This is a genomic window from Collinsella aerofaciens (assembly GCF_039752775.1).
Taxonomy (GTDB): Bacteria; Actinomycetota; Coriobacteriia; order Coriobacteriales; family Coriobacteriaceae; genus Collinsella; species Collinsella aerofaciens_R.
Genome location: NZ_JBDMGT010000001.1, coordinates 114,179 through 170,152 on the forward strand (window position 1 = coordinate 114,179; position 55,974 = coordinate 170,152).

Annotated in this window: 54 protein-coding genes and 1 tRNA gene (1 of these 55 running past the window's edge); 37 read left to right on the top strand and 18 right to left on the bottom strand. The window is 65.0% G+C overall.

Translation table 11 applies throughout. The features are described from left to right. The 23 genes from ABHR63_RS00505 to ABHR63_RS00615 form a co-directional block, all read left to right on the top strand. On the top strand, positions 1–149 hold the final stretch of the coding sequence (locus ABHR63_RS00505; RefSeq protein WP_050766095.1) for an ABC-2 family transporter permease. 667 nt of this gene lie to the left of the window's left edge; only the last 149 of its 816 coding nucleotides appear in the window; its start codon lies beyond the left edge, outside the window; it ends in the stop codon at positions 147–149. Beyond that, on the top strand, positions 142–330 hold the full coding sequence (locus ABHR63_RS00510) for a hypothetical protein (protein WP_040358725.1): 189 nt from the start codon (positions 142–144) through the stop codon (positions 328–330). The genes ABHR63_RS00505 and ABHR63_RS00510 overlap by 8 nt, the downstream gene beginning before the upstream one ends. Positions 331–375: 45 nt before the next feature. Beyond that, a complete protein-coding gene (locus ABHR63_RS00515; RefSeq protein ID WP_006234624.1) occupies positions 376–1,038 on the top strand; it encodes a response regulator transcription factor in 663 nt (220 codons plus the stop codon). Positions 1,039–1,064: 26 nt separating this feature from the next. Further along, a complete protein-coding gene (locus tag ABHR63_RS00520; protein WP_195568505.1) occupies positions 1,065–2,462 on the top strand; it encodes a HAMP domain-containing sensor histidine kinase in 1,398 nt (465 codons plus the stop codon). After that, positions 2,450–3,076 (top strand): hypothetical protein, encoded by a 627-nt coding sequence (locus ABHR63_RS00525; RefSeq protein ID WP_346964601.1) that lies wholly within the window; start codon positions 2,450–2,452, stop codon positions 3,074–3,076. Before ABHR63_RS00520 ends, ABHR63_RS00525 begins: the two co-directional genes overlap by 13 nt. 113 nt (positions 3,077–3,189) lie before the next feature. After that, positions 3,190–4,152, top strand: coding sequence for an Abi family protein (locus ABHR63_RS00530; protein WP_075844146.1), 963 nt, complete (start codon positions 3,190–3,192; stop codon positions 4,150–4,152). A 504-nt stretch (positions 4,153–4,656) separates the two neighbouring features. Beyond that, positions 4,657–5,076, top strand: a complete 420-nt coding sequence (locus tag ABHR63_RS00535) for a YjdF family protein (RefSeq protein WP_117648540.1) — start codon at positions 4,657–4,659, stop codon at positions 5,074–5,076. Positions 5,077–5,814: 738 nt separating this feature from the next. Further along, on the top strand, positions 5,815–6,033 hold the full coding sequence (locus tag ABHR63_RS00540; RefSeq protein ID WP_073293326.1) for a helix-turn-helix domain-containing protein: 219 nt from the start codon (positions 5,815–5,817) through the stop codon (positions 6,031–6,033). A gap of 78 nt (positions 6,034–6,111) precedes the next feature. After that, positions 6,112–6,360 carry a helix-turn-helix transcriptional regulator gene (locus tag ABHR63_RS00545; RefSeq protein WP_273354874.1) on the top strand — a complete coding sequence of 83 codons (249 nt, stop codon included), beginning with the start codon at positions 6,112–6,114 and terminating at the stop codon, positions 6,358–6,360. 4 nt (positions 6,361–6,364) lie between these two features. Next, positions 6,365–6,880, top strand: a complete 516-nt coding sequence (locus ABHR63_RS00550) for a hypothetical protein (protein ID WP_073293322.1) — start codon at positions 6,365–6,367, stop codon at positions 6,878–6,880. A 14-nt stretch (positions 6,881–6,894) separates the two neighbouring features. After that, complete coding sequence (locus ABHR63_RS00555) at positions 6,895–7,683, top strand: ATP-binding protein (protein ID WP_073293320.1); 789 nt, start codon at positions 6,895–6,897, stop codon at positions 7,681–7,683. A gap of 201 nt (positions 7,684–7,884) precedes the next feature. Beyond that, positions 7,885–8,418: a hypothetical protein gene (locus tag ABHR63_RS00560; RefSeq protein WP_033500213.1), complete on the top strand. Its 534-nt coding sequence runs from the start codon at positions 7,885–7,887 to the stop codon at positions 8,416–8,418. 56 nt (positions 8,419–8,474) lie between these two features. Next, on the top strand, positions 8,475–9,026 hold the full coding sequence (locus tag ABHR63_RS00565; protein ID WP_346964602.1) for a hypothetical protein: 552 nt from the start codon (positions 8,475–8,477) through the stop codon (positions 9,024–9,026). A gap of 110 nt (positions 9,027–9,136) precedes the next feature. Then, entirely contained in the window at positions 9,137–10,840 is a 1,704-nt protein-coding gene (locus tag ABHR63_RS00570) for a VirD4-like conjugal transfer protein, CD1115 family (protein ID WP_430392738.1), read from the top strand. An 84-nt stretch (positions 10,841–10,924) separates the two neighbouring features. Continuing rightward, a complete protein-coding gene (locus tag ABHR63_RS00575) occupies positions 10,925–11,140 on the top strand; it encodes a hypothetical protein (protein ID WP_006234636.1) in 216 nt (71 codons plus the stop codon). 12 nt (positions 11,141–11,152) lie between these two features. Beyond that, the gene (locus ABHR63_RS00580; protein WP_073293314.1) at positions 11,153–11,578 is read left to right on the top strand and encodes a PrgI family protein; all 426 of its coding nucleotides are present in this window, start codon (positions 11,153–11,155) and stop codon (positions 11,576–11,578) included. Then, entirely contained in the window at positions 11,547–14,024 is a 2,478-nt protein-coding gene (locus tag ABHR63_RS00585) for a VirB4-like conjugal transfer ATPase, CD1110 family (RefSeq protein ID WP_346964604.1), read from the top strand. Before ABHR63_RS00580 ends, ABHR63_RS00585 begins: the two co-directional genes overlap by 32 nt. Positions 14,025–14,026: 2 nt before the next feature. Next, entirely contained in the window at positions 14,027–15,628 is a 1,602-nt protein-coding gene (locus ABHR63_RS00590) for a C40 family peptidase (protein WP_346964605.1), read from the top strand. 30 nt (positions 15,629–15,658) lie between these two features. Further along, a complete protein-coding gene (locus ABHR63_RS00595; RefSeq protein WP_346964606.1) occupies positions 15,659–16,357 on the top strand; it encodes a hypothetical protein in 699 nt (232 codons plus the stop codon). A gap of 2 nt (positions 16,358–16,359) precedes the next feature. Beyond that, positions 16,360–17,361, top strand: a complete 1,002-nt coding sequence (locus ABHR63_RS00600; protein WP_346964607.1) for a VirB6/TrbL-like conjugal transfer protein, CD1112 family — start codon at positions 16,360–16,362, stop codon at positions 17,359–17,361. 109 nt (positions 17,362–17,470) lie between these two features. Then, a complete protein-coding gene (locus tag ABHR63_RS00605) occupies positions 17,471–17,929 on the top strand; it encodes a DNA gyrase (protein WP_346964608.1) in 459 nt (152 codons plus the stop codon). Between the two features lie 63 nt (positions 17,930–17,992). Further along, a complete protein-coding gene (locus tag ABHR63_RS00610; RefSeq protein WP_346964657.1) occupies positions 17,993–20,671 on the top strand; it encodes a VaFE repeat-containing surface-anchored protein in 2,679 nt (892 codons plus the stop codon). A 72-nt stretch (positions 20,672–20,743) separates the two neighbouring features. After that, positions 20,744–21,475: a class B sortase gene (locus tag ABHR63_RS00615; protein WP_346964609.1), complete on the top strand. Its 732-nt coding sequence runs from the start codon at positions 20,744–20,746 to the stop codon at positions 21,473–21,475. Between the two features lie 205 nt (positions 21,476–21,680). Here the strand turns inward: ABHR63_RS00615 and ABHR63_RS00620 are convergent, their stop codons facing one another. The 6 genes from ABHR63_RS00620 to ABHR63_RS00645 all read right to left on the bottom strand — a co-directional run bounded on the left by ABHR63_RS00620 (position 21,681) and on the right by ABHR63_RS00645 (position 26,430). Then, the gene (locus ABHR63_RS00620) at positions 21,681–22,235 is read right to left on the bottom strand and encodes a hypothetical protein (protein WP_073293304.1); all 555 of its coding nucleotides are present in this window, start codon (positions 22,233–22,235) and stop codon (positions 21,681–21,683) included. After that, positions 22,232–23,503 carry a relaxase/mobilization nuclease domain-containing protein gene (locus ABHR63_RS00625; RefSeq protein WP_346964610.1) on the bottom strand — a complete coding sequence of 424 codons (1,272 nt, stop codon included), beginning with the start codon at positions 23,501–23,503 and terminating at the stop codon, positions 22,232–22,234. The genes ABHR63_RS00620 and ABHR63_RS00625 overlap by 4 nt, the downstream gene beginning before the upstream one ends. Then, positions 23,491–23,937: a CopG family transcriptional regulator gene (locus ABHR63_RS00630; RefSeq protein ID WP_346964611.1), complete on the bottom strand. Its 447-nt coding sequence runs from the start codon at positions 23,935–23,937 to the stop codon at positions 23,491–23,493. Before ABHR63_RS00630 ends, ABHR63_RS00625 begins: the two co-directional genes overlap by 13 nt. Before the next feature lie 210 nt (positions 23,938–24,147). Next, the gene (locus tag ABHR63_RS00635; protein ID WP_073293298.1) at positions 24,148–25,104 is read right to left on the bottom strand and encodes a ParB/RepB/Spo0J family partition protein; all 957 of its coding nucleotides are present in this window, start codon (positions 25,102–25,104) and stop codon (positions 24,148–24,150) included. Continuing rightward, on the bottom strand, positions 25,091–25,855 hold the full coding sequence (locus ABHR63_RS00640; protein WP_346964612.1) for a ParA family protein: 765 nt from the start codon (positions 25,853–25,855) through the stop codon (positions 25,091–25,093). The genes ABHR63_RS00635 and ABHR63_RS00640 overlap by 14 nt, the downstream gene beginning before the upstream one ends. A 203-nt stretch (positions 25,856–26,058) precedes the next feature. After that, the gene (locus tag ABHR63_RS00645; protein WP_073293294.1) at positions 26,059–26,430 is read right to left on the bottom strand and encodes a YraN family protein; all 372 of its coding nucleotides are present in this window, start codon (positions 26,428–26,430) and stop codon (positions 26,059–26,061) included. A gap of 540 nt (positions 26,431–26,970) precedes the next feature. Between ABHR63_RS00645 and ABHR63_RS00650 the strand changes: the two genes are divergently transcribed. Beyond that, entirely contained in the window at positions 26,971–27,222 is a 252-nt protein-coding gene (locus ABHR63_RS00650) for a hypothetical protein (protein WP_073293292.1), read from the top strand. Positions 27,223–27,305: 83 nt separating this feature from the next. On the opposite strand, the gene ABHR63_RS00655 is transcribed toward ABHR63_RS00650, so the two are convergent. The 3 genes from ABHR63_RS00655 to ABHR63_RS00665 are packed head-to-tail and all read right to left on the bottom strand — an operon-like array spanning position 27,306 to position 29,012. Further along, a complete protein-coding gene (locus ABHR63_RS00655) occupies positions 27,306–27,731 on the bottom strand; it encodes a plasmid mobilization protein (RefSeq protein ID WP_346964613.1) in 426 nt (141 codons plus the stop codon). Between the two features lie 5 nt (positions 27,732–27,736). Beyond that, entirely contained in the window at positions 27,737–28,807 is a 1,071-nt protein-coding gene (locus ABHR63_RS00660) for a site-specific integrase (RefSeq protein WP_138111676.1), read from the bottom strand. Between the two features lies 1 nt (position 28,808). Further along, on the bottom strand, positions 28,809–29,012 hold the full coding sequence (locus ABHR63_RS00665; protein WP_006681531.1) for a hypothetical protein: 204 nt from the start codon (positions 29,010–29,012) through the stop codon (positions 28,809–28,811). Between the two features lie 140 nt (positions 29,013–29,152). On the opposite strand from ABHR63_RS00665, the gene ABHR63_RS00670 reads away from it, so the two are divergent. Continuing rightward, entirely contained in the window at positions 29,153–29,566 is a 414-nt protein-coding gene (locus ABHR63_RS00670) for a helix-turn-helix domain-containing protein (protein ID WP_346964614.1), read from the top strand. 617 nt (positions 29,567–30,183) lie between these two features. Here the strand turns inward: ABHR63_RS00670 and guaA are convergent. Beyond that, on the bottom strand, positions 30,184–31,782 hold the full coding sequence (guaA, locus tag ABHR63_RS00675; protein ID WP_035136929.1) for a glutamine-hydrolyzing GMP synthase: 1,599 nt from the start codon (positions 31,780–31,782) through the stop codon (positions 30,184–30,186). A gap of 267 nt (positions 31,783–32,049) precedes the next feature. Here guaA and ABHR63_RS00680 point away from each other — a divergent pair, with 267 nt between their 5' ends. Beyond that, on the top strand, positions 32,050–33,063 hold the full coding sequence (locus ABHR63_RS00680) for an asparaginase (RefSeq protein ID WP_195568504.1): 1,014 nt from the start codon (positions 32,050–32,052) through the stop codon (positions 33,061–33,063). Positions 33,064–33,085: 22 nt separating this feature from the next. Here the strand turns inward: ABHR63_RS00680 and ABHR63_RS00685 are convergent, their stop codons facing one another. After that, positions 33,086–33,304 (bottom strand): helix-turn-helix domain-containing protein, encoded by a 219-nt coding sequence (locus ABHR63_RS00685; protein WP_035136926.1) that lies wholly within the window; start codon positions 33,302–33,304, stop codon positions 33,086–33,088. A 76-nt stretch (positions 33,305–33,380) separates the two neighbouring features. Here ABHR63_RS00685 and ABHR63_RS00690 point away from each other — a divergent pair, with 76 nt between their 5' ends. Further along, a complete protein-coding gene (locus ABHR63_RS00690) occupies positions 33,381–33,770 on the top strand; it encodes a hypothetical protein (protein ID WP_138111664.1) in 390 nt (129 codons plus the stop codon). 9 nt (positions 33,771–33,779) lie between these two features. Here the strand turns inward: ABHR63_RS00690 and ABHR63_RS00695 are convergent, their stop codons facing one another. The 6 genes from ABHR63_RS00695 to ABHR63_RS00720 all read right to left on the bottom strand — a co-directional run bounded on the left by ABHR63_RS00695 (position 33,780) and on the right by ABHR63_RS00720 (position 40,359). Beyond that, positions 33,780–34,163 carry a DUF1648 domain-containing protein gene (locus ABHR63_RS00695; protein ID WP_089572786.1) on the bottom strand — a complete coding sequence of 128 codons (384 nt, stop codon included), beginning with the start codon at positions 34,161–34,163 and terminating at the stop codon, positions 33,780–33,782. 11 nt (positions 34,164–34,174) lie between these two features. After that, a complete protein-coding gene (ychF, locus tag ABHR63_RS00700; RefSeq protein WP_035136922.1) occupies positions 34,175–35,251 on the bottom strand; it encodes a redox-regulated ATPase YchF in 1,077 nt (358 codons plus the stop codon). 114 nt (positions 35,252–35,365) lie between these two features. Then, positions 35,366–36,619 carry a 4Fe-4S binding protein gene (locus ABHR63_RS00705; RefSeq protein ID WP_195568502.1) on the bottom strand — a complete coding sequence of 418 codons (1,254 nt, stop codon included), beginning with the start codon at positions 36,617–36,619 and terminating at the stop codon, positions 35,366–35,368. Between the two features lie 151 nt (positions 36,620–36,770). Beyond that, positions 36,771–37,838, bottom strand: a complete 1,068-nt coding sequence (locus tag ABHR63_RS00710; RefSeq protein ID WP_195568500.1) for a glycerol dehydrogenase — start codon at positions 37,836–37,838, stop codon at positions 36,771–36,773. A 113-nt stretch (positions 37,839–37,951) separates the two neighbouring features. Further along, on the bottom strand, positions 37,952–39,052 hold the full coding sequence (locus ABHR63_RS00715; protein ID WP_138111652.1) for a glycerol dehydrogenase: 1,101 nt from the start codon (positions 39,050–39,052) through the stop codon (positions 37,952–37,954). A gap of 83 nt (positions 39,053–39,135) precedes the next feature. Then, positions 39,136–40,359: an iron-containing alcohol dehydrogenase gene (locus ABHR63_RS00720; RefSeq protein ID WP_035136916.1), complete on the bottom strand. Its 1,224-nt coding sequence runs from the start codon at positions 40,357–40,359 to the stop codon at positions 39,136–39,138. A 500-nt stretch (positions 40,360–40,859) separates the two neighbouring features. On the opposite strand from ABHR63_RS00720, the gene ABHR63_RS00725 reads away from it, so the two are divergent. The 4 genes from ABHR63_RS00725 (at position 40,860) to ABHR63_RS00740 (ending at position 45,579) form a co-directional block, all read left to right on the top strand. After that, positions 40,860–41,936, top strand: a complete 1,077-nt coding sequence (locus ABHR63_RS00725) for a tetratricopeptide repeat protein (RefSeq protein ID WP_346964615.1) — start codon at positions 40,860–40,862, stop codon at positions 41,934–41,936. Further along, positions 41,936–42,979 (top strand): hypothetical protein, encoded by a 1,044-nt coding sequence (locus ABHR63_RS00730; RefSeq protein ID WP_329738605.1) that lies wholly within the window; start codon positions 41,936–41,938, stop codon positions 42,977–42,979. Before ABHR63_RS00725 ends, ABHR63_RS00730 begins: the two co-directional genes overlap by 1 nt. 45 nt (positions 42,980–43,024) lie before the next feature. After that, the gene (locus ABHR63_RS00735) at positions 43,025–45,202 is read left to right on the top strand and encodes a MurT ligase domain-containing protein (protein ID WP_346964616.1); all 2,178 of its coding nucleotides are present in this window, start codon (positions 43,025–43,027) and stop codon (positions 45,200–45,202) included. Positions 45,203–45,502: 300 nt separating this feature from the next. Next, positions 45,503–45,579, top strand: a tRNA-Glu gene (locus ABHR63_RS00740). A gap of 447 nt (positions 45,580–46,026) precedes the next feature. Here ABHR63_RS00740 and ABHR63_RS00745 read toward each other — a convergent pair. Then, complete coding sequence (locus ABHR63_RS00745; RefSeq protein ID WP_346964617.1) at positions 46,027–48,114, bottom strand: glutamine synthetase III family protein; 2,088 nt, start codon at positions 48,112–48,114, stop codon at positions 46,027–46,029. A 429-nt stretch (positions 48,115–48,543) separates the two neighbouring features. On the opposite strand from ABHR63_RS00745, the gene ABHR63_RS00750 reads away from it, so the two are divergent. From ABHR63_RS00750 to ABHR63_RS00775, 6 genes are all read left to right on the top strand, one after another. Next, complete coding sequence (locus ABHR63_RS00750) at positions 48,544–49,416, top strand: methylenetetrahydrofolate reductase (RefSeq protein ID WP_346964618.1); 873 nt, start codon at positions 48,544–48,546, stop codon at positions 49,414–49,416. Continuing rightward, positions 49,416–50,204 (top strand): hypothetical protein, encoded by a 789-nt coding sequence (locus ABHR63_RS00755; protein ID WP_346964619.1) that lies wholly within the window; start codon positions 49,416–49,418, stop codon positions 50,202–50,204. The genes ABHR63_RS00750 and ABHR63_RS00755 overlap by 1 nt, the downstream gene beginning before the upstream one ends. Before the next feature lie 9 nt (positions 50,205–50,213). Continuing rightward, on the top strand, positions 50,214–52,772 hold the full coding sequence (locus tag ABHR63_RS00760) for a homocysteine S-methyltransferase family protein (protein ID WP_217495600.1): 2,559 nt from the start codon (positions 50,214–50,216) through the stop codon (positions 52,770–52,772). Between the two features lie 108 nt (positions 52,773–52,880). Beyond that, positions 52,881–54,245: a PFL family protein gene (locus ABHR63_RS00765; RefSeq protein WP_138111640.1), complete on the top strand. Its 1,365-nt coding sequence runs from the start codon at positions 52,881–52,883 to the stop codon at positions 54,243–54,245. 521 nt (positions 54,246–54,766) lie between these two features. Beyond that, complete coding sequence (locus ABHR63_RS00770; RefSeq protein WP_229066852.1) at positions 54,767–55,450, top strand: hypothetical protein; 684 nt, start codon at positions 54,767–54,769, stop codon at positions 55,448–55,450. Positions 55,451–55,608: 158 nt separating this feature from the next. Then, positions 55,609–55,908, top strand: a complete 300-nt coding sequence (locus ABHR63_RS00775) for a YhbY family RNA-binding protein (RefSeq protein WP_006234690.1) — start codon at positions 55,609–55,611, stop codon at positions 55,906–55,908. Positions 55,909–55,974: the final 66 nt, after the last annotated feature.

Genomic DNA, 55,974 nt, shown 5'->3' on the forward strand with positions numbered 1-55,974 from the left:
CGCTCGGGGTAGAGGCCTTCATCGACGCCGCACGCGCGGCGGGCCCTCTCCTCACGACTGCGCTCGCTGGCCTCGTGCTCACCCTGGCAGCCGCCGCCGTCCTTCTCGCCTGGTTCTGCCGCTTCGAGGACGGGAGGGCAGATGCGTAGGAAGCCGCTCGCCGCCGTGCTCGCCCTCCTCTCCGCAGCGCTCGTCCTGGGCGGGAATGCCCTGCTCGACGCCGGCTGGGGGTCGGCGCCGCGCTCGATCGCCGACCGCGTGCTGCCCAACCCTGAGATCGCCATGTGGGCGCCCGCGCCCGCGGCTGCGCGCGGGGCTCTGGACCGCTGAGCGCGGCGCAAGTACAATGCCGACGGGAGTTTCAGGAGGTCGAACATGGCGAGGATACTGGCAGTGGATGATGAGCGGGCGATCCTCGACGCGCTCGCGCGCGTCCTCGGCCGCGACGGCCACGAGGTCGTCAAGGCAGCGGACCCGACGGCGGTCCCGGGGACGGACCTCTCGCGCTTCGACCTCGTGCTCTGCGACGTCATGATGCCGGGGCTCGACGGCTTCGAGCTCGTGCGGCAGATCCGCCCGGACTTCGACGGGCCCATCATCTTCCTGACCGCGCGCGTGGCCGAGGAGGACGCCGTGGCCGGCTACGGCCTGGGCGCCGACGACTACGTCCGCAAGCCCTTCGGGGCCGCGGAGCTGCGCGCCAAGGTCGCGGCCCATCTACGCCGTGAGCGCCGGCCGCGCTCGCACGCCCTCTCCTTCGGGGAGGTGCGGATCGACCTCGGGGCGCGCGGCCTCGCCGTGGGCGACGAGGCCGTGCCGCTCACGCCCACCGAGTACGCCATCTGCGAGTACCTCGCCCGCCACCCCGGGCAGGTCATGAGCCGCGCGCAGATCCGCGAGGCGGTGCTCGGCTGGGAGAGCGACGCCGACGACGCGGCCATATCCATGCAGGTCAGCCGCGCCCGGAGGAAACTCTCCGAGGCCGGCGCCGATCCGATCGCGACCGTCTGGGGGATGGGGTACAAGTGGCAGCTTTGAGGACCGGGGCGCGAGGTCGCGGGGGCATGCCGCTCTCCTTCGTCATCGCGCGCTACTTCGCCTACGCGTTCGCGGCGGTCGCCACGGCGTGGCTCGCCTCGTTCATGGCGCTCTCCGCGGCGATCAACGCGGGCTTCGTCTACGAGGCAAGCTGGGGGCCGGCCAATGCGCGCGAGGTCGCGGAGGGCCTGGCACGCGACGGCGTCTGCGGGCAGCAGGACGTGCCGACGGCGTACCGCTACCTCATCCTGAATAAGGACGGATACGTGCTGATGACAGACCTCGAGGGCACGCGGCTCGAGGGCGCGGCGGAAATGGCCCGTGCGGCACTCGCCGCGGATCCGGGCACAGTGGAGATCGAGGGCGGAGGCTCGGGCCTCACCTACGCCGCGTTCCCGCTCAAGGGCGGCGGGGCCTGCGCACTCGTCAGCGAGTACCTGCCGCAGTGGGTCTCGCGCGGGCTCGCCGGCCTGCTTCCCAACCCACAGAACCTCATGCTCGTCGGCGCCGCTGCGGGAAGCGCGCTCGCGCTCGCGCTCGTGGCGCGCCGTGCGAGCCGCGTGATCTCGCGCAAGATGGCGCCGCTCGCGGAGGCAGCGGGGCGCGTCGGCGCGGGGGATCTCGACTTCGCGGTCGGCAGCACTAACGTGCGCGAGGTGAACGACGTCCTCGCCGCGATGGACGCCATGCGGACCTCCCTCGCCGAGTCGCTCGAGGCCCGCTGGGCCGCGGAGCGGGGGCAGCGCGAGCAGGTGGCGTCGCTCGCCCACGACCTCAAGACGCCGCTCACCGTGCTGCGCGCCAACGCCGACTTCGTGGCGGAGGAGCTGGAAGACGAGAAAGACGCCGACCTCGCGGCCGCCGCGCGCGACATAGCCGGCAGTGTCGAAAGGCTCGACGGCTACGTGCGCCTGCTCATCGAGGCCTCGCGCGGGTCCGGCGGGGCGGAGAGGGCCCCCATGCGGCCGGCCGAGCTCTGCGAGCAGGTCCTCGCCGAGGCCGCCCAGATCACCCGGGCGCGAGGCGTGACGCTCGACGCGACCACGGGCCCTGCTGTCGCGGGCGCGCCCGAGGCCCCGCTCGACCGAACCGCCCTGGCGCGAGCCGCCGCGAACCTCGTGGCCAACGCCGCCGAGCACGCGCGCTCGCGCGTGGCGGTCTCCTGCGACGTCGAGGGCGGCCACCTCGTCATCGAGGTGGCCGACGACGGACCGGGCTTCTCTCCCGCCGCCCTCGAACGCGGCTGTGAGCGCCTCTTCACAGACGACTCCTCCCGCTCCTCGCGCGACGGAGGCCGCCACTACGGGCTCGGCCTCCACGCCGCCGCCGAGGCCGCGAGCGCCCACGGGGGCTCCGTCTCGCTCGCCAACAGCCCCTCGGGCGGCGCGGTGGCCACCATCGCGGTCCCCCTGTGCGGGGCCTGACGACTCAGGCCCTCACACCGGAGCGCCTCGCAACCAAACGCTTCCATCTTGAAACACGGGGAGTAAATCGCGAAATCGCAGGTAAAAGGGGGGGAGTAAAAAGGCAAAGAAAAAGCCTCCGTTCCGACGCGGAAACAGAGGCTAGATTATCGTATTTACTCACCATTATCGCTGGTGGCTTTGCCGTAACTCTCGTACGAAACGAAACTCAGGAGCACAGTGCGGCACTCAAAAGTGCAGGTCAGAACCCTGTCAGCCTACTCCCACTCGATGGCGTCGGTTCTTCCGTCCCGTCACTCCAGTTACACCCAGTTTTCGGCATCGACACGGAACGCGTGCCGCCGAATGACGCGATGTCGCGTTTCGTCGGCTTCGGGGACAAAAGCTGGGACAACCTCAAAAACTTTTTTCAAACTCAGGGCTTTGAGTTTTTGTTTTTGTCCCAAAGTGCGCGGCGGGTCGCCTTTGGATGCTCGATGGCGCCGAAAACGCCCGTTTTGAAACTCAACCGCCCTTTTGCCCGCAAGCCGCCAGCTGCAATCGCAAGTGAATTAACGCGGGTGGCTTGCGCGCCATTTGCAAAACCCCAGGTCGCAGGTCTTCGCCATTCGTGAACAAAGTGAGTAGTCTCAGGTGGCTTGCTTATGAGTTGGCGAACGGGCCTTCAGGATTCAGGGCAAACATGCTGGTAGAATAGGATTCTCAAATCAATGACAGGAGACCGAGCATGGCCGAACCCCACGATAGGAAGCCGATCCTCACGATCGAGCAGCAGATAGAGCACCTCAAGCAGAAGGGCGTAGCCTTCGAACTGTGTTCCGAGGAAGAGGCCGCGGACTACCTGCGCGACAAGTGCAACTTCTTCAAGCTCGCATCCTACCGCAAACTCTTCTCGAAATACGAGGGAGGCCCGCGCGACGGCCGCTACGTAGACCTCGACTTCGGCCAGCTGCGCCTGCTCGCGGCGCTCGACCAGGAGCTGCGCCACGCCCTGCTCGGCATGACGCTCGACATCGAGCATTTCCAGAAGGTGACACTGCTTCGCGAGATGGAGGACCGTGGAGAGGACGGCTACGCCATCGTGGCCGACTACATGGCATCGCTTACCACTGCAAACAGGGAGTACCGCCTGCGCGAGCTCAAGATGAGCGGCCGCAGCCCCTACAGCTCGAGCCTCTACGCGAAGTACTCCGGCGACATGCCTGCCTGGGCCTTCCTTGAGCTCACCTCGTTCGGCACCCTCATCGACTTCGTGCGCTTCTGCGCCAGGCGATGGGGCGACAGGCGCCTCGAGGCCTCCCACTACGACCTCAAGCGCGTGAAGTCCGTCCGCAACTGCGCCGCGCACGGCTCGTGCCTGATCAACTGCTTCGCCGAGAGGGGCGCCGCCCGGGGCTCGGCGTCCAGCGGCGTCTCCCGAAGGGTCGCCGCCGTGGGGATTCCCAAGGCGACCAGGAGGAAGTGGATGGGGAATACGGCCATGCAGGAGGTCGCGACCGTGCTCGTGGCGCACTCCGGCTTGGTACCCGAGGGCTCCTCGCGCTCGCGCGCCGCATCCGAGCTCGCCGAGATGTTCGCCAGGGCCGACGGCGAAACCGAGGCGCTGCCCGACAAGGGGCCCGACGCCGCAGCTCGCTCCGCGCTCGAGTTCCTTCGCAGGTTGACAGAATCGCTCGGGTTGGTAGAATAGCCTGCAGATAGCAAAACCTTCACGGTTTTAGGGGCGGACTTGCGCAAGCGACTCTGCCCTATTTTTATATTCACTCGCTATAGGAGACGGATGATACCTGGGTCAATGACAGAACTGAGAAGCCCGGAATAATGGAGCCAGTTAGAAACCCTCGGGTTTGCGGGGCGGGATCGTGAGAGCGATTCTGCCCTATTTTTTTCCTCCGTCTGCCCCAACCAAGTAGTTCGAAGATAGCCTGTAGGTGTCCTCGTGGGCGCCTTTTATTTTCAGGGAATCGGCCGCTTCATGAACGAGCGACCGGCTTGACCTAGATCGAACCGCCTTCATCTCCGTCTAGGCGCCGGCAATCAACATCGTGAATCCGCGCGTGCTACAATGCGGGCACCAGAGATGAAAACACAGTCCCCGTCGGGTAGTCGTGGGCGTGCGGGAGTCCGCATCAGTAACCTGCCTCCTTGGTTGTCCCTTCTCTGCATGGTCATCTACATAAAGGAGGAACCAGCCATGCAGATCAGCGTGTCGTCCACCCTGACCGTATATCACGACGGCCAATTCTGGGTCGGGCTGGCGGAGCATGTCGAGGACGGCAGGTACGGCGTCGCCCGCATCGTCTTCGGCGCAGAACCGTCCGATGAGGAGATCCTGCGATTCGTTACAAGCAAATGGGCGAAGCTCGCGTTCTTCGGTGACGATCCGTCCGAGGCGAGCGAGCCCGCGAAGAACCCCAAGAGACGCGCCCGCGAGGCGGCGAAAGCCCTCAAGCAGCCGGCGATGAGCACCAAGGCGCAGCAGGCGCTCGCGAATCAGCGGGAGACGATGAAGCGGGAATCGGCTCAAGCAAGAAGCCAGCGTCGCGCGGATGAGGCGGAGGCGCGCTTCGAGCAGCGAAAACTGAAGCGCAAACAGAAGCATCGCGGTCATTGATACCACCATCAACCCATATATAGCAGCAGGCGTAGCTTCGATTGAAACTACGCCTGCCACCTGGTGCTATAACGTTATACAGAACGTATGTTCTATACCCACTCGATGACTAACCCAGTCCGAGCACTACCGATGCGTGTCGCGTCATACCGCCTAAGAGCTGATTCGTTCAGAAAAGGTTCAGGGGGATCGTCGAGTTTATTGCACCCTCGCGTTTTACAAAAGAGAGTACAAGGCCCTTTAGCTCGAATTATTGCATTTAGAACCCCGCCGCTCATCCATCCTAGCTTGCCCAAACAGCCCTCCCGCGATGTCCATGTTCCAACGGATGGGTACCATTTACCCGGGTGCACCTGGGGCAACGGGCCGGCAGGCCCGCGCAAGGTCGCTCGCATAACACACAACATCAAACACGACAGAAGAGGCGAACGACAGATGCCGGACCCCGGACGACAGCACCGCGGAAGAGAAGCATTCCAACCACAACCGAACGAACATCGCTCCTAGGCAGGCGCCCGCATGGGCGCCTTTTACTTTTCAGGGACTTAGCTGAGAGCTAAGCCACGCGGCTCATGGCCGTTTCGTGGAGGCCCGACCAGCTCGACCCACCTCGACCCGTCTCCGTTCCCGTCATGCGCGCGATGCGCCAGCAGGCGGTTCAATCGTCGCGCAGACGAAAAGGGACACTGTGCCGCGCGGTGTGCCCGCACGGTGCCGCACGGGAAGATTGGAGGAACCATGGCACGCACAGCCGAATGCGCCGCGCCCGAGAACAACCAGGGCCGCGACGAATGGATGACGGTGATCGAGATGCAGCAGTACATGAGGGCGAGCCGAAACAAGGCGTACGACCTCATCTGGTCGGGAGAGATCGACTCGTACAGGCTCGGCAGGAAGCTCCTGGTTTCGAGGGCGTCAGTGGACGCCTACATCGAGTCAAGGAGCGGCAGGAAATGACGGCGGCGACCGCCCCGGGAGCCGCCCGCGGCCGGGCACGCGAGGGAGCCTCGAGACGAAAGGAGCTCGAGGACGACCATGACCAAGAGCACTAGCAGGAGCCAGGTGAGGCTCATCACATCGACAAACGCGATATTCGGCGCCGACGAGGCGTGCGCGATGCTGCGCATCAGCCGCGACGCCATGTACCGGCTCGCCAAGGACCCCGACGACCCGTTCCCGATCCGCTACATCGGCGGCAAGACGCGCGACGGCATCGTGCTGCACGACGAGCTCGTCGCATGGGTCGAGCGCAACAGCGTCGTCGGCTCGCCAAGAAGGGGCTAGCGCCATGGCGGCCGCAGGCCCGAGGGGGCGCGACGGCCCCTCCCCGCGCGAGTTCGCGACGGTACGGCACTTCATGATGGCGGACCTCGGCCTCTCCGGCCTTCCCCTGCTCGTCTACGCGCGCATCTTCGGCTTCTGCGACGCCGGGTGCGGCTACTTCGAGAGCAAGGGCGGCCTGGCCCGATTCCTCAACGTGCAGGAGCGCAGCGTCCACCGCGCCATCCGCAACCTGCTCGACCAGGGCCTCATCGAGGAGTGCGGCGTGCACGCCCCGGCGCGCGGGCATGCCACCAAGCGATACCGCATCGTGCGCGAGAGGCTGCCGCCCGGAGCGTTGGCAACCCCTGACGATTCGTCAGGGTTCCCGGCGCGAAAGGGTGACGAAATGACAGGGTTCGCCGCGAACAAGGATGACGAACCGTCAGGGCTCGCAGCCCGAACCCCTGACGAAATGACAGGGAAACCCCTGACGATATGCCACCCAATAAGCAAAAGGGACAACAAGGACTTCAGAAGATAAGGAAGGGGCGCCCGATGGACCGAGCGGGACTCATCACCCTGGAGCAGGCCCGGGCCGCCGGGCTCTCCTTCGACGAGCCGGAGCCGAGGGCGTGCCCGCACTGCGGCGCCGCCCTCGAACCGCTCGGCGCAGCGCTGGCGGGCAGGGTCGCCTGGGTCTCCAGCGCCCCCTGCCCGTGCGAGGGCGCAACCAGCGAGCGGGAGGCCGAGGCGCGAAGGCGCGCGGCCCTCGCCGCCAAGGAGGAGGCCGCCCGCCGGGAGAAGGCGCTCGCGCGCGCGGGCATCCCCAGGCGCTACTGGGCCGCCGAGGCCGACCGCCCCGAGTTCGCCGAGTACATCGCCTCGTTCGCCGGCAACGGAGGCGCCGGGCTCTACATACACGGGGGCGTCGGCGCCGGAAAGACGCACGCCGCCTCCGCCATGGCCAGGCTGTTCGCCGAGGCCGGCTACGACGTCGCCTTCACGACGGCCAAGGGCATGCTCGAGCGCGTGAAGGCCACGTTCGACGAGGGCGGCACCGAGGCGGCCGTCGCGCGGTACGCCAAGTGCGACGTCCTCGTGCTCGACGACCTCGGCAAGGAGGACGCGACGGAATGGTCCGTCGGCACCGTGTTCAGCGTGCTCGACGCGCGCTACGAGGACATGCGCCCGACCATCGTCACGTCGAACTATGCGCCGGGCGCGCTGGCGGACAGGCTCGCGAGGCGCGGCGAGCGCGTAACGGCAGAGGCGATCGCGAGCAGGATCTCCCAGACCTGCAGGCCCGTCTACCTGGGCGGAAGGGACAGGCGCCGGCTCGGCTAGCTTGTGCGCTTCCCGTGGAGGCGCGGACGGCTCGACCCAGCTCGACCCATCGCGGGCGGCCCCGGTCGCCGCCGCAATCGAAATCGCTATACACGTCTTGGGCGGCGCCGACGCGCCGGCACGCACGCCTGCTCCGACTCGCACCGTGCCCCCATCGCGAGGACGCCGCCCGCCAAACAACAAACGAAAGGCGGAGGGCCCATGGACGGCTTCGAGAGGATAACCGGCCGCGAGCACGACGGGCTCGTGGAGAAGTGCCAGGAGAACGGCTGGCTCAAGGTCGGCGGCTTCGACTGGCAGGACGACCCGTTCCTCGAGGAGTACCCCTACGAGTTCTCCCGCACGGACAGCGTCGACAGGCTCCGCGAGGCGCTCGGCTCGGGCAACTGGGCCATACGCCAGGGGTTCTGCTACCGCGACCTCGCGTTCATCCAGCAGGTGAACGGCGGCGACGAGTGGTGGACGCTCAAGCGCGACGGCGACGCGTGGACCGGCTTCGAGAGCTGGAGCTTCGGCGCCATCGCCCAGGAGCCCGAGCGGTTCGAGCGCGCCATGCGCGACATGTGCGAGGCGACGCCGGAGCAGTGCCGCAGCGGCGAGTGGGCCCATCTGCACGAGAAGGCTCCCGAGCCGCTGGCGCAGCGCGCCGCGTCCGCCCGCGAGGCGAGCCGCGCGCACGCCGGGCAGGAAGCCCGCGCCCCAATGGCGCGCGAGAGGGCCGTCGGGGCCGAATAGGGACGACCGGGGCGCGAAGGCGCCCTTTTTCATCTCGACTGGAAGGGAGGCGCGGGATGGCGAGCGACTACGGGGACGAGGCGGGCGGCAAGCTGCTCGACTGGATGCTGAGAATCGGCCAGGAGGCCGGCGCCGAGGCAATGGCGCGCAGCGCGAGGGAGCTCTCCGAGCGCCTCGCGGGAATCCGCGGGACCATCGCCGGCGGGCGCGCCGAGGCCATCGCGGCCGACGGCGCGCCGACCTACGCGAAGCTCAGCCTCGAGGAGCTCTCTGGGCTTCCCGAGTACGCGACGATCAAGGAGGTCGTCTCCGACAAGCTGCGCGCCGCGTCGGTCGAGCACCACATCATCCCCAGCGAGGGCCGCGACTGGCTGCTCTTCAAGGTGGAGGACGCCCCCGAGGTCGACGAGGCCTTCCGCCAGCTGGAGCAAGAGACGGGCAAGGCCGCCGATCGCGCAAGGGAGCGGCTCTCCGAGATAGCCGAAAGGCGCCAGGCGCCCGAGCGGCTGGCGGAGCGCGCCGAGCGGGCGCGCGAGGCGTCGAGGGCCCACAGCCAGGGCATCGGCCGGGACCGCGGCCCGCGCCAGATCGAGGGGCCCGAGAGATGAGGTGGCAGGCGGCGGCCGCGCTGGCCGCGGCGGCGTTCGCCGCGGGAGACTTCGCGGCCGCGGCAATCGCGGCGTCGGGCGCGAACCCGATCCTCGACCCGGAGGCCGCCATGGCGGCGATCCCCGCGGCGCTCCGCGCGGGGCGCGTCTTCTCCGCGGAGGCGGTTCCCCTGTGCGCCGGGACCGCCTGCGCGTGCGGCGCGCTCCTCGCCTGGGCCCGCTCACTGGGGACCAAGGGGGCCCGGCGCGACGGCGAGGAGCACGGTAGCTCCAGGTGGGCCACGCGCAAGGACATCGCGCCCTTCGGCGACCCCAAGGACCCCGACAACAACATCATCCTCACCGACAACGCACGCATCCGCCTCGTGAGCCGCAGGTTCGACCTCTCCACCGACACCAACGACAACGTGCTCGTGGTGGGAGGACCCGGCACCGGCAAGACGCGCTACTACGTCAAGCCGAACCTCCTGCAGGCCAACGCCAGCTTCTTCGTGACCGACCCGAAGGGCACGCTCATCCGCGAGATGGGCGGCGCGCTGGCGGAGCTCGGCTACGAGATCCGCGCGTTCGACACCATCGACTTCACGCGCTCCATGCGCTTCAACCCCATAGCCTACATACGCGACGAGGCGGGCGTCATCCGCTTCGCCCGCGGCATCGTCGCCAACACCGAGGGCGAGGCCGACCACAAAGGCGACCCCTACTGGGAGAAGGCCGAGCGCCTGGTCTACACCGCGCTCACGGCCTACCTCGTCATGCACTGCGAGCCCGCCGACCGAAACCTCGACGGGCTGCTCACGCTGCTCTCGCTCGCCGACGCCCGCGACGACCCGGGCTACATGAGCCCGCTCGACATGGTGTTCCGCGAGCTGGAGACCGGCGAGCGCTACGTCAGGCGCGGCGGCGCCTCGGCGGAGGGCGGATCGCTGCGCGGCTTTTCCGAGGAGGACGGCGCGTGGGAGTGGGTCAAGGTCCGCGAGCCCGCGCCGCCCGACGACTTCGCGCTCGCGAGCTACCGCGAGTTCCGCGTGGCCGCCGGCGACACCATGAAGTCGATGCTCTCGAGCTGCAACGTCCGCCTGAAGCCGCTTTCCATCCGCGCCGTGCGCGACCTCACCTCCAAAGACGAGCTCGACCTCGCCCACATGGGCGACGAGGGCGCCAAGGTCGCGCTCTTCGCGTCTATGAGCGACACCGACTCGACCTTCGACTTCCTGTTCGCCCTGCTCATGGATACGGCCGTGAGCGCGCTTTGCGCCGAGGCGCTCGAGGCGCACGGCGGCTCGCTGCCCACAACGGTGCACTTCGTCTTCGACGAGTTCGCCAACATCGGGCGCATACCCGACTTCGAGCGGACCATCGCCGTCACCCGCAGCCGGAACATCGCCGTCTCGATGATCGCCCAGTCTCTCTCGCAGCTGAAGGAGACCTACGGCGACAACAACGCCGAGACCATCGTGAACGCCTGCGACACGCTGCTCTACCTGGGCGGAAAGGCGAACGAGACCAACGAGGAGATCAGCAAGATGGCCGGCAAACAGACGGTGGCGAGCGAGACGCAGAGCGACTCGCGGGGCGCCGGCTGGACCCGGACCGTGAACCGCGGCATCTCCGAGCGCGACCTCATACAGCCCGCCGAGGTGGCGCGCATGCCGCGCGAGGACGCGCTCGTGCTCGTGAACGGGTGCATGCCGCTCATGGACCGGAAGTACCGGCTCGAGCGCCACCCGCGCTCGCGCCTGCTCGAGGAGGCCGCGCGCCGCGGCCCGTTCGACTTCGCGGAGTACCGCAGGCAGAAGGAAGGCAACTCGTGACGGGGCCGCGGCGGGCGCGGGCCTCCCCCGCCGCGGGGGAGGAACAGCAAGGAACATCGTCAACCGAAAGCAAAGGAGAGCAGCATGCTCGCAAACGTCATCAAGCTCGTGTCGGGCTGCGTGACCTTCCTCGGCGGCTTCCTGGTCGTGTGGGGAGCGGTCTCGCTCGGCCTGGCCATCAGGGAGCAGCAGGGCGGCCCGCAGATCGCGACCGCCATATCCACCATCGCCGGCGGCGCGATCATCATCGCCGCGTCGGTCTACTTCGGTCAGCTGGACACGTCCTGGCTGCCGGCATAGGGGGCGTCGCGGATGGCGCTCAGGATACCGGTGCAGAAGGACATCGGCGAGTACGAGGAGAAGATCGTCGGGAAGATGAGCCTGCGCACGCTCGCATGCGTGTCGCTCGGCTTCGGCAGCGCGGTCGGGGCGGCGGCCTTCGTCCACCTGGGCCTGCACGCCGACGTCGCGGACGCGGCCTTCCCGATCATGCTCTGCAGCATGCCGTTCTGGCTCGCCGGGTTCTGGCGGCCCTTCGGCATGCGCGCCGAGGAGCTGCTGCCGCTTTTGGCGGCACACGAGCTCTCCCCACAGCTGCTCGCGTACGAGCCCTGCCTCGCCGGGAGCCTCCCCGAGGGCTCGCCGCGCCCGGGCCGCCCGGGACGTCGCGCGAGGCGCAGGGCAAGGAAGAAAGGAGCCGAGCTCTATGAGCCGAGCAAGAAGCAACAAGGAGAATAGGCCGAAGCGCCCGAGCACCCTCGGGCTGCTCCTCGGCGGCACGGGCGGGCGCAAGGACGCCTCGAAGGGCGCGGAGGCCGAGCGGCAGAGGCGCCGCCGGGAGCGCGACCGCTCGCGCGAGATGGCCGCCTACGTCGGCTACGACGCCATGTACAGGGACGGAATCGCCCAGGTGATGCCCGGGGTGTTCAGCCAGACGGTCGAGTTCTCCGACATCAGCTACCAGTCCGCGCGCAAGGAGGCGCGCGAGACGGCCTTCACCGTGATGAGCTCGCTGTTCAACTACTTCCCGGCGGACTCCCACGTGCAGCTCCAGGTAGTGAACGCGCCCATCCCCGCCGACGAGGTCGGCCGCAAGGTCTTCTTCGAGCCCGGGGAGCGCGCCACCGCCGGGCTCGCCGAAGAGTACAACCGGATCCTCAACGACAAGATGCGCGAGGGCGTCTCGAACCTCGTGCGCCACCGCTACCTGACCTACGCCGTGGGCGCCGACGACGTCGACGCCGCGGTGCCCAAGCTCGCGCGCATCCGGGGCGACGTGGAACAGACGCTCGCGCGCATACGCTGCTCGTCGCGCGCCCTCGACGGCGTCGAGAGGCTCGAGCTTCTGCAGGGGCAGCTGCGCCCGGGGTCGCGCTTCGAGTTCTCCTGGGACAAATTGTCCCCGACGTCGGGAGCGCGCACGAAGGACTTCGTCATGCCCTCCACGCTCGACTTCAAGCCCGAGGGCAGGTCCGACTGCTTCCGCAGCGACGAGCGCTACGGCGCGGTGCTCGCGGTGCGCAGCTTCGGGTCGGTCATCGAGGAGACCTACCTCGCCTCCATCATCGACCTGCCGCTGCCGCTCAACGTGACGCTGCACGTGCAGCCCATCGCGCAGAGCGAGGCGCTCGCGCTCGTGAAGCGCCAGATCGACTGGATGGACAAGGAGATCATCGACGAGCAGATGAGCGCCGTGAAGAAGGGCTACGACTACCAGATCCTGCCGCCCGAGCTGCGCTTCTCGAAGGAGGAGGCCGAGGAGCTGCTCGACTTCCTGCGCAACAAGTCCGAGCGCCTGTTCGTCTACACGGGCCTCGTCTACACCTGGGCCGACAGCCTCGAGGAGCTCGACCGCCGCGTCCAGCAGGTGACGAGCGTCGCGCAGGGCTGCACGATCGGCCTCGAGCCGCTCCACTTCCGGCAGCGCCAGGCTCTCAACTCGGTGCTCCCGCTCGGTGACAACCACGTCACCGTGAGCCGCTACCTCACCACGGGGCAGGTGGCCATGCAGATGCCCTTCGCCAGCCAGAGCCTCGACGAGGCGGGCGGCGGCTACTACGGGCAGTCCAAGGAGAGCGGGAACCTGGTGCTGTGCGACCGCAAGCGCCTGGCGAGCCCCATGGGCTTCGTGTGCGGCAAGCCCGGCTCGGGCAAAAGCTTCTCGGTCAAGCGCGAGATAACCAACACCGTTCTCGCGCACCCCGAGGACGAGGTCGTGATCTTCGACCCGGCCGGCGAGTACGGCAACCTCGTCGGCGCGCTCGGCGGCGCGAACGTCGAGCTCGCCCCGGGATGCTCGGCGGTGCTCAACCCCCTCGACACCGCCGACGTCGCGGACCGCGCCGACGCCGCCAAGCTCGCGTACAAGACCGACGCGGTGCTCGCGCTCTCGAGCGCGCTCATGGCCGAGGGCCGCGAGGGCCTGCCTGAGCGCGACCGCTCGATCATCGCCCGCTGCGTCGGCGAGGCGTACCGGGAGTGCGCGAGGGACGGCCGCCTGCCCACGCTCGGCGACTTCCACGCGGCGCTGCTCGCTCAGCCCGAGTCCGAGGCCGCCGACATCGCGCTGCGCTACGAGCGCTACGTGAAGGGCGCGTTCTCCTTCTTCAACGGCCAGAGCAACGTGGCGCTCGACAACCGCATCACCAACATCGACATGCACGGCCTCGGCCAGAACATGCGCGTGTTCGGCATGATCACGGCGCTCGAGATGGTGCGCAACCGCGTGATGGTCACGCCGCCGCGCCCCAACTACACCTGGCTCTACATCGACGAGGTGCAGAGCCTCTTCGCGCACCCGACGGTGGTCGAGTACTTCGCCCGCCTGTGGCGCGAGGGGCGCAAGTTCGGCCTCATCTGCACCGGCATCAGCCAGAACACGAGCCACATGCTGGCCAACGCCGAGGCCCGCGACATGGTGCTCAACTCCGAGTTCTTCCTGCTGCACAAGCAGTCCACCGCCGACCTCGACGCATGGGCGGAGATGCTCCAGCTCTCCGCCACGGAGCGCGGCTACATCGGCGACGCCGTCAAGCCTGGCGAGGGGCTGCTCATCAGCGCCGGGATCCGCGTGCCCATCACCGACGACTTCCCGAAAGGCCCGCTCTACGACCTGTGGAACACCAAGCCCGCAGAGGTCGCCGAGCGCGAGATGCGCCGGGCGGCGCGAGAGGCGGAGGAATAGGAATGGCCGTCCCGAGCGAGGGCGGCGGGATGCTCGAGGTGGTCGGGGCGCGGCGCCGCGACGTGCTCACCGCGGGCGACGTCGCGGAGACCGAGCGCGACGCCCTGGGAAACGTCTCGGAGGGCGCCGGCCCGCTCGACGAGGCGGGAGGCCCCGCCGCAACGGCGAAGGGGCGCCCATCCAGGCCCGACGCCCCGGAAGGCGGGCTCGGGGACAAATTGTCCCAACCCGCCGGCGACCGGCGCGCGGCGGCCGCGATGCGCTCGCGCGTCGAGGCGACGAAGCTGGCGATCGCCCGGGAGGCCGTCTCCCAACTCGACGACTCGGAGGAGCTCGAGGGCGCCTCGGGCATGTACGACGCGGGGCGTGCGGCCGAGAAGGCCGCGGGAAGGCTGCGGCAGAGGAAGGCGAAGAAAGCCGCCCAGAGCAGCCGCAAGGCGGCGACCGCCCTCGGCGCCCCAAAGGGAGGCGCGCGCGGCCCCGAGGCAGCCGGCGCGACCGCCCCGGCCAAGCACCAGGCGACCCAGGCGGCCGCGCAGGCGTCGGGCGAGGCGGCCCGCGCCGCGGGGTCGAAGGGCGCCGCCTCCGCGATCGCGGGCGCGGTCTCGGGCGCCGCGCCCGCCCTGCTCGGGGCGGTGGCCGGCATCGTGGCCTTCGTCGCCTGCGCGCTCGCCGTCGCGCAGCTGCTGAGCGCGCTGTTCGGCTTCTGGGACGACGCGGCCTCCAAGCGGGGCCTCGAGGGGCTGCCGCCCTACATCACCTACGAGATGGTCGAGGCGGCGCTCGAGTGCCAGGAGGAGTACGGGCACCCGGCGGGCTGCACCATCGCGCAGATCATCCAGGAGTCCGGCCAGGGCGACCGCATGAGCCAGCTCGCAGAACGCGACCACAACCTCTTCGGCATGAAGTGGTGGTCGGGCTACGCTGGCTGCCCCGAGGTGGCCGGCAAGGCGAACTGGGCCACCAGCGAGGAGTACGTGCCCGGCGAGCACACCCAGATCACGGCGAGCTTCATCCGCTTCACCGGCGACGCCGAGTGCATCCGCTTCCGCAGCAGGGTCTTCCTGCAGGCGGAGCGCTACTCGGGCAACGCCCTCATCCGCGAGGCGATCGAGAGGCGCGACTCGGACAGGATGGCCGAGGGGCTCAAGGACGCCGGCTGGGCGACCGACTCGTCCTACGTCGAGTCCCTGAAGTCGATCATGGCGCAATGGGGCCTCTACAGGTTCGACTCCATGACGGTCGAGGACCTGAAGGACGCATCCGCGAGCGGGAACGCGATCGTCGAGGCGGCGTACAGCCAGCTCGGCGTGCCCTACGTGTGGGGAGGCTCGACCCCCGGCAAGGCGCTCGACTGCAGCGGACTCACGCAATACTGCTACGCGCAGGCGGGCATCCGCATAAGCCACTACACGGGTTCCCAGTACGAGGAGCTCAGGCGCATACCGCTCTCGGAGGCGAAGCCCGGCGACATCCTCTACCGCTCGGGCCACGTGGCCATCTACATCGGCGACGACAGGTACATACACGAGCCGCGAACGGGCGACGTGTGCCGCATGGCGAGCGGCATCGGCAGCTTCAGCTGCGCGCTCACCGCGAGATAGGAGAAACCAATGCAGGGAAAGTCAAGGGTCATGGCCGCCGTCGCGGCAAGCGCGCTCACCGTGGCGCTCGGCGCGGGCGCGGCGCGCTGCGCCATCGCCCCGCAGGAAGGCGCGCAGGATAGTCCACAGGAGCAAGAGCAGCCCGCGGCTGCAGGCGCCGACGCGGCAACCGGGAAGGCCGCCTCGGGCGCCGAGGCGCTCTGGAACACCGCATGGACGGGCGCCGACGACCCGACAGCCACGCTGCGGATCGTCGAGGGCGCCATGGTGGAGAGCGCGGGCGGCACCGAGCGCGCCTGGTTCTTCTCGGCCGAGGAGCCCTCCGAGGCCGGCGGCGTGCTCAGCATGCCCATCGAGGTCAAGGGAACCGGCGATAAGGCGGGAGGGCTCTCGCTCATCCAGGTCTCGGGCGACGGGGACGCCCGCACCCTGGCATGCGACCTCCTGACGCAGGCCTACGTGCCCCAGAAGGCGCAAGTCGGAGCGTTCTCCGTGACCGGCACCGACGACCGCCTCTCCGAGGCGCTTGGCGCAGACGTCGCCGCCATCGAGGAGGCCGTCGCCGGGAAGGCGGCGGAGGTGTCCCCGCAGGCGACGGGAGCCACCTGGGACAAGGAGGTGTGGCTCGACTACGCCGGAAACGTCGCGTCGACGACCTTCACGCTCGACGACCCCGCCTCGACGGTGGTCACCGTGGTTTCGCGCGGCGGCTCGCTGGAGGCGATGTAGCCGTGCGGGCGCTTGGATCGCGACGCCGAAGGGCGTTCGCCATCTCCGCCGCGACGGCATTCGCCCTCTGCGCGCTCCTGCTCGTCCCCGCGCAGCCGGCATACGCCGACATAGCCGGGGACGTCAACGATTGGCTGTGCGGCCTTCTGCGCGACTGCTGCAACTGGATGTTCAAGGCGCAAACGGGCGTGCTCGGGTCGATCGGCGCGAACGGGATCCTCTCGGCCGACTTCGCGCACATGCTCACGAGCTCGAGCGACCTGACCATGCACGACGTCGCCCGGGGCGTATGGCAGGCTGCCATCCTGCCGATCGGGTGCGGGGTGCTCGGCCTGGTCTTCACTCTGAAGCTCATCGAGATCTCCCAGCGCATGGACGGCAGCCAGAGCCTTCCCGGCGTCAAGGAGGTCGTTTTCCTCCTCGTGTTCTTCGCCGTGTTCCTGTTCCTCATACAGAACAGCTTCGACCTGATGGCGTCGATCTACGAGGTCTGCGGGCTCGCCATCGACCGAGTCGAGGCGCTCTTCGGCGCCGGAGGCGCGCTCGACCTGCCCGAGGTGTCCGTCGTCACCACCGATGACGACATCCCGTCGCTCATCGCCATGCTCGTCGTGAGCCTCATCAGCTGGGTCGTGGTGCTGGCGGCCTACGTCGTCGCCCTCGTGGTCTGCTGGGCCCGCGCGCTCCAGCTCTACATCATGGCCGCGTTCGCCCCGATCCCGCTGGCGTTCCTCGGCATGGACGCCACGCGCCAGATAGGCCTCGGCTACCTGAAGAGCTTCGGGGCGGTCTGCATCGCCGGCGTCATCATCCTCGTGCTGCTCATATCGTTCCCGCTCGTGCTCGGCGGGCTCACCGGGGCGAACCCCGGGACGGGCACCCCGGCCGACGCGGTCGCAAACGGGCTCACCTACGCGCTGCAGTACCTGGCCATGTGCGCGCTGCTCATCCTGGCCCTCGTGAAAAGCGGCTCCTGGGCGCGCGACATCGTGAGCGGCTTCTAGCGGAAAAGCGAGGAAGGGGGCGGTCGCCATGAGATAGGGGCACCGCGCCGGGGCACGCGTCCCGGCGGATGAAGACAAGGACCGATTGAAAACGAAAAGGAGGAAAGACATGGAAGAGAGGAAGAACGTGTACCTCTCGCTGCACAAGAGCTTCGTGCGCGAGGGCATCGAGTACACCGACCGCGCGACCGGCGAGGCCAGGACCTTCAACTCGGCGACCCTTCCCAAGGGCACCGTCGTCGACGGCATGGACGTGGGAGGCTACGAGTTCAGCCCCATGTTCGTTAACGAGAGCCGCTTCAAGGGGGCCGACTTCCGGGACATACCGCTGCTCGCGAACCGCGAGGTGTGGCTGAGAAAGACGGTGATGGGCCCGGACGGCCAGCCCGAGCTCGACGAGGGCGGCCGCGCGGTCAAGGACACCGTGAAGGTCATGCCGGCGCATCTCAAGGAGGCCGTTGACGCAGGGCGCTCGCGCTACCTCGCGGAGCGCGCCGAGCACGCCCGCCAGGCGAGCCGCGCTGCCGAGCACGAGGTGCCCCGCGCACAGCGAAGCGTCGAGAGATAGGGAGGCGGAAAGATGAACGCAGCGAAAGACTGCACCCTGCAGGAAAAGCTCCTCCGATGCGCCATGGCGCTCATCCTGGCGGCGGGGGCGCTGCTCGCCTCCGTGGCGGCCTCGCCCGCCTACGCCGCGCCGAGCACGGTAGACGTGTCCATCGGCGGCAAGATCCCCTACGGCGGCTTCGCCACCACGTGGATGAGCGCCGACGGCAACATCGCCTACTGCGCCGAGCCCTCGTCCCCGACGCCCGCGCCGGGCTCCTACTCGACGAGCCCCGTGCCGAGCGGCGACGTGACAGCGGCGATCTGGTACTCGTTCGGCTCTCCCGGCTTCGACGCGTCGATGTTCCCGGGCAGCTGGTACGACGGCGGCGGCTGGGACGACGCGAAGTACGCGGCGGCGAGCCATGTGCTCATCGCCTACGCCTACTCTGGGTCCGAGTCGGCTGCCACGCACGGCACGAGTGCCGAGTTCGCCTCCTGGGCGAAATCCGAGCTGATCGGCGGGACCTTCGCCAAGATGAAGGCGGGCGCCGGCAAGGTATCCGCCGGGTTCGAGGCGTTCTGCGTCAGGACCGGCGGCGGCTCCCAGACGCTCGTGAGCTTCAGCTGGTCCACGGGCGGAGTCAAGGTCGCCAAAACGGACTCCGAGGCGGGCACGGAGCCCCAGGGCGACGCCTCGCTCGACGGCGCGAGCTTCTCCGTCGTTAACGAGACCGGCCGCTACGTGCTGGTCGGCGGCGAGTACTACGCCGACGGCGAGGTATGCGCCACGATCAAGACCGCGCCCAAGGACGGGTCGCACGTCGCCGCCACCGGCGCCGACACCCTCCCCGCGGGCAATTACCGCATCGTCGAATCCGGCGCGCCCGAGGGCTACAACGCCAGCGACGCCTCCATCGCGTTCACCGTGAAGGCCGACGAGGTGCGCGACCTCACGGGCGACCCCGTGACCGACGAGGTCTTCCGCGGCGGCGTGCAGGTGACCAAGTCCGACAAGGAGCTGCAGGCGTCCGAGGCGCTCGCGGGCAGCGACCACAAGGAGGCGCCTGGCGAGCACCCCGGCCTCGACGGGATCGAGTTCACCGTCACGAACCGCTCGGCGCACAAGGTCCTCGTTGACGGCGAGTGGCGCGAGCCGGGCGAGGCCGTGGCCACGCTGATCACCGCATGGAACGACGAGGCCGGCGCCTACACCGCGCAGACCGCGGCCGACGCACTGCCGTACGGAACCTATGACGTGCGGGAGACGGCGACGAACGGGAGCTACCTGCTGACCGACGGCGAGCCCCGCACCTTCGAGGTCCGCGCCGGCGGCGAGATCGTGAGCGCCTCCGCGGACGGCGCCGCGCTCGAGTTCCGCGACCAGGTGGTGCGCAACGACCTCGAGCTCTCCAAGAAGAGCGAGTCCGACAACGCCGGCCTCATGGTCCCGTTCGCCATCGAGAACGCGGCCACCGGCGAGACGCACGTGCTGGTGACGGACCGCAACGGCGATGCGTCGACCGCGAGCAGCTGGAACAGGCACTCGAGCGACACCAACGCCAACGACGCCCTGCTCGGCCATGAGGGCCCGATCATGGCGGCCGACATGGACCCGAAGGCCGGCATCTGGTTCTCGCTCGGCGAGGACGGCTCCTCGGCGCCGGTCGACGACTCGCTGGCGGCCCTGCCGTACGGCGCCTACACCATGACCGAGCTGCGCTGCGATGCCAACGAGGGCCTCGAGCTCATCACGAGGAGCTTCTGGGTCGATCGCGACTCGACGGTCGCGAAGGCCGTGTGGATGGGCCTCGACGACCAGGAGGGCCCGCGCATCTCCACCACGGCAAAGGACGGGGCGGACGGCGACAAGGACGTCTCGGCCGACGCCGAGGCCAAGGTCGTCGACACCGTCGCCTACGAGGGCCTGAAGGCCGGCGAGGAGTACGAGCTCTCGGCCACCCTCGTCGACAAGGCGACCGGCGAGCCCGTGGCCGACGCCTCGGGCGTGCCCGTGGAGGCCAAGGCCGAGTTCGCCCCCGCGCTCTCGACCGGCAGCCAGGACGTCGAGATCGCCTTCGACGCGAGCCTGCTCGGCGGCCGCGACCTGGTCGCGTTCGAGAGCCTACGCAAGGACGAGGCCGAGGTGGCGTCGCACGCGGACCTCTCCGACGAGGGCCAGACAGTCCACGTCGCCGTCGAGGTGGGCACGCAGGCGGCCGACGCCGCCGACGGCGACCAGGTCATCGAGGCCGGCAAGGCCAAGGTCATCGACACGGTGGCCTACAAGGGCCTCGTCCCCGGCGAGACCTACATCGCCGTGGGCACGCTCATGGACAAGGGCACCGGAGAGCCGTTCCTCGACAAGGACGGCAACGAGGTGACCGCGCGCACGCCCTTCGAGCCCGAGGCACCCTCCGGCACCGTCGAGGTGACCTTCGAGTTCGATACCGAGGGCCTGGCCGAGGGAGACGAGCTCGTCGTCTTCGAGAAGGTCCTGGACTCCGCCGGCAACGTCGTGGCGGCCCACGAGGACATCGACTCCGCCGAGCAGAGCGTCGTCGTGGACAACCCCGGCACGCCCGAGGTCCCCGAGGAGCCCTACGCCAAGACCGGGGCCGACGCCCCCGACGGCACCGGCTACGCCGTGGCCGCGGGCATCGCTCTGGCAGCTGCGGCGGGTGCGGGCGGGGCGCTCGCGTACCGCAAGCGCAAGACGGCCGGCGCAAGCAAGGACGCGGCAGACGAAGAGCCGGAAGAGTAGCGGCGCCGCATCGATACCGAACCGGAGGCCCCGGGCGCTCGCCCGGGGCCTCCCCCGCGAACGGGGGAGGACATGAACAAAGGGAAAGCCGCCACGGCGCTCGCCGTCGCCGCAGCGTTGCTGGCGATGGGGGCGCTCGCCGTCCTGCCGCTGTCCGAGAGGAACCCTTACGAGGTGCACGAGGTGCCTACTGCGGAAGAGGGCGCGACAATGGAGGCTCAAGAGACGGGAGGCGGCATCGACTGGGACGCCCTTCCCGCCTCCGTCGTCGCTTGGGTGCGCGTGCCGGGCACGACCGTCGACTACCCGATCGTCCAGGGCCGGCCCGAATCGCCCGACTTCTACCTCACGCACGACGCCGGCGGCGAAAGATCCGCGTGGGGCGCTCCCTACATAGATGCCGGGTGCGCGCAGGGTGCCGAGAGCCCGCTCGTCATCGTCTACGGGCACCACATGTCCGACGGCACCATGTTCGCGCCGCTCGCGCAGTACTCGTCGCGCGACTTCGCCGAGGGGCACCGCACCATCCGGATCTACACCCGCGAGAAGGCGATCGAGCTCAAGGTCTTCGCGGCCGACGTGGTCGACGCGAGCTCGGAGGGCAAGCGGACCGACTTCGCCGACGCGGCGGAGCTCGCCGCCTACCTCGGGGACAAATTGTCCCGGTGCGAGGTCGTCCTGGAAGAGCCTTCGGACGTCGCGCAGGCCTGGGCCTTCGTGACGTGCAGCTACCAGACGAGCAACTCGCGCACCGTCGTCTACGCGAAGGAGGTGGAAGGATGGGATTCGCGCCCTTCGGAATAGGGCTCCTCATGGGGCTCCTCACGCTCACGGCCTACGCCTGCTGCGCAGCCGGCGACGACGACCGGGACTAGCCGTGGGAAATCGAAATCGCACAACGGAAAGAGGCGGGCAATTGCCCGCCTCTTCTCACATCACCCACTTGAACACGGCACGGAACAGCCAGACGAAAAAGCCCAGCGTGACCTTAAGCGCCGCCATGAGGAACCTACCAAGCCTCTTCATCGACGTCACCCCAATCTTCCTTGACCTTGCGGGCGCCCTCGTCGGCGCCCTCCTCCTTCTCTTGCGCGAGCAGCCTCGCCAGCTCGTCGGGCACGCCCGGGACCTCTGCCCTCCCCAGAGCGCGCTGCAGGTCCCTTATCTGCGATTTCAGCGGTTTTGAGGGAGGGCCCACGTGCTCGCGGTAGCAGGCGCCGATCGCGGCCGCGTCGCACAGGAAGCCCCGCACCCGGGCGAACGCCTCGTCGCCGTCGAGCAGGACGCGGCGGGCGCGCCCGAGCTCGGCCTCCGAGGCCAGCATGAAGCGCCAGCCGCGGGACCTGCGCGCGGCCGGGATGCCGTCCGCGGGCGCGTCGGCGCGCCAGTCGTCGCGCACCTGGTGCCAGTTCGCCGTGAGCCAGAGCCCCTTCTCGGGCTCCTCGCGCATCTCGAGCTCGAACTCCGTGAGCATGTTCGCGCCGGAGAACGGCGACCCCTCCGTGAAAGAGAGCGTGTCGAACAGCGTCGTCCTGCCGCCCTCGTACTCTATCCTCACCATCATCTCCGGCCCCTCTCCCTGCGCTGGTCCTGCTGGGTCCGCTGCCGCTCGGCGGCGAGGATGCGCTGTCGCTCGTCCTCGCGGCGCCCGTCGCGCGAGCTTCCTTCGGCCGCACCGCGCTCGCCATCGTCCCCGTAGCGGGTCTTGAGGGGCATGAGACCGTTCTCGGCCATGTAGGCGCGCGCAGCCTCGAGGCGGCGGTACCCCTCGCCGCCCGCCTGGCCGCGGCGCTCGAGCGTCGCCATCCTGAGCCCGAACTCCTCGATGGACTCGACGTCGAACTTCGCGCAGGTCTCGAGCGCCGAGGAGAGCCTGCTCAGCTCCGAGAGGTCGTTGAGCTCGAGGGCGCGCTCGGCGGCCTCGCGAATGCGCGCGGTGCTCGCGTCCGTGGGACGGTAGGCGTCCTCGCGCTCGAAGCGGCGGCGGAGCATCTCCTTGCCGTAGACGAACCCCAGGCGCTCGCCGCTGACCTTCTTGGACGGCTCCTCGGTGAGGCTGAACACCCAGTCGTCCCGCCGCGCCTTGGCCGAGTTGTCGGCTACGTGCACGCCCAGGGCGTCGAGGATGCCGAGGAACTCCGCCTCGTCGCGCGCCGTGGTCTTGGCGAGCGCGACGCGGGCGCGGATGTCGCCGACCCACGAGTAGCCGCCCGAGCACATGATCTCCTTCTCGGCCCGGCCCAGGTAGACGCTCCTGCGGCTCCTGGGCCCGCCCGCGCCTGTCCGCCCGCGCGCTTTCGACGGCGATTCGGGCGCCCGGTCGTTGGAGAGCCCCGACAGCCCGCGCTCGCGGGCCATGTCCTGCAGGTCCCGGTTGAGGTCCTCGGGGTGCTGGGTCTGCATGCGGTAGCCGGTGCGGAGGTTGGCGTTGTTCACGACGATGTGCGCGTGCGGTATGCCGCGGGCGTTGTCGTCGTGGTAGACGATGGCGATCTCATGGTCGCCGAAGTGCTTGAGCGCCCACGAGCACGCGAGCTCGCGCAGCGCAGCCAGGTCGATATCGTCGCCGGGGTCCGGCGAGAGCACGAAGTGCTTGAACGTGCGCGCGGGCTTGCCCCTCCAGGGTGCGTCCGTGCCGAACGCGGCGCGCGTGGCGTCCATCTCGGCGTCCCAGGCGCAGGCCTCCTTGGCGTCTTCCCCCAGCGCGCCGGCGTCGCGCTCGTCGTAGCTCAGGTTGAACAGGTCGCGCGCCAGGGCGCGGCCTCCCTTCTCGAGGTAGCGGCGGATGCCGCCCGTCGAGCCGTGGCCGCTTATCGGCTTCAGGATCGGCATGGCGAGCCCTCCACGAGCGAGTCGGCCCCGATGCGCCCGAGCTCCGCCGCCATCTCTCGGGCCGCGGCGTTCACGTCGGCGAGCTCGCGCTCGATCGTCGGGATGCTATCCGCGACGAGGTCGCGGTCGACGCGCCCGTGGCGGGCGTGGAAGTTGATGAGGTTCATCGCGTGCACGGCCTGGTTGTAGTGGTAGCCCCACTTCGTGAGCTCTCGCGACATCGCCCACAGGGCCCTGCGGTCCACGAGTATGCGGTGCTCGTCTCCCGCGTTGGCCTCCGTCGACAGCGGTATGCGAACGAGGTAGCGCAGGTACTCCGACTTGCTGAGGCCGGCGCGCTCGCACCGCTCGCAGAGCGCGTCGTAGTCGCCTCCCTCCATGCGGAACGTGACGCGGCGCTCCTTGCCTTTGGCGGCGCCGGTTTCCTCATCCATGGCGGATTCCTTTCCTCGGGCCCGCCGCGCGGCGGGCGCGTCTCTCTAGGGGCGCGGGGGATCCCCCGCAGGCGGCGGCCCGGCTCGGGCGCCGCCTCTGGGACCGGGCCTCGCGAAAGCGGGCTCCCAAACGGCCCGCGGCATGACGGGTCCGAAGCCGCCCGGTCCCCAAGTGCTATGGACGCCCGACGCCATGTCGGACGCCATAGGCTACTTGCTGGATTTCGGGCCTGAGGCCCTTCTGCGACGCTTTCGGGCATCGGTGCCCGCCTCCGCGTACGGCGCGGTCATGAGCGCCATTTCACGCAGCAGCGAGAGGTCGGCCGCGCTCGGGCTCTCGGGCGGGCTCTCGAGGAAATCGGCGACGAGCCTCGCTGCCTTGGAGATGCGCCCGTCGGGGCCGGCCTGCGTTTTGCTCTCGCTCCTCACGTAGTCGGAGAGCTCCCGCTTGGTGCGCCGCCAGGGCTCCATTGCGGCGTGCATCTCCGCCTGGCGCTCCTTCGGCATGCCCGCGAGCGAGCGCACCGCCTCGGCGCTGAGGTTGCCGCGATCGGCCTCGGCGGCCCACTCGGGCGAGAGGTCCTCGGCAATCCGGCGGGCCAGCCTCTCCTCACGCGCAATGGTCTTGCCGGAGACCTTGCGGCCCGTCTGCCGCTCGATGATGGCGGCCTTCACGTCGTCGACGCGCATGCCGGAGAGCGAGGGGTCCTCGGAGCGCAGGCGCACGGCGTCGCCCCTGAGCGCCTCGGTCGCGGCGGCGCGCTCGGTCACGGTGAGCGCGCGGGTGAAGTAGTTCGCTGCGTGGAGCAGCGTCACCGCCCGCTCGTCGTCGATGCCCTCTATCACGCGGCAGGGCATCCTCTCGTAAGCGGGGTCGTCCTTCGCGAGCAGCGCGTAGGCGGCCTTGCGCCGATGCCCGGAGACCATCTGCCACGAGCCGTCGCCGACCTTTCGCACGAGCGGCAGGTCGGTGAGGCCGTCCTCGCGTATGGACTCGGCGAGCTCAGCTATCCCAGCAGGGTCCATAGAGTACGCGGCGTTCGCCGGGTGGTCGGCGATGTCGGCCACCGCGATCTCGGACACCGGGTAGCGCCCGCGGGTGCGCGACGCGCCGTCGAGAAGCCCCGTGATGGTGAAGCCCGCGGCCACCTGCCTAGGCGAGTTCACGGCACACCTCGTCTGCGAGCGCCTTGTAGTCGCGCGCGGGGCGGCTCCCCGGCTCGAAGGCGGCCACCGGCTTCCACTGCCAGCTGCCCTCGCAGACCTTGCTGCTCGCGTGGATGACCGTCTCGAACTGCTCGTCCGGGAAGAACCCGTCGAGCACGGCCGCGCCCGTGGCCTCGGCGCTGGTCATGCGGCCGGGCACGCAGGTGCGCAGTATCTTCCAGCGGGGCGTGGGCATGCGCAGAGCGTCGGCGATGGAGCGCGTCGCCTCGACGGTGAGCGCCGTGCCGCGCATCACGGTGGAGTCGAGCTTCACGGGGATGACGACCATGCCGCCCTCCGCCGCGGCGAGGTAGGCGTTGAAGGCGAGCCTGCGCATCACGGGACTGCAGTCGATGAGGCAGACGTCGTAGGAGCCCGAGGCGTCGTCGAGGGCGAACTTGAGTCGCTGCTCGCGCAGGAGCATCTCGTTCTGGTCGACGAGGTCGATGGTCGAGGCCACCACGTCGAGGTTCTCCCCGGCAGCGTAGGCGACCTCCTCCACGGGCGCGCCGCCGTAGAGCAGCTCGACCGACGTGCGCCGCTCGGAGACGGCCCGGTCGTAGAGGCCGAAGAAGTCTGTGGCAGACGCCTGCGGGTCGAGGTCGACAAGCAGGGTCCGAAGGCCCCGGGCGGCGAAGATCGCCGCCAGGTTCACGGCGGTCGTCGTCTTGCCGACGCCGCCCTTGTAGTTGGAAATGGCTATCGTGCGCATGGGTCGCGTCCTCTCTAGCGTGGGGCGCGCCTCGGCGCATCCGGTCCGGCGCGCCCCGAGTCTCGGAGCGTCGGGACAAAACCGTACGGATTTGTCCGACAAGCGGAGTGTACCACGAAAACGTACGGATATGTACGCTTTCGTGGTACAAGGGGTGGATTCGGGGAAACCCGGCCCCGGGAGCCCGGGGCCGGGCGCGCCGCCTAGGAGAGCGGCTCCATCTCGCCGAAGCAGTTGATGTGGTGGCGCAGGAGCGCTCGGTTTTCCTTGACGACCATCATCGCCACCTCGTCGAAGCGGACCGGCGTGTCGGCGTAGTCGTCGCCGTTGCCGGCGAGCCACGTCGCCGCCAGCGCCTCGCGCAGCCCGCGCGCCCTGTGGGCCTCGGGGAAGCCGTCCGTTCCGATCCGGACCGTGGCGTCGACGAAGACCAGGGTCCCGTCCTCGTCCACCGCCACGAGGTCGATTCCGCCGATGCCCTCGGGCCCCTGCCAGGCCTCATCGACGATCTCGTAGCCCTTACGCTCGAGGAAGGTCCTGACCGCGCCCATCGCCTTTTCCTTCATGTCGTTCATGTCTTGCTCCTTAGACTCGGAGGCCCGCCCCTGTGGCGTGCCTTGCGTCGCGTGAGTCGCATGCGGCGCGGGCGTGCCGGCAAGGGAGGAAGCGAAGTCGGGCGTGGAAATAGAAGTATTCCGACGGCAGTTTTTCGCGTTGTTCGCGCGCGCAGCGCATGGAGCAAAGAACCCGAAAAAGTGTCGCGGCCCTTGCGGGCCGCCTGCCGGCGTGCGACCCTGCGCGTCCAAGGAACGCCGGGGCGGGTTTCGGATCGGAAGGGCGCAGGCGTGCGGCATGGAATCAGGCATGGGCGCCGAGGCTTCCAGGCATGGGATGCGATCTGTCGGCGGTTGCTGGGCTCCCGTGGGATTGGAGACGACGCCGCGGCGGGAACGACGGCGCGTTCCCGAGTCGCGGTGCCGTGGTCCGCATCGGGACGGCATTCCCCGCGCCGCTTGCGGCCAATATGCGCACGGGATCGCGGTGGCGAGATGGTTCTCCATGCGGAACGGCTACGGTGCTGCGCAACACGTCCGTCGGAAGAAGGAGGACAGCCAATGATGGATATCAACGAGAAGGACGAGCGTCGTGAGCTGCTTGACGCGGTGGCGGATGCAGGAAGGCTGGCGAGGGGCCTGGACCAGCTGCTCGAGTCCCTGGCGCACGCCGACCAGCTGGACCTGCTCGACGTCGAGGGGGTCCTGGCCCTGAGGTCGATAAGCGAGAGGTGCGCCGAGCGCATCGGCGACGCCGCGCGAATCCTGGAGGCGCAAAACGAGATCCTCTATGTCGAGGAACGGACCGTTTAGCTTCCTTTCGCGGAAGATTAACTATTTGCTTTGCGGGCAACACCCTAAAGAATCGCAGTTCCTGGTCGGCGCTTAGATGAGCGTTAGCCGCGACCCATTCCAAAGATACTTGCATTGTCGGCGTTGTCGTTAGTTTCGACCTCAGTCGCCATCGCCGGGAACGATTCTTCCTGAGACGCGTCGTCCACTCGCGAGTCAATAGGCTCGCCGAGCGCCAGGAAGAACCTCATCACGTGCTCGACTCTCTGCTGCAGAGACTCGCTCAGCTCGCTGTAGGAGGCCGCCAGCCGTACTTCCTTGGCCAACTCCGCCATCGAGTCCTTCAGCGCCTTCTGCACGCTCACAGAGGGTCTCACCTCGACCTGGGTATCGGCGAGCTTGGCGATGATGTAGTCCTGCCTGTTCATGCCGCTCCAGGCGGCCATCTCGCATATGAGCTTATGCTCCTCGGGCGTGCAGCGGAACGCCATCGTCTTACTGCGCTTGCGGGCGCTGTTCTCGCACGGCATCCTTCTTATCCCCTCGCCCCGTCAAGGGCGGCGGCCATCTCGTCCTGCTTCGTGGGGAACAGGTGCGCGTATCGGTAGGTGATGTCCACCGCCTCGTGGCCCATGCGCTCGGCGATGGCCAGCGCGGAGAAGCCCATCTCGATCAGCAGGCTCACGTGGCTGTGGCGTATGTCGTGTATGCGGATGCGTTTCACGCCAGACGCCTTGCACCCTCGTTCCATCTCGTGGGCCAGGAAGTGCTTGGTAACGGCGAACAGGCGCTCGTCGGGGGCGACGTCGTCTCGTAGCTCGATGAAGTCCGCCATCTCGTCGCGCAGGAAGGCGGGCATGACGATCGTGCGCACCGACTTGGGCGTCTTGGGATCGGTCACGGTGTCTACGCCGTGGAGGCTTTGGTACGACTTGTTGATGCGCAGACGCGAACTCTCCAGCATGAAGTCGGACGGAGTGAGCGCCAGAAGCTCGCCGCAGCGGATGCCCGTCCAGTAGAGCAGCTCGAAGGCGTGGAACGAGAGCGGCTTGTCCATGACGGCCTCGCTGAACCTCAGGTACTCGTCCTTGGTCCAGAACTGCATCTCGCCGCCCTTCTTCGAGCCCATCTTGTCGACCCTTCGCACCGGGTTGTCGGTGAGCCCGTAGTAGCGCTCGGCGTGGTTGAAGATGGCGTTGAGTTGGTTGTTCACCGTGCGCAGGTACGTCGGCGCCCAGGGCTTACCGTCGGCGTCCCGGTGTTCAGTAAGCTCGTTCTGCCACCTAATAACGTCGATCGGCCTCACATCGCACATGCGCATATCCCCAAAGAACGGCACGAGCTTGTCGTTGATGATGTACTCCTTGGTGATCCACGTATGCTCGCGTATGCGAGGCTTCACCTCGGAGGCGTACACCTCAACGAACTCGGAAAACGTCATGTCCATGGCCCCGCCGTTAAGGCTCTTGAACTGGCTTTCCCATACGGCCGCCTCCACCTCGGAGGAGAAGCCGCGCTTTGTCTTGTGGCGCTTCGAGCCGCGGGCGTCGCGGTAGTAGCACTGCACGAAGAACGTGCCGTTGCTGTCGTCCTTGTACACCGGCATGTCAGTCCACCTCCGGGAAGTACAGGGCGTCGAAGACGTCACTTCGAACGCGTCCGCGGATAACCACGCGCCCGCGCGCCTCCTGCTCGGCGTTTATCTTCCTGATCACCTCGTAGGCGCTGCCTTTCTTGATCCTCAGCAGCTCCGCAACCTCGTCCGCATCCAGCATGTGCGGTCTCGGCGTCTTTGCCACCTTCTCGTCCATGGCTCCTCCTGTCATTAGCGTACAGATACGTACGGTTTACAGATTCAGAGTAAACGTACATATCTGTACTGTCAATAGAATTGCGTACATTTGCGTACGCTGGTAAGATGTGCGGGTACGTAATTCCAGGAGGAGGGCGCATGTCCGTAGGCGAGAACATAAGGCGGTACCGCAAGTCGCGCGGCATGACGCAAGCGCAGCTTGCCGAGGCGGTCGGCCTGACCGAGGGGGCCGTGCGCCACTACGAGAGCGGCATCCGCGCCGTGAAGCCCGAGCTGCTCGAATCCATCGCCGCAGCACTAGGCGTATCCGTCAACGCCCTCAAGGATTACGGCGTCGAAACCGCGGGCGACCTCATGTCGCTGCTCGTGCGGCTCGAGGACTCCTTCGGCATAGTTCCCTCAGCCGACGGTTCGGGCCTCTCCCTGAACCCCAAGGCGCCGCACGCGCCCAAAGCCGCGATGGCGATCGAGTTGTGGGCAGAGAAGCGCGCACGGCTCGAGAACGGCGAGATCGACGCCGACGAGTACGAGGACTGGAAAGCCTTGCTGTAACGGCTCCCCGCATTTCGCAATCAACGCAACCGAATCAGGGCGCCAGGCTAGGCGGTGAGCTCCGCTCGCTCCTGCGTAAGCTGAGTTTTTACTCCCCATTGCATGCAAAGGCATTTCAAGCGTAAATGGGGAGTAAATGACGCGGTGGCTTACATGGCGGCACACGGCAGTACACTGCGGCATTTCCCCTGGTTACTCCCGTTTTCATTGAGGCGGCGAGATTCTTTACTCCCCATTAACCACCTGGGGAAACGCCGTACGGAGACCGTAAAAACGCCCGTTGAGTTCGATTTGAGTTTCACGGGCCCCGAAACGGCCTCGTTTCGTTCTCGGGGACAAAAATCGCGCGTCTACTCATTCGGGATAAATCTTTACTCCCGTTCCTCCGAATACCGCCCCGTGCCTTGTCGTCTTGAAATACGGGGAGTAAATCGCGAAATCGCAGGTGAAAGGGAGTAAAACGGCAAAGAAAAAGCCTCCGTCCCAACGCGGGAACGGAGGCCAGATTACCGTATTTACTCACCGCCGTCGCTGGCGGCTTTGCCATGACTCTCGTACGAAACGAAACTCAGCAGCACAGTGCGGCACTCAAAAATACAGGTCAGAACCCTGTCAGCCTACTCCCACTCGATCGTCGCGGGCGGCTTAGACGTGATGTCGTAGCACACGCGGTTGGCGCCGGGGACCTCAGCAACGATGCGGCCGGAGATGCGGGCCAGGACGTCGTAAGGCAGTTTGGCCCAGTCGGCGGTCATGGCATCGCTGGACTCGACGGCACGCAGGATGATCGGACGCTGGTAGGTGCGCTCGTCGCCCATAACGCCGACGGACTTAATGTCGGGCAGAACCGCGAAATACTGCCAGCAGCTGTGCTCGGAGTTGCGCTCGCCGGTCTGCTCAAACAGGCGCTGGTTGTAGGCATCCAGCTCCTCGCGCACGATAGCGTCGGCGTTCTTGAGGATCTCGAGTTTCTCCTTGTCGACCGCACCGATGATGCGGATGGCAAGACCCGGGCCCGGGAAAGGCTGGCGGAACACGATGTGACCCGGCAGGCCCAGTGCCAGACCAAGCGCGCGGACCTCGTCCTTAAAGAAGTGGTCGAGCGGCTCGATGAGGTCGAAGTGCACGCCCTCGGGGAACGGGATCAGGTTGTGATGGCTCTTGATGGTGGCCGTCTTGCCGCCCGTCTTGCGAGCGCCGGACTCGATGATGTCGGGGTAGATGGTGCCCTGAGCCAGGTACTTGACCGGCTTGCCATCGGTCTCGAGCTGCTGCGCCACGGCGAAGAACTCTTTCCAGAACTGCGTACCGATGATGCGGCGCTTCTCCTCGGGCTCGGTCACACCGGCCAGAAGCTCGGCATAACGGTCCTCGGCGTGGACGTGGATAAAGTCGACGTCAAACTGCTTGGTGAAGACCTCCTCCACCTGCTCAGGCTCGCCCTTGCGCAGCAGGCCGTGGTTGATGAACACGCAGGTCATCTGCTTGCCCACGGCGCGAGCACCCAGCGCAGCCACGACGGAGGAGTCGACGCCACCGGACAGGGCCAGAATCACGCGGTCGTCGCCGACCTTCTCGCGGAACTCGGCCGTCATGGTCTCGACCAGGTTGTCCATGCTCCAGTTGGGCTCCAGGCCGCAGATCTCAAACAGGAAGTTGCTCAGCAGCTGCTGACCATACTCGGAGTGCTTGACCTCGGGGTGGAACTGCGTGGTGAAAATCTTGCGCTCGACGCACTCCATGGCGGCAACCGGGCACACGTCAGTGCTGGCGGTAACGGTAAAGCCCTCGGGCACCTCGGAAACGGCGTCGCGGTGGCTCATCCACACGGTCTGCTCCATGGGCGTGGAGTTAAAGAGCTTGGCGCCGGCCGTGCGCGTGATGGTGGCGCGGCCGTACTCGCCCACCTCGGAGTGGCCGACCTTGCCGCCGAGCGTCACGGCCGTGATCTGATGGCCGTAGCAGAAGCCCAGGACGGGAAGGCCCAGGTCAAAGATGGCGGGATCTATAGACGGAGCGTCCTCGGCATACACGGAAGCCGGACCGCCGGAAAGGATGAGCGCAGAGGCGTTCATCTCGCGAATCTCGTCGGCCGAGATGTCGCAGGGGACAATCTCGGAATACACGTTGAGGTCGCGGACGCGACGGGCAATGAGCTGACCATACTGCGCACCAAAGTCGAGTACGAGGACCTTTGCGGAAGCCTTTTGATCCATGGTTCCCCCTCTTGTTGGCGGGGAGCCGGTGCCCACCCGCGTGAATGAACGAAAATAGCCTTCATAGTGTACACGTTATATGGGGTTTCTCGCCCCTCGCAGCCATCAGCGCACGGCAAACGCACGACCTGGGCCCCTGTTTGACGGCAATTGAAGTGTTTTCAAACGTTACAGATGATGTAATACGTTTGAACATTGGACGCCCTGTGCCACAATACTGCCGAACGACTCCGCCTCTGCGGCGGCAAATACGATAGGAATACCAGCATGAAGCGCATCCTTCTCATCGCCACGGGCGGCACCATCGCATCGACCGAGGACGGCAACGGCCTCTCCCCCGCCCTGACCGGTGAGGAGCTCGCCCAGAGCGTCCCCGAGATCTCGGGCCTCTGCGAGCTCGACGTCGTGCAGCCCATGAACATCGACAGCACCAACATGCGCCCCAGCGACTGGATGTGTATCCGCGACGTCATCGTCAAGGGCTATGCCGACCACGACGGATTCGTGATTCTACACGGCACCGACACCATGAGCTACACCGCGGCGGCGCTTTCCTATCTGATTCAGGACAGCCCTAAGCCTATCGTGCTCACCGGCTCGCAAAAGCCCATGGGCAATCCCTTTACCGACGCCAAGCTCAACCTGTACCAGAGCCTGCTCTATGCGCTCGACGAGCATTCGCACGACGTTTCGATCGTGTTTGGCGGCGTCGCCATTGCTGGCACGCGCGCCCGCAAGCAGCGCACCATGAGCTTTAACGCGTTCATTAGCGTCAACTATCCGCCCATTGCCTACATCCGCAACGACCGCATTGTGCGCAACGGGCTTCACGGCACTCATCAGAATGAGAGCCCGGTGCGTTTCTACGACAGTATCAATCCGCGCGTATTTGTCCTTAAGCTGACGCCCGGCGTGAACCCGGGTATCCTGGACGCCCTAGCCGATAGCTACGATGCTGTAATTCTTGAGACCTTTGGCATTGGCGGTATTCCCGAGTTTGGCGAGTCCGGCGATTCGTTCCAAGAGGCAATTTTCCGCTGGGTCGATTCGGGTCGCACCGTCGTTATGACCACGCAGGTCCCCGAGGAGGGCCTTGACCTGGGTGTTTATGAGGTCGGCCGAGCTTACGCCGATCATCCGGGTATTTTGCGCGGCGACGATATGACCACCGAGACGCTCGTGGCCAAAACCATGTGGGCGCTCGGCCAGTCACGCGATGCCGCCGAGATCCAGCGCCTGTTCTACAGCCAAGTCAACCACGACCGTATCCCGATGGCGTAATTCAGTTGTCGACGGGTATCCCCTATTCGATGCCCTCGAGAAGCTCTGACACCGTCATGCCGAGTGCGGGCGCGATCTTAAATAGAACCTTGAGCGTGAAATTTGCCGTCCCATCTTCGATTCGGTCGAGGTAGGGTCGGCTGATTCCTGTCGCCACACAAAAATCAACCTTGGAGATACCAAGGTCCCTGCGTGTCTCTTCGACCCGCCTGCCAAGAATCTGTTTCGCACGTTCGTCCATGCAGCCGAGTTTGAAATGGAGCCGAACATAAACGTAAACTATAGTTTACGTTTTGCCGAATACACAGGAGTTTTCTATGTCGGGTTCTTCGGTCCGCATGTACCGAGCCACGCTTCGCACAAACAGCGCACCGCCCAAGCTCGTCGTCGTTGAAGCAGAAGCCCTTTCGCCCGATGAGCGCACGGCATTTGCATTGCTATCAAGTCGCGTCGCCGCCATTCTGGTCCCTTGCCCGGCGCAAGGTGAACTTGCCATCCAATGCCAAGCGCACAGCTGCTCGCTCAATCAGGCTGCCGTGATCGCAACCAGCCAACGCGGTCTGCCCCTTCTCCTGGAAGCCGGTATCGCACTCGCCCTTCGCGGCGCCGGATACGAAAACGAGGCCGCCGCCGACATGGTCTTTAAACCACGATCGAGCGGCGGCCTCGCAGCAGCCATTGAATATGCGTGCAGGCTCGTTGCCTAAAAGGACAAGCTAGAAACCAAAGCCAAAGCCCGTTCCAGTAATCGCCGAGTACATAAAGTAAACGTTGATCACGTTGAGGAACACACCCGTGATGCAACCGTTGCGCAGGTAGCGCTCGCACACGATGCGCGCCATGGCGGCGGAGTCATCATTATTTTTTGCCTGGCGTCCCGCCGTAAAGTACGTCGCCACGCTCAGCAGCAGATTGAGTACCGGCAGCGCCAACAGCTCGTAGCTCTTGCCCCAGCGCGTCACCTCGCCGGCGGCGTTAAACTTCGTTGCCACCTCGGGGCCAATGTTGGGGATAACACACGCTGCAACCACCAGCGGGATCACCGCAAGTACGAGCAGCGCAATACCCATGTACCCAGCTTTTTTGCCGTATTTAAACATATGCGTCGCCCTTACACGTTAAAGCGGAAGTGCACGACGTCGCCATCGGCCATGACATAGTCCTTGCCCTCAATACGCAGCTTGCCGGCGGCCTTGGCGCCCTGCTCGCCGCCGAGCTCGATGTAGTCGTCGTAGCCAATGACCTCGGCCTTAATAAAGCCGCGCTCAAAGTCGGTATGGATAACACCGGCGGCCTGCGGAGCGGTCGCGCCCTGACGAACCGTCCAGGCCTTGACCTCCATCTCGCCGGCCGTAAAGAACGACTGCAGACCGAGCAGCTTATAGGCCGCCTGCGCGAGCACGTCCAGACCGGGCTGTTCCAGGCCCAGGCTTTCCAGGTAGTCGGCGGCGTCCTCGGGATCGAGCTCGGAAAGCTCGGCCTCGATCTTGGCGCAGATCGGCAGCGGCTTGACGCCGTCGATGGGCGCCAGATCGTCGTTGAGCATATCCTCGTCCACGTTGGCCACATACAGGATGGGCTTCATGGTGAGCAGGAACAGCCCCTTGGCGGCGGCACGCTCCTCGTCGGTCATCTCCATGGATGCGGCGCGCTTGCCCTCGTTGAGCCAGGCAAGCAGGCGCTTGGCAACCTCGAACTTGGGCATGAGCTCCTTGTCGCGCTTGGCCTCCTTCTCGAGCTTAGGCAGCTGCTTCTCGAGCGTGCCCATGTCGGCCAGGATGAGCTCGGTCATGATGGTGTCGGCATCGCCGGCGGGATCGACGAACTCGCCCGTGCGGCCCACCTCACGCATGACGTTGGGGTCCTTAAAGTAGCGCACGACCTCGCAGATGGCGTCGGTCTCGCGAATGTTGGCCAGGAACTGGTTGCCCAGGCCCTCGCCCTCGTTAGCGCCCTTCACCAGACCTGCGATGTCGACGAACTCGACCGTCGCCGGCACAATGCGACCCGGGTTAACGATGTCGGCAAGCTTTTGCAAGCGGCTATCGGGCACGTCGACGATACCCACGTTGGGGTCGATCGTGGCAAACGGGTAGTTGGCGGCAAGGCCGGTCTTTTTGGTAAGCGCGGTGAACAGCGTCGACTTGCCCACGTTGGGCAGGCCCACGATACCGATGGAAAGGGACACGACAGCTCCTTTTGGTACAGGTACTTCAAACCGTATAAGTATAGCGCCGCCGCAGCATCCGGGCGAATCCGGACACCGCGGCGGCGCAAATGAAGCAGAGATAGAGCTCGCTGACTAGTCCGCGAGCTTCTCCACCTGGTCGAGCATCTTGTCCAGCTTGGCCTTTGCCTCGGCCTTGACCTTCTGGGCCTCTTCGTGGGCCTTGGCCTTCTGAGCGGCCTTTTCCTCGGCCTCGGGGTCGACAACGACCAGATTGGACGCATCGTGCTCGACCAGCTTGAGCGCATGCTCGGGGCACACCTTGACGCAGGCTCCGCAACCTAGGCAATACGTGGACTCCAGTGCAAAGCGACCGCTTCCCACCAAATCGCAGGCAAACGTGGGGCACACGTTGACGCACTCGCCGCATGACGTGCACTTGTCAAAATCGCATTCCGGTGTGCTCACCTGCATATTCTGGGCAAGCTCGGGGTGGTTCTGCAGCGTCGAGAGCACCAGCTGCCGCCCGTGCGTGAGCGAACGGCGACGCTTGGTCGTCGTGGTGCCGCACATGGTGTTGAGCGTACGCTCGAGCTGGGTAATCTGATGGCGATGAGCCTTGAGCTTTTGCGTCACCGAGGCCAGCGCCGCCGTCGCCGGATTGAGCTTGGTCACCGTTAGGCCCGTGGTGCGGGCAATCTTTTCCATGTACTCCTTGCGCTCGTACTCGCGGCGCTTATGGCACTTGAGGCTCTTGGGGTCGACCTCTAGGCCCATACCCGTGCCAGACCACTCTTCGGCCTTCGCAATCGCCTCGCCAAGAATGTCCTCACCGCCGGTGTTGCGGCATTTATCGCACACGCCCAACGGCAGGTACACACTCACGTTGGGATAGTCGGCCAGTACCGAGAACCAGGTCTCCGCCGTAATATCGCCCACGCAGGCAACGACGACTTCGTTTTCGCGCGGCATGCGCTTAAGGGCACGCGTGCAGGTAACGTAGGCGGTCTCGTGGCTCGTAGCCGCCGAGACAATGTCGTCGTAGACGTTTTTGGGTGCAAGGCGCGGAGAGATGATCGCCTCCGTCGGGCAAGTAGCGGCGCACAGGCCGCACTTGCGACAGGAGTCGAGGATCTCGATGGAGTCTTCCTCGACCTCGATAGCGTTGACCGGGCACACGTCCATGCACGCGGTGCAGCCGCTCTTTTCGTTTTTGCAGGTCAAGCACGGAATGGTGTTGCCGCGCGGGCGCTCCTTGTAGTCGGCAGGATTCCACTGCGGCGCCGATGGATCGAGTGCATCGGTCACGCCGCCAAGCGGGTTTTTAAGAAAGTCGAAACCCTTGCTGATCTCGATAATGTCATCAAACAGATCGTGTTCCTGCGCCATGCGCGGCCCCTCCCTGAGCAGTGCAAACAAGCAAGAGATAATGATACGCTATCGGCCCACGCCTCGGGCAAATTACACGCGGAGCATCTTTGCGGCAAATAGCCCATGGCCTATCGCCGCCTCGATTGCACAAGGTCAATCAAGTGCCAAGCTATGCCTCGCACATGAGCTGCACGAGCTTTTGTCTGGTCACCTTGGCCTGCTCGTTGGCCATATTGCGCTCGTTTCTAAAGACCGCATCCGCAACGCTCATCAGGTCGGTATCGGAAATCTCGCCAAGTCCCAGCTCCGCGAGCGTCGTCGGTAGACCAACGCGCTGGCAAAACTCGAGCACCTGATCAAGCTCGGGCGCACGCTCCAGGCGCAGCTGCACCACCAGGCCAAATGCCACGGCCTCACCATGCATGGCCTTGCACTCGGGCAGAATCGTCAGGCCGTTGGCTATGGCATGGGCAAGCGCTAAGCCACCACTCTCAAAGCCAACACCCGAGAGCAGAATATTGCACTCGATCAGGCGCTCAACCGCTGGCGATGTACGGCCCTTTTTGAGATCGCGCTTGGCAGCGACGCCGCACTCCATGAGTGTGTCATAGCAGGCACGAGCCGCAACCAAGGCCAAGTGTCCCGGCGCGCCACCGTGCTCGTTGGCGCCGTGCGCCGCGGCGCACGAACGCGCCTCGAAATACGTTGCCAGCGCATCGCCCATACCAGCGACCGTCATACGCAGCGGGGCCGCCGCGACCACGTTGGTATCGACCACGACCAAGTCTGGATTCTTCTCGAGCATCAGGTAGCGGTCGAACGACCCATCCTCGTGATACAGCACCGAAATCGCGCTGCACGGACCGTCCATCGACGCCGCCGTGGGACATACACACAACGGCAACTCGGCATAAAACGCAACGGCCTTGGCGATATCGAGCATCTTGCCGCCGCCAATGCCCACCACCATGTCGCAATACTCGGCCCGGGCTTCCTTGGCCATTTCGACAACGGCATCTTCCGTACACGGACCGTTGTAAATCTTAAAGAACGGCTCGCTTAGATCTTCATCCAGAAATCCATCGACGATCTGCCTGCACAGCCGATCCTCGGTGCCCTGGTCAAACAAGACATAGGCAGCGCAGCCCAACCATGACAAATACCTGCCCTGGCGCGAAAGCTCCCCCGGTCCCTGAACATACCGACCGGGGCCGCCATAAACCATAGGAAGCGCCATACGAGAATCCACCCTTCATCAAACAACGATGGGTGCAAAGTACCCTGACCCCTTTGCACCATAGCAAAAAGGGGCAAAGCCATCTGTTGGCTTTGCCCCTTCCTTAGCTTGATTTACTCATCCATGAGATAGTAGTGGCCCAGTGCGTCGGCACCCAGGATGGCGTTTGCGACCATCTCGGGCGTCACCTCAAACGGCATATTGCACATGGTGTCCTCGGGCGCGCACGCGGCCTCGGCAACAATCATGGCCTGCTCGCGCGTAAGCTCGGCAACGCCAAGTTCCTTCATCGTGACCGGCAGGCCCAGCTCAATGCAGAAGCCCAAGACTTCCTCGAGCTTCTCGGTCGGGGCATCCTCGAGTACCAGCTGGACGATAGTGCCGAAGGCGACCTTCTCGCCGTGATACATGCTGTGGCACTCGGGCAGCATCGTCAGGCCATTGTGGATGGCATGAGCGGCAGCAAGGCCCGAGCTCTCAAAGCCAATGCCCGAAAGCAGCGTATTGGCCTCGATGATGTGCTCGACGGCAGGCGTGAGCGCACCCTTCTCCAGCGCAACCTTGGCCTTGACGCCATCGGCCATAAGCGTCTCGTAGCAGAGCTTGGCGAGCGCCAGACCAGCCATGCTGCCCTTGCCGCCAGCGCAGGTGCCGCCGTCGGCATCGTGCGTCGCCTGGGCCTCGAAGTAGGTTGCGAGCGCATCGCCCATACCGGAAACCGTCAGGCGCACCGGGCTCGCCGCGATAACCGTCGTATCCATCAGGACGATATTGGGGTTTGCCTTAAGGAAGAGGTACTTATCGAACTGGCCGTCATCGGTGTAAAGCACCGAAAGCGCCGAGCACGGTGCATCGGTCGAGGCAATGGTGGGGCAAATGATAACCGGGGACTCCAGGTAATAGGCGACGGCCTTCGCGGTGTCGAGGATCTTGCCGCCACCGACGCCGACGATGATGTCGCAACCGTTGTCGCGAGCGAGCGCAACCAGGCGATCGACCTCGCCCTTGGAGCACTCGCCGTTAAAGTCCTCAAACAGCAGCTCGGCCTTGGCCTCGGCAAAGCCGCCCTCGATCTTGGCACCGACGCGCTTCTTGCCCGAAGGCGTCACGATGACGAGGGCCTTAGCGCCGAGCGGCTCGACATAGGAGCCGAGCTTGGCGAGCTCGTCCGGACCCTGGATGTACTTGCTGGGGCTATTGAAAATTGCAGCCATAACTATCCCATTCTCTAAAAGAAAAAAGAAAGGGGCTCCGTACAGATACGTGCGGAGCCCCTCGTTACGATAACAAGAGTCGATTAGAAATCGATGTCGGTGTCGTAGTAGCAGGCCTTGAGGATCTTCTCGAAGTCGGCAGCCTTGGTCTCACGCGGGTTCTCGGGCGTGCAAGCGTCCTGCTCGGCGTTCGCGGCGATCTCGGGCAGCTTGGCGAGGAACTCCTCCTCGGAAACCATCTGCGGGTTCTCGGCGTCGACCTTCACGCCACCATTCGCGTAATCCTTGATGGACTGCGGAATGTTGAGCTGGTCGTTGAGGTCGCGAATCTTCTGGACGAGTGCAGCGATGAGCTCCTCGTTGGTCTCGCCGGGAAGGTGCAGGATCTCCTTGGCCACGTAAGCGTAACGCTCGGCAGCACGGGGATCCTTGGAGTTCCACTGGATGACCTTGCCCAGGTACATGGCGTTAGCAGCACCGTGGATGATGTGGCCGTTCTCGAAGGCAGCACCGGTCTTGTGAGCCATGGAGTGAACGATGCCGAGCAGGCCCGAGGAGAAGGCGATACCGGCGATGCACTGAGCCTCGTGCATGTGCTGACGGGCCTCATGGTCGCCAGCATAGGACTTGGGCAGCCACTCGACGATCTCGCGGATGCCGTGCAGAGCGTTGGCATCGGTGAACATAGAGGCGCAGGTGGAAACGTAGGCCTCCATGCAGTGGGTCAGAGCGTCCATGCCGGTGTGAGCGCACAGCTTGGCGGGCATGGTGTAGGTGAGCTCGGGGTCGACGATGGCGACATCAGGGGTGATGTTGAAGTCGGCCAGCGGGTACTTGATGCCCTTGGCGTAGTCGGTGATGACGGAGAAGGCAGTGACCTCGGTAGCGGTACCGGAGGTAGAGGAGATGGCGCAGAAGTGAGCCTTCTGACGCAGCTCGGGGAAGCTGAACGGCTGGATGATGTTATCGAAGGACTCCTCGGGATACTCGTAGAAGACCCACATGGCCTTAGCGGCATCGATGGGCGAGCCGCCGCCGATGGCGATAATCCAGTCGGGCTCGAACTCGCGCATGGCCTCGGCGCCCTTCATGACCGTCTCGATGGACGGATCGGACTCGACGCCCTCGAACAGCTTGACCTCGAAGCCGCCCTCTTTGAGGTCGGCCTCGACGTCCTGCAGGAACCCGCCGCGACGCATAGAGCTGCCGCCAGAAACGATGATGGCCTTCTTGCCCTTGAGGTTCTTCACCTCGTGGCGAGCGCCCTCACCAAAGTACAGATCGCGAGGATTGGTAAAACGTCCCATACTGTGCCTCCTAAACAAGCCCCTCTTAGACTTGCGTATATAACGGAGCACCCAATTGGCTCCGTTAGGACCGGTTTGCGCGTTGCCGGCGATGACAATGCGCGATGTCTAAACGTCTCAACGCTCAGACAAACACTATTTTACCGTTCTGGTTGGTCAGTTATTCACCTAAAGCCGCCAATGATGAAACGTTTTTTCTATCCCTGAAGACCCTTGTGCGGCATTCATACTCCCAAGCTGGGCAAACGTTTTATCAAGGTTGACTACATATCCTGGGCAGGACGGTGCCCCTCCAAAATATGCACCGTTCGCCGCCAAAAATCGACCGTTTGCGGCACCGTGATACCACTCGGTCGTCCAAGGTGCCGACATTTGTGCGACATCCGTCTTCGTGGTGCAAAGGTGCAAGTCCAAGTGCGGCACCCCCGGTGTGCCACATGCGGGTAAACTAGAACCTTATATAGAAACATTTGAACCCTAACCGCAGCAAAGGAGGCCCCATGGCATTCGATCCCATTCAAGAGGATTGCCATCGCCTCGTTCTTGAGGCCTTGCGCCGCGACAATATCCCGCTCACCGACGCTGCCGCCGTAGAGCGTCTGATGGAACAATTCACCCGCAACCCCGCACCGCTCATCGTGCACGACCGCGACCGCGCCGGGCACCTCATTGCCAAGGTGGTCGAGGCTGTCGACTACCGCATTCCCTTTATCCCTGACGATACCCAGGCAGAGCAAGAAGAGACAGCTGCCGAGAACATGCTCCGCGAGGCGGCCGCACTCGATCCGACCAACTGGGATGCCCAGCGCATGCTGACGGCGCTCACCGCCGAATCCAACGAGGAATACGTACAGTACTTGGTATCCAAGCGCGATGAAGTCGAGCACGACTTGGCGCTCAAGATCGCCTCGGCGCAGGACCCCTACGAGCGCGAGGCCGCGGGCGACCTTATGCGCCGCCCCTACCTGCGCTGGCTTGCCGCCCTTGCGTCGCGCGCCCTCATTAGCGGCCGCTACCGTATGTCACTCGAAGCCGCAAACCGCAGCCTGGACTTTGCCCCCAACGATCCGGCCGGTGTCCGCCACACCGCGATGCTCGCCATGGCAAAGCTCGAATACCCCGCCGAGGAACTCAAGCGCTTTCGCTCTGCCCACTCCGTACCCTATCTCGCCAACACGCCACTGCGCCGTCGTCCCAAGGACGCGGAGCGCGACTTGGACCCGTGGACGCTCATCGCGCTGATGAGCGCTGCCTGGCGCGAGCTGGACTACGAGGGCGCCGAGCACTACTTGCGCATCCTTGCACGCTCGTGCCCGCACGCAGCCGAGGCGCTCTACTTCCAAACCGAGTTTCCCGATGGCGTCTATGCCCGCGTCAACGTGGGTGCAGGCTCCACCGACGAGCTCGTCCTTGCACTGTCCGAAGCGACGCCGGTACTGCAGGAGGGCCTGGGCGCTCCCGACAACGCCAGCTTTGCCGCCTGGGTCGCCACCAACGACATCGTGCGTTCCCAGATCGACGAGCGCATCCTGCGCGCAGCCGAGCAGGGGCTTCCATTTAAGGGAGGGGACCTCTAATGGATCCGAGCGTCTACATCCCCGCCTACTTGGAGCGCACCTATCTGGCATCGCACCCCGAGCTCACCGATGCAGCACGCGAGCTTGTCCATAACGACATTAGTACGAATCCCCAAAAGTATGCGCAGTCCGAGCATGCCCAGGCGCTGCTGTCCTATGCCGGTGTTCATCGCCACCTGCTCGACGAGCTCCATCGCATCGAGGACATGGGCAGTGACGAGGAGTTCGAGCAGACGCGCAATCGCCTGTTCGACGACATGCGCGATGAGCTGCTCAAGATTGTCCGCGTCGATGCACTGGCCGTCGACGCGCAGCTGCTCGCCATCATCCTGGCCGACACGCCCGTTGACGCCTGCCTGGGCGACCTGATGAAGCTCGAGGCAACCACGGCCGATTACCTGCAGCAAAGCGTGCCCGGGTTCGATATGGAGGCCCCACACTACTGGGCCAACAAAGTTTTGACGGACGGCGTGACGGCGGCAGAGCTCACCGTAAGCGAGCCGGCGCTTATCGGGTGGCTTCACACGCTCGAGGCCATCTCGCAGCTGTGCATGGCGAGCGCCCGCTACCGCGCTGCCGCCAACTACGCCCGCCGCGTCCTTAAGGCAGAAGGCTATCCCACCCGTGCCGCCGGCACCGTGCTGCTTGCCCTCGCACGCCTGGAAGACCAGGACGGCTTTTTTGCCCTTGCTCACCAGCTCGAGGAACAGGTGGGAGCCGATGCACTCGAGAACTCCCCTTGGTACCTGCTCGCCCGCACAATCCTATTGTTCAAAACGAACAAGATGCGTCCGGCGGTGCGCGCGCTGCGCGAGTTTGCTAACCGCTGCGAGGGCGGCGCGTTCTTCTTGCTGAATCCCATGTACCAGACGCCGTACCTTCCCTGCCGGCCCGAGCCACGCGATCCCTGGGATCTTTCGCACCAGGCCGTTTGGGAAGCGGACGGCATTATCTCGGACACTCCCGACTTTGCCCCCTGGGCCAATGCCTGCGAAGACGTGTCGCAGCTTGCCCAGGAATTTGCGCGCCGCTACGGATTTTAGTGACGCACTCGACCCGACCATGTCGTTTACGTTAGGAACGGTTTCATGAACCTCCGCTCATCTCTTGCCTGCACCTCGAGCGATATCGCCCGCTGGGGGCTGCGCTCCGTCCTTAAGCGCCAGGGCGGCGTACTCCCCGGCCGCATCGCCATGAAGATCAACCCCGAGCTGCTGAGCGACCTCGCGAGTCTTGTCGACCGCAGCGTGGTGATCACCGGCACCAACGGTAAGACCACCACTTCGAACCTGATCGCCGACGCCGTTGCCGCCAGCGGCGCCACCGTGGTATGCAACCGCGCCGGCAACAACATGGAGCCGGGCGTGGTGGGCGCACTACTCGAGGCGCGCAGCGGCCTCAAGCAAGCCGGCGGCGGCAAGCGCGTGGGCGTTTTTGAATGCGATGAGCTCTACACCGTGCGCGTCCTGCCCAAGCTCAAGCCGACGTACTTCGTGCTGCTCAACCTGTTCCGTGACCAGCTGGATCGCTATGGCGAGATCGATCACACCCAGGAGGTCATCGCCCACGCGTTGGAGCTTTCGCCGGCAACGACGCTCATCTACAACGCCGACGACCCGCTGTGCGCCTCGATTGCCGCGCGCGTTCCCAACGCGAGTATTGCCTTTGGCATCGATGGCGCCACCAACACCGAGTCTGACCGCATCAGCGACTCGCGTTTTTGCTCGCAGTGCAACGCCCCGTTGGAGTACGACTACGTACAGTATGGTCAACTCGGCGCCTACCATTGCCCCTCGTGCGGTTGGACACGCCCCGCACTGGTCCGCCGCGTAACGAATGTGGAGCTCAGTCGCGATGGCTATGGTTTTGACCTGGTGTTTGGATCTGATTCCAGCGCGCCAGCCGCGCACATCGCCACGCGCTACAACGGCTTATATATGGTCTATAACGTTGCCGCCGCATTCTTTGCCGCACATGAGTTGGGCGTGGATACGGCGCACCTGCAGCCCACGCTCGATGCCTACGTGCCCGCCGGCGGACGCATGGGCCGCTGGGATATTGCCGGTCGCACTGTCGAGGCAAACCTGGCCAAGAATCCCGTGGGCTTCGATCGACAGATCCAGTCCATTAAGACGGCGGGCGGCAGACTCTGCGCTTTCTTCCTTAACGACAACGACGCTGACGGCCACGATGTCTCCTGGATCTACGACGTCGACTTCGAGCGCATCGCCGATACCCCAGGGCTTGTCGCCTTTGCCGGCGGCACGCGTGCACACGATATGCAGGTGCGCCTCAAGTACGCCGGCATCAATGCCGCCATCATCTCGAATATCGAGCAGGCGATCGGCGCCGTGGCGGACGAGGCCGCCGATGTCACCTTCTACGCCGTCGCCAATTACACGGCCTTCCCGCCGCTGGTCAAGGAGCTCGACGGACTGAAGGGCGCCACCGCCGACGCTGTTGCCGGACGCGCCGTAGCCCGCGCCGATGGCAGCGCCATCCCTTCCGCCGTCGTGCCGGTCGAGCTTTCGCGCCCGTTGCGTATCGTCTACCTGTATCCCGATGCGCTCAATCTCTACGGCGACGGCGGCAACGTTATCGCGCTCGAGCGCCGCTGCGCCTGGCGCGGCATTCCCGTGCGCGTGGACGAGGTCCGTATGGGCGAGATGCTCGACCTTACCGATGCCGATATCGTCATGATGGGCGGCGGCTCTGATCGCGACCAGTTGGCCGTGGCGCACGAGCTGCTCACCCAAAAAGACAAGGTCGCGGCATATGTTGAGGATGGAGGCTCGCTGCTTGCCATCTGCGGCAGCTATCAGCTGCTCGGTCGTTCGTACTACATGGGCGAGGATCGCATCGAGGGCCTGGGCGTCATTGCCGCCGAGACCGTGCGCGGCTCCAACCGCCTAATCGGCAACGTCGCCGTCAAGACCGACCTGGCACCCGAGCCCTTTGTGGGATTCGAGAACCACGGCGGCCGCACCCTGCTCGATGCAGAGGCCACGCCGCTCGGAACGTCCGTTGTCACGGGCACCGGAAACAACGGCGACGATGGCTTTGAGGGCCTCATCTACAAGGGCGTCATCGGCACGTACCTGCATGGCCCAGCGCTGCCCAAGAACCCCGAACTCGCCGACTGGCTGATTGCCCACGCTCTCGAGCGCCGCGGCGACGCACAGGCCAACGCTCTGCTGCCGCTCAAGCCCCTCGACGACACCTACGAGCACGCCGCCCACGACGCAGCCATGAAGCTCCTCCCCTAGCGCCCTACCACCACAAAGGGGACAGGTACCTTTGTGGTGGTTTTGACCCGTCCCAGCGGTTTGTCTCAATCTGTAACATCTAGACCACCAAAAGTCGTCTTACTGTTACAGATTGAGACGTTCGTCCCGACGCCTGCATTTTGTCTCAATCTGTAACAGATAGGGCCGATTTACCCGCCCAGATGTTACAGATTGAGATTTTTGAAGATCGGGGGGAGAGGGCCAGCTCCTTTGTGGTGGTTTTCCAGTTTGCCAACGATATACGCGCCGGCAAAAAAGTCTGCTATACTCTTTCCCGCCGTCCCCATCGTCTAGCGGCCAAGGACGCCACCCTTTCAAGGTGGATATCGCGGGTTCGAATCCCGCTGGGGGCACCATTTAGATCGAGAAGCCCGTTACCCCTGTGGTGACGGGCTTTTTTCTTCTCCAACGCCGGGATTCGAACCCCGAGGGCATTAAATCACACTGTCATCCAAGGGGCCTTGGGCAAAAAATAGCAAATATGAGTACTGTTACCATTTTAGTAACAGCGATTTCACGCCTTCAGAAGGCGATTTAGACGTCAGGCGTCCTACGGCGGAGGAATTGCAGACGTTTATCGGCTAAGTACTTGGAAATATGTTGCGTAACACTGTATATTTTGCAAATGAATAATGCTACAGGACTTATGACAGTACTCATATTTGACGTTTTTTGCCCACAGCCCCTTATACCTAGGCAAATCGGCGGCAAAACGGGCTTCAAAGCGTCCTTCGCAATCAAAAAGCCGGGGCCCGCATGATGCGGACCCCGGCTCAATACCGTGACGATATTTCAGTTACGCTCTACACGTAGAACAGGATGTCGTCGTAGGTCGGAACCGGCCAGTAGTCGGCGGCCACGATCTCCTCCATTGCATCCACGGCGGCGCGTAGCGTATCCATAGCGGGAACGACCTCGTGTGCATACGCATTGGCCTGCTCCTGACCATCGAGAGCTTCGGCCTTCTGATGTACGGCGTCGAGCGCCTTGATGGAGTCGTTGATGGCGGTGATACCGTTGCAGAGCTTGTTGAGCGTGTTCTGCTCGCACTGCATGGCGGCCTCGGCACCGGCGGCACGAATAGTCTCAAGGCCCTTAGCGACCTTGGTGGCATAGGCGGTAATGACCGGGCGATAGGTACGACGCGCCTCGCGAACCATCGTGGTGGCCTCGATGTTCATGAGCTTGTTGTACTTCTCGAGTTTGCAGTCGTAGCGGCACTGGGCCTCGGCCTTGGTCAGGACACCCGTCTCCTCAAAGAGCGCGATGGCCTTATCGGAAACAAAGGCGGGCAGGGCGTCGGCCGTGGTCTTGTTGTTGGCAAGGCCGCGCTTCTCGGCCTCGACGGGCCACTCGTCGGAGTAACCGTCGCCGGAGAACAGGATGCGCTGGTGATCGGTCAGCACCTTCTTGCAGTACTCAAGCGCGGCGTCCTGGAACTTATCCTCGGGCGTACCCTCAAGCGCGTCGGCGAAGGACTTGAGCGACTTGGCCACGGCGGCATCGAGCACCAAGTTGGAGTCGGAGACGTTCTGCTCGGAGCCGCAGGCACGGAACTCGAACTTGTTGCCGGTGAAGGCAAACGGGGAGGTGCGGTTGCGATCGGTGTTGTCCTGCATCAGCTTGGGCAGGGTATCGGCGCCCAGGTCGAGCACGCCGCGCGTGGCATGGACGGAAGCCTTGCCATCGATGATCTTCTCGACGACCTCGGTAAGCTGGTCGCCCAGGAAGATGGACATAATCGCTGGAGGAGCCTCGTTGGCGCCCAGACGATGGTCGTTGCCGGCCGAGGCAACGGAGGCACGCAGGAGCTCCTGATAGTTATCGACGGCCTCGATCACCGCGGTGAGGAAGACGATGAACTGCAGGTTGTCGAGCGGGGTGTCGCCCGGATCGAGCAGATTCTCGGACTCGGTGCCAAGCGACCAGTTGTTGTGCTTGCCCGAACCGTTGATGCCCTCGAAAGGCTTCTCGTGCAGCAGGCAGACCAGGTCGTGGCGGGAGGCAATGAGCTTCATCTTCTCCATCATGACCAGATTCTGGTCGATGGCCTCGTTGACCTCGCCGTAGACGGGGGCGAGCTCATGCTGGCAGGGAGCGACCTCGTTGTGCTTGGTCTTGGCGGGAATGCCAAGCGCCCACAGTTCATCGTCCAGATCCTTCATATAGGCCGAGACGGTGGGGCGGATAGCGCCAAAGTAGTGCTCCTCGAGCTCCTGGCCCTTGCAGGGAGCAGCACCAAAGAGAGTGCGGCCGGTGATGACCAGGTCCTTGCGCTTGCGGTAAGCGTCCTTCTTGATCAGGAAGTACTCCTGCTCGTCGCCCACGGAAGGAACGACCTTCTTGGGGGTCTTGCCAAATAGCGCCAAAACGCGCTTGGACTCACGCGAGAGCGCGGTCATGGAGCGCAGCAGCGGGGTCTTCTTGTCCAGGGCCTCGCCCGTGTAGGAGCAGAAAGCCGTGGGGATGCACAGGACATCGTCCTTGATAAAGGCGGGGCTGGTGGGATCCCAAGCGGTGTAGCCACGGGCCTCGAAGGTGGCACGCAGGCCGCCGTTGGGGAAGCTGGAGGCGTCCGGCTCGCCCTGGATGAGGTTCTTGCCCGTAAACTTGGTAATGGCGGTGCCGTCGTGGTTGGGCTCCAGGAAGCTGTCGTGCTTCTCGGAAGTAATACCCGAAAGCGGCTGGAACCAGTGCGCGTAGTGCGTCGCGCCCTTGGAGATGGCCCAGACCTTCATGGCATGGGCAACGGCGTTGGCCACGTCCAGGTCGAGCGGCTCGCCGCCCTCGAGGGTTGCAGCAAGGCGCTTCCAAATGTCCTTGGGGAGGTAGTCCTTCATGACTTCCTCAGAGAACACCATGGTCCCGAAGCGGTCAGTAAGATCGGCCATACGGAACTCCCTTCGTATCGGCACCGCGTGAGATGCGGTGTTGATTACTAACGAACGAGTCATAGCTTAGACTCGCCGTGTTTCCGCGACATTACCGTCATGTTGCCGTCGCGAAACCAATCAATGAGGTTACCCTATCGAGGCGGCGTTGCCACCCTCAACAGCCAATCAACTGTATAAATTGCAGACCTCTCCCCATGGTTTAAGGGTAGTCAACTTGGAATGGGGCTCTATTAACTGGTATTTCGCATCAGATACCATTCAATATAGCCCCCCATCCTACATTGACCGCTCTGTTATAGGAAATGCCGATAGCGAAGCATTTTCGATTGGTATCACCAAATCGTGAGAGAAACTCCACCTTAGCGCAGTGGTACTGTAGAATCCTTGCAACAAAACATCGCACCCAGGCATCTAAAGGAGCACGATATGCGCGTCGACGAGGTTTTTAAGCAGGCAGCATCCCAAGGCACCGCGCCCGTTTCGTTTGAGATGTTCCCGCCCAAGGGCGAGCTGACCCTCGACACGGCTCGCGAAGTGGCAGGCAATCTGTGCAAGCTTTCGCCGAGCTTTGTCTCGGTCACCTGCTCGGCCGGCGGCTCGGGCAACGGCGCCGCCACCGCCCCCATCGCACATATGATTACGAGCGAATTCGATACGCCCTCGGTGGCACACCTCACCTGCGTTGGCCGCACACATGCCGATATTGCCGCCAAGATCGACGAGTACCGCTCCGCCGGTGTAGAAAATGTGCTGGCCCTGCGCGGTGACCTACCCGCCGGCGCGAGCGAGGATGACAAGCCCGCCTCGGACTACGCCTACGCCCGCGACCTTATCCCCGAGCTCGTCGATGCCGGCTTTTGCGTGGGCGCCGCAGCCTACCCCGAGGGCCACATTGCCTGTGAGGATCTCAACGCTTCGGTCGAATACCTCAAGCAAAAGCAGGACGCCGGCGCGAGCTTCTTTGTGACGCAGCTCTTTTTTGATAACGAGTGCTTCTACCGTTTTCGCGAGCTTGCCGACAAGGCCGGTATCACCGTGCCCGTTACCGCGGGCATTATGCCGTTTATGGGCAAGTCGCAGATCAGTCGCATGGTCTTTATGTGCGGCGCGTCGCTGCCCTCCCCCGTCATCAAGATTCTCGCCAAGTACGAGAACGACCCCGAGAGCTTGCAGGCAGCCGGTGTAGATTATGCCGCCCGTCAGCTTTGCGACCTTAAGGAGCACGGTGCCGACGGTCTGCACCTGTACACTATGAATCGTCCTGCGATCGCCGCAACCATTATGGAGCGCCTGGGGTAATGGAAAAACCGCACATCGATACAGCTTTTGGCGAAGTGCCGGCCGACCTTGCGTCGCCGGCGCTTTATCGTATCGATGATGCCCACCATCCCCGCGTCGATCGTGCCGAGATGCTGCGCTACCTGGGCTACAGCGGTCAGCAGATTGAGCCCGAGCTGTCGCAGCGTATTGAGCTTGTCGTTGAACGTTTGGAACTGGACATTGAGCCCCGTGGCGTGCGACGCGTGTTTGCCGTCGATGCCACGGGCGTGGACGAGCAGGGAGAGCCCTGCATCCGTCTGGTCGGCACCAACGTTGAGCTGCGCGGTCGCGACATCTATCGCCATCTCAAAGACGCCCGCTTTGCCGCGCTCATGGCATGCACCCTCGGCATGGACGCCGAGCGTCGTCTGCGCACCACGGGAGCCCAGCAGCCCCTAGAGGGAGCTGTGCTCGATGCCGCGTGCTCTGCCTATGTGGAAGCTGCCGTCGAGCAGATGGACCAGCAGGTCAAGGCTGCGGCCGCCGCACACGGACTCGCCGGTAACTGGCGCTTCAGTCCCGGATACGGCGACTGCCCGCTCTCGGCCCAGCGCTCGATCGTCGATGCGCTCAACGCCACGCGGCTCATCGGCCTTACCGTCACGCCCACCAGCCTGCTCATGCCCACCAAGAGCGTGACCGCGGTGATCGGTCTGTTCGACGGCAAAGTCCACGACGCCCAGAGTCGCCCCACCTGCAATATCTGCCGCATGCGCGAGCACTGCCGCTTCCGCGCCGCCCACACCACCTGCTATTCCAGCCACTAGGAGCCCCCGATGTTCACCCCGCTTATTACTCATAATTCGGATGGTGCCGCGCTGGCGGCGCCCGTCAATGCCGCACGCTGCAACGGCGCTGTGTACAAGCCACGCACGATCGACGACCTGCGCATTAAGGACGATCGCCTGCGCGCCGCCATCGAGGGCACGGGGCACCTGCTGTTTGACGGCGGCATGGGCACCATGCTGCAGGCTGCCGGCATGAAGGCCGGCGCCCTGCCCGAGCTGCTCAACTTTGAGGAGCCCGAGGTTATCACCGATATCCAGCGTCAGTATGTCGAGGCCGGCTGCGACGTGATCACCGCCAACACCTTTGGCGCCAACGCCCACAAGCTCGACGGCGCCGCCACCGTGGCAGATGTCTTTGCCGCCGCTGTCGCCTGCGCCCGCGAGGCCGGCGCCCGCTACGTCGCCGGCGATATCGGCCCCATCGGCGCGCTGCTTCGCCCCTTGGGCACCCTGAGCTTCGACGAGGCCTATGACCTCTTTGCCGAGGAGGTGCGCGCCGGCGTCGACGCGGGCGTGGACCTCTTTATTATCGAGACCATGACCGACCTTGCCGAGATCAAGGCGGCCGTCCTCGCCTGCCGCGAGAACTCCGACCTGCCCGTCTTTGCCACCATGACCTTTGAGGAAGACGGTCGCACCTTCTTGGGAACGAGCCCCGAGGTCGCCGCCATCACGCTCGACGCCATCGGCGCCGACGTTTTGGGTATCAACTGCAGCCAGGGCCCGGCCGAGCTCCGAGGGCTCGCCGCACGTATGCTCACCGTTACCGACAAGCCCGTTATGGTGCAGGCTAACGCGGGACTGCCCCGCGTGGACGACGACGGCAATACCGTCTTTGATATCCAGGCCCCCGAATACGCCGAGGCCGTCGCCGGCATGATCGAGGACGGCGTGAGCGTCGTGGGCGGCTGCTGCGGAACCACGCCGGCGCATATGGCGGCCTTGCGCACGCTTATCGACAACCACACGCCCAGCCCGCGCCGCCGCAAGCCCAGCATGTCGGCCACGAGCGCCCAGACGGTCGTGGACCTTCCCTGTGACGGCCACAAAATCGCCGTCATCGGCGAGCGCATCAATCCCACCGGCAAAAAGCGCCTGCAACAGGCCCTGCGCGACGGCGACCTGGACTACGTCGTGAGCCAGGGCATCAGCCAGCAGGAACAGGGCGCCGACATCCTGGACGTCAACGTGGGCCTGCCCGAGATCGACGAGGTCAAGATCATCCAGCAGGCGACCGAGCAGCTCCAGGGCTCCACGCTGCTGCCGCTGCAGATCGACTCCACCGACCCCGCAGCCGTCGAGGCAGCCGTGCGCCGCTACGCCGGCAAGCCCATCATCAACTCGGTCAATGGCAAACAGCAAATCATGGATGAGATCTTTCCGCTGGTCGCCCATTACGGCACCAACGTCGTCGGCCTCACGCTCGATGAAGGCGGCATCCCCGATACCGCCGAAGCTCGCTTCGCCATCGCCGAGCGCATCGTGGCCGAGGCCGCCCGCTACGGTATCGGCCCGGACCGCATCCTCATCGACTGTCTGGTCATGACCGCCTCGACCAATCAACGCCAGGCCGAACAGATCCTGCGCGCCATGTCCCTGTGCAAGGAGCGTCTGGGCGTCAAATGCGCGCTCGGCGTGTCGAACATCAGCTTTGGTCTGCCTGCCCGCCCGCTGCTGGGCTCGGTCTTTTTGGCTGCCGCTTTTGGCGCGGGCCTGGACGCCCCCATCATGAACCCGGGCTCCAAGCGCTTTATGGATACCGTCTACAGCTATCGCGTGCTGAGCGTTGAGGACGAGGGCTCGACCGGATACATCGAGCGCTACGCCGGCTGGACCGATCCGTACAAGATCGCCGCGAATCCGGCGGCGGCTCAGGCGGTATCGACCGACGCCGCGCCCGCTGCTGGCACCACCGGCACCGACGGCAACGACGACCCGATTCGTCGCATGGTCGTCTCGGGCCGCAAGGGCGAAATCGCGGCCGAGACCGAGCGTCTGCTGGCAGACCATGACGCCATGGACCTCATCAACAATCACTTTATCCCCGCCCTCGACGAGGTTGGCGTCCTCTTTGACCAGGGCAAGTTCTTCTTGCCGCAGCTTATGGCCTCGGCCGAGGCCGCGCGTGTGGGCTTTGACACCATCAAGCGCCTGATGCCCGCCGGCGAGATTGCCGACAAGGGCAAGATCTGCGTGGCCACCGTTAAAGGCGATATCCACGACATCGGTAAGAACATCGTCAAGATGCTGCTCGATAACTACGGCTACACCGTCTTTGACCTAGGCCGCGACGTCGACCCGCAAGAGGTACTCAAGACCGTACGGGAGCGCGACATTAAGCTCGTCGGCCTCTCGGCGCTTATGACCACCACGGTCGTCGCTATGGAGGAGACCATCAAGTTGCTCCATGCCGAGGTTCCGGGCGTCAAGATCATCGTAGGTGGCGCCGTGCTCACCCCCGAATACGCCAAGCAGATCGGCGCGGACTACTACGCCAAGGATGCCGCCGAAAGCGCGCGCATCGCCGAAGAGGTCTTTGGGCAGTAACACAACGGAAACAACCGAGCACCAAAACGTGCCGCACGCGCCACTTGGCACGTGCGGCACGTTAGAATAGATAAGGCTATGCTCGTTTTGGCAGATAGGAGTGCAAGGATGGCGATCACGCCCGCAGAAATCGCGGAAACCCGCGGCATGGTTGAGGAGCAGAACCTCGACATCAGGACCATCACCATGGGTGTTTCGCTCATGGGTTGCGGCGACGAGAGCCTCGACCGCATGTGCACGAAGATCTACGACCACGTGACGCACACGGCTGAGCACTTGGTCGAGACCGCCGAGAACCTCGAGCGCGAGTACGGTATCCCCATCGTCAACAAGCGCGTTTCCGTCACCCCGGTGGCGCAGATCGCCGCATGCTGCAAGGATGAGGACCTCACCCCCATCGCGCATGCCCTCGACCGCGCGGCCGAGACGCTCGGCATCGATTACCTGGGCGGCTTCTCCGCGCTCGTTCAGAAGGGCATCGGCGACGCCGACCGCCGCGTCATCCAGTCCATCCCCCAGGCGCTCGCTACCACCAGCCGCGTCTGCTCCAGCGTCAACGTCGCCAGCCTGCGTGCCGGCATCAACATGGACGCCGTGCTCATGGCCGCCCAGACCATCATCGATGCCGCCAAGCTTACGGCAGATGAGGATTCCGTTGGCGCCTCCAAGTTTGTCTGCTTTGCCAACATGGTCGAGGACTCCCCGTTTATGGCGGGCGCCGTCCACGGCGGTGGCGAGGCCGACGCCGTCATCAACGTTGGCGTCTCGGGCCCCGGCGTTATGGCGGCAGCCCTGGAGAAGCTGCCCGACTCCGCCTCGATGATGGAAGTCGCCGAGAAGATTAAGCAGACCGCCTTTAAGATCACCCGTGCCGGCGAGCTCATGAGCCGCGAGGCCGCCCATCGACTGGGTGTCGAGAAGGGCATCGTCGACCTGTCGCTGGCGCCTACGCCCGCCATTGGCGACTCCGTTGCTCGCATCCTCGAGATTATCGGCGTGGGCACCTGCGGTGGCCCGGGCACGACCTGCGCGCTCGCCATGCTCAACGACGCCGTCAAGAAGGGCGGCGTCATGGCCAGTTCCAGCGTCGGTGGCCTCTCGGGCGCCTTTATCCCCGTGTCCGAAGACGCCGGCATGATCGCCGCCGTCGAGGCCGGCGCGCTTTCGCTCGAGAAGCTCGAGGCCATGACCTGCGTGTGCTCCGTCGGCCTGGACATGATCGCCATCCCCGGCGACACCCCGGTCGAGACCATCGCCGGCATCATCGCCGACGAGATGGCCATCGGCGTCATCAACAATAAGACCACGGCCGTGCGCGTGATTCCCGCCATCGGCAAGGGCGTGGGCGACTGCGTCGAGTACGGCGGCCTGTTTGGCCGTGCGCCCATCATGCCGGTGAACCCCAACGCCGGCACCGTGCTTGCCCACCGTGGTGGACGCTTCCCGGCACCGCTGAACTCGCTGAAGAACTAGCTGAGGGGGACTGGCGAGGAGCCCCGGGGAGGGCAAATATATAAGGTCGCCTGCTCGGACAGTCCTGACTCGCACGGAGAGCACATTAAGTGCTCTCCGGCTCGTGCGGAACTCGCGATCGACCTTATATATTTGCCCTCCCCGGGGCTCCCGCACAACGGGACCTCGGTTGGGCTCTATCCCGGTTGCAGTTGCTTCGCTCCTGCACCACTAGGCTGGTGCGACGGTTTGGCGTTGGATCGGTTCTTTCTGATATATGCTGGTTGCGGCTCTTCTTTTGGGGGGGAGTCGCTTTTTTGTTGCTAGGAGGTTAGCCCGTGGTTGATGGGGATGCTCGCTCTGAGCTTCTTTCTGCTGATTGGAATCAGGAGTGGATGCGTCTGCAGGCCGCTCGGCATCGGGCTGATGATTCTTTTGAATGGGATAAGCGGGCTCGACATTTTCGACCTCTTGAGACTGCTCCGTATGCCCGGGATTTTATGAAATTGCTGGCTCTTGAGCCTGGTGAATCGGTGCTTGATATGGGGTGTGGGGCTGGGTCGATTGCTATTCCGCTTGCGCAAGACGGGCATCCTGTGATTGCGGCTGATTTCTCCCCCGCCATGCTGGGCACGCTTGATGCCGGCATTGAGTATTACGGGCTCGAGGATCTTATTACGCCGCTTGAGCTTGCTTGGGATGATGACTGGAATTTGGTTGGACCGGTCGCGAAAGCGGTAGATGTTGCCTTTGCCAGTCGCTCTGTCACCACGACCAACCTAAAAGGCGCGCTTGCCAAGCTTGATCGTACGGCTCGTCGGCGTTGTGCTGTCACGATGGTCGCCAACTCCAGCCCGCGCTATGACCTGCACCTGATGAACGCTATCGGTGCCTCGGTTACCCGCAGTAATGGCTTTGTGTATGCCTTCAATATCCTCATTCAGATGGGCGCCCTGCCGCAGGTTACGTACTTTGAATCGCCTCGTCGCGATACCTTCGATAGCCTTGAGGCGGGAGTGGCGGACTTCTCCCGCATGCTCGAGCACGGTAACGAGGATAAGATTGACCGTCTACGCGACTACGTCGCTCAGCATATGATTGAGAATCCCCATGCCGGCGAGCCAGGGTCCAAGGGCGTACCGCAGGGGCGTTACATGCTCGACCACGTCCGCAAGGTCCGTTGGGCGTTTATTGCATGGGAGCCGGTCTCCATACCCCGCCCGTAGCCCATCTAAAGCTTGCATCGTCTTCCCGCCCGGCATCCGCATTCTTTGCGAACTGGGCAAACGCGCTCCACACCGCGCCGTTCCTGCGCTATCGTGGGACAGCTCACGTAGATTAAGGCCCCATTGCGGGGCGCCCCATACATAGAAAGCGAGAACCCATGGCACTGACAGGAGCCCAGGTCAAGCAGCTTCGCAGCATGGCCCATCACCTCAACCCCGCCATCATCATCGGTAAGTCCGATGTCAACGAGGGCACCGTCGAGCAGACGGTTGCCTACCTGGAGAAGCACGAGCTCGTTAAGTGCTCCGTGCTGGACGGCTCCAGCCTTTCTGCCCGCGAGGCCGCCGAAGAGCTCGCTGAGCGCTGCCACGCCGAGGTCGTCCAGGTCATCGGCCGCAAGTTCTCGCTGTATCGCGAGTCCTCACGCAAGGACATCGAGAAGATCAAGCTCGTCTAAGAGCCAATGATCCGGCGAGCCAACACATAGCAAGCTTACGGGTGCCCAAGTACTTTGGGCGCCCGT

Bases quoted from the DNA above. Each gene is read 5' to 3' on its own strand.
- ABHR63_RS00510 (WP_040358725.1), top strand. From the start codon at position 142: ATGCGTAGGAAGCCGCTCGCCGCCGTGCTCGCCCTCCTCTCCGCAGCG.
- ABHR63_RS00515 (WP_006234624.1), top strand. From the start codon at position 376: ATGGCGAGGATACTGGCAGTGGATGATGAGCGGGCGATCCTCGACGCG.
- ABHR63_RS00520 (WP_195568505.1), top strand. From the start codon at position 1,065: ATGCCGCTCTCCTTCGTCATCGCGCGCTACTTCGCCTACGCGTTCGCG.
- ABHR63_RS00530 (WP_075844146.1), top strand. From the start codon at position 3,190: ATGGCCGAACCCCACGATAGGAAGCCGATCCTCACGATCGAGCAGCAG.
- ABHR63_RS00535 (WP_117648540.1), top strand. From the start codon at position 4,657: ATGCAGATCAGCGTGTCGTCCACCCTGACCGTATATCACGACGGCCAA.
- ABHR63_RS00540 (WP_073293326.1), top strand. From the start codon at position 5,815: ATGGCACGCACAGCCGAATGCGCCGCGCCCGAGAACAACCAGGGCCGC.
- ABHR63_RS00545 (WP_273354874.1), top strand. From the start codon at position 6,112: ATGACCAAGAGCACTAGCAGGAGCCAGGTGAGGCTCATCACATCGACA.
- ABHR63_RS00550 (WP_073293322.1), top strand. From the start codon at position 6,365: ATGGCGGCCGCAGGCCCGAGGGGGCGCGACGGCCCCTCCCCGCGCGAG.
- ABHR63_RS00555 (WP_073293320.1), top strand. From the start codon at position 6,895: ATGGACCGAGCGGGACTCATCACCCTGGAGCAGGCCCGGGCCGCCGGG.
- ABHR63_RS00560 (WP_033500213.1), top strand. From the start codon at position 7,885: ATGGACGGCTTCGAGAGGATAACCGGCCGCGAGCACGACGGGCTCGTG.
- ABHR63_RS00565 (WP_346964602.1), top strand. From the start codon at position 8,475: ATGGCGAGCGACTACGGGGACGAGGCGGGCGGCAAGCTGCTCGACTGG.
- ABHR63_RS00570 (WP_430392738.1), top strand. From the start codon at position 9,137: ATGGCGGCGATCCCCGCGGCGCTCCGCGCGGGGCGCGTCTTCTCCGCG.
- ABHR63_RS00575 (WP_006234636.1), top strand. From the start codon at position 10,925: ATGCTCGCAAACGTCATCAAGCTCGTGTCGGGCTGCGTGACCTTCCTC.
- ABHR63_RS00580 (WP_073293314.1), top strand. From the start codon at position 11,153: ATGGCGCTCAGGATACCGGTGCAGAAGGACATCGGCGAGTACGAGGAG.
- ABHR63_RS00585 (WP_346964604.1), top strand. From the start codon at position 11,547: ATGAGCCGAGCAAGAAGCAACAAGGAGAATAGGCCGAAGCGCCCGAGC.
- ABHR63_RS00590 (WP_346964605.1), top strand. From the start codon at position 14,027: ATGGCCGTCCCGAGCGAGGGCGGCGGGATGCTCGAGGTGGTCGGGGCG.
- ABHR63_RS00595 (WP_346964606.1), top strand. From the start codon at position 15,659: ATGGCCGCCGTCGCGGCAAGCGCGCTCACCGTGGCGCTCGGCGCGGGC.
- ABHR63_RS00605 (WP_346964608.1), top strand. From the start codon at position 17,471: ATGGAAGAGAGGAAGAACGTGTACCTCTCGCTGCACAAGAGCTTCGTG.
- ABHR63_RS00610 (WP_346964657.1), top strand. From the start codon at position 17,993: ATGGCGCTCATCCTGGCGGCGGGGGCGCTGCTCGCCTCCGTGGCGGCC.
- ABHR63_RS00615 (WP_346964609.1), top strand. From the start codon at position 20,744: ATGAACAAAGGGAAAGCCGCCACGGCGCTCGCCGTCGCCGCAGCGTTG.
- ABHR63_RS00620 (WP_073293304.1), bottom strand. From the start codon at position 22,235: ATGATGGTGAGGATAGAGTACGAGGGCGGCAGGACGACGCTGTTCGAC.
- ABHR63_RS00625 (WP_346964610.1), bottom strand. From the start codon at position 23,503: ATGCCGATCCTGAAGCCGATAAGCGGCCACGGCTCGACGGGCGGCATC.
- ABHR63_RS00630 (WP_346964611.1), bottom strand. From the start codon at position 23,937: ATGGATGAGGAAACCGGCGCCGCCAAAGGCAAGGAGCGCCGCGTCACG.
- ABHR63_RS00640 (WP_346964612.1), bottom strand. From the start codon at position 25,855: ATGCGCACGATAGCCATTTCCAACTACAAGGGCGGCGTCGGCAAGACG.
- ABHR63_RS00645 (WP_073293294.1), bottom strand. From the start codon at position 26,430: ATGAACGACATGAAGGAAAAGGCGATGGGCGCGGTCAGGACCTTCCTC.
- ABHR63_RS00650 (WP_073293292.1), top strand. From the start codon at position 26,971: ATGATGGATATCAACGAGAAGGACGAGCGTCGTGAGCTGCTTGACGCG.
- ABHR63_RS00655 (WP_346964613.1), bottom strand. From the start codon at position 27,731: ATGCCGTGCGAGAACAGCGCCCGCAAGCGCAGTAAGACGATGGCGTTC.
- ABHR63_RS00660 (WP_138111676.1), bottom strand. From the start codon at position 28,807: ATGCCGGTGTACAAGGACGACAGCAACGGCACGTTCTTCGTGCAGTGC.
- ABHR63_RS00665 (WP_006681531.1), bottom strand. From the start codon at position 29,012: ATGGACGAGAAGGTGGCAAAGACGCCGAGACCGCACATGCTGGATGCG.
- ABHR63_RS00670 (WP_346964614.1), top strand. From the start codon at position 29,153: ATGTCCGTAGGCGAGAACATAAGGCGGTACCGCAAGTCGCGCGGCATG.
- guaA (WP_035136929.1), bottom strand. From the start codon at position 31,782: ATGGATCAAAAGGCTTCCGCAAAGGTCCTCGTACTCGACTTTGGTGCG.
- ABHR63_RS00680 (WP_195568504.1), top strand. From the start codon at position 32,050: ATGAAGCGCATCCTTCTCATCGCCACGGGCGGCACCATCGCATCGACC.
- ABHR63_RS00685 (WP_035136926.1), bottom strand. From the start codon at position 33,304: ATGGACGAACGTGCGAAACAGATTCTTGGCAGGCGGGTCGAAGAGACA.
- ABHR63_RS00690 (WP_138111664.1), top strand. From the start codon at position 33,381: ATGTCGGGTTCTTCGGTCCGCATGTACCGAGCCACGCTTCGCACAAAC.
- ABHR63_RS00695 (WP_089572786.1), bottom strand. From the start codon at position 34,163: ATGTTTAAATACGGCAAAAAAGCTGGGTACATGGGTATTGCGCTGCTC.
- ABHR63_RS00705 (WP_195568502.1), bottom strand. From the start codon at position 36,619: ATGGCGCAGGAACACGATCTGTTTGATGACATTATCGAGATCAGCAAG.
- ABHR63_RS00710 (WP_195568500.1), bottom strand. From the start codon at position 37,838: ATGGCGCTTCCTATGGTTTATGGCGGCCCCGGTCGGTATGTTCAGGGA.
- ABHR63_RS00715 (WP_138111652.1), bottom strand. From the start codon at position 39,052: ATGGCTGCAATTTTCAATAGCCCCAGCAAGTACATCCAGGGTCCGGAC.
- ABHR63_RS00720 (WP_035136916.1), bottom strand. From the start codon at position 40,359: ATGGGACGTTTTACCAATCCTCGCGATCTGTACTTTGGTGAGGGCGCT.
- ABHR63_RS00725 (WP_346964615.1), top strand. From the start codon at position 40,860: ATGGCATTCGATCCCATTCAAGAGGATTGCCATCGCCTCGTTCTTGAG.
- ABHR63_RS00730 (WP_329738605.1), top strand. From the start codon at position 41,936: ATGGATCCGAGCGTCTACATCCCCGCCTACTTGGAGCGCACCTATCTG.
- ABHR63_RS00735 (WP_346964616.1), top strand. From the start codon at position 43,025: ATGAACCTCCGCTCATCTCTTGCCTGCACCTCGAGCGATATCGCCCGC.
- ABHR63_RS00745 (WP_346964617.1), bottom strand. From the start codon at position 48,114: ATGGCCGATCTTACTGACCGCTTCGGGACCATGGTGTTCTCTGAGGAA.
- ABHR63_RS00750 (WP_346964618.1), top strand. From the start codon at position 48,544: ATGCGCGTCGACGAGGTTTTTAAGCAGGCAGCATCCCAAGGCACCGCG.
- ABHR63_RS00755 (WP_346964619.1), top strand. From the start codon at position 49,416: ATGGAAAAACCGCACATCGATACAGCTTTTGGCGAAGTGCCGGCCGAC.
- ABHR63_RS00760 (WP_217495600.1), top strand. From the start codon at position 50,214: ATGTTCACCCCGCTTATTACTCATAATTCGGATGGTGCCGCGCTGGCG.
- ABHR63_RS00765 (WP_138111640.1), top strand. From the start codon at position 52,881: ATGGCGATCACGCCCGCAGAAATCGCGGAAACCCGCGGCATGGTTGAG.
- ABHR63_RS00770 (WP_229066852.1), top strand. From the start codon at position 54,767: ATGGGGTGTGGGGCTGGGTCGATTGCTATTCCGCTTGCGCAAGACGGG.
- ABHR63_RS00775 (WP_006234690.1), top strand. From the start codon at position 55,609: ATGGCACTGACAGGAGCCCAGGTCAAGCAGCTTCGCAGCATGGCCCAT.